Genomic DNA, 55,362 nt, shown 5'->3' with positions numbered 1-55,362 from the left:
CCAGCCATTGGCATAGCCGAGCACGCTGTCGCGCACCTGGCCGCCGAGCAATTGGTGGATCGGCACGCCGAGGCTCTTGCCCAGTATGTCCCAGCATGCGACTTCGATGGCCGCGATCACCGTGCGGTGGATGTGGCCGCCGTCGAGCGAGACGCTGTCCAGCATGCGTTTGGCCAGCGCGTTGATGCGGCGCGGGTCCTGGCCGATGGCGAGGTGTTTCAACTCGTGCACGCCGGCTTCGGTAGTCTTGATGAAACCGTTCAGCGTGCCTTCGCCGATCCCGTGGATGCCCTTGTCGGTATGTACTTTGACAAACAGCCAGTTCTTCCAGCCGGCGCCGACGGCAAAGGTCTCGATCTCTGTAATCTTCATGGGAGAACCCTAGCTCAATGCGGCAATGGTCGCGATGACGGCCTCGGTCGTCAGTCCGTATTTCGCTTGCAAGGTCGGCACCGCGCCGCATTCGATATAGCGGTCCGGCAGGCCGACGCGCGTCACTGTCTTCGCAATGCCGGCATCGAACAAGGTCTCGACCACAAGGCTCGCCAGGCCACCGACCACGACGTGGTTTTCCACTGTCACGATACGGTCAACCGACGCGGCGAATTCGGCCACCGCCTCGCTGTCGAACGGCTTTATGGTCGGCACATGCAGCACGCCGGCAGCGACGCCCCGTTTTTGCAAAGCATCGGCTGCATCCAATGTCCTTTCGGTCATCAGGCCGGTCGAGATGATGCCGACATCGCTACCCTGGCGCAGGCGGCGCGCCTTGCCGATCTCGAAGACGTAACCGGGCTCGAACACAACCGGCACGCTGCCGCGCAGCAGCCGCATGTAGACCGGTCCTCGATGTTGCGAGATCGCTTCGGTCGCGGCTTCGATCTCGGTCGCGTCGCAGGGGTCGATGATAGTCAGGCCGGGGATCATGCGCATCAGCGCAAGGTCCTCGATCGCCTGATGGGTGCCGCCATAGCCGGTCGTGAGACCGGGGAGGCCCGCAACGATCTTGACGTCGAGATTGGAGTGGGCCAGCGCGATGGCGACGAAATCATAGGCGCGCCGCGTCGCGAACACGCCATAGGTGGTGGCGAACGGCACCTTGCCGGTGCGCGCCAGCCCGGCGGCGACGGCGACCAGATTCTGCTCGGCCATGCCGACGTTGAAGAAGCGCTCCGGGAAGGCGTCTCGGAATGGCAGGATGTCGGTGTATTTGCCGAGATCGGCGGTCAGTCCGACAATGTCGGGGCGGCTCTCGCCGAGCCTTGCCAATGCCCGGCCGAAGGGTGCCTCAACGCTGCGCCGTCCGCCGCCGACGGCCTCGTCCTGGCCCATGGCCAGCGTGCGGCCGGCCTCCATCGCCGCGCCGCTCATTGGCCCGCTCCCACGGTTTTCTCGAACTCGGCGATGATGCCATCCCATTGCGCCACGTCGATGCGGAAGAAGTGCGACTTCTCGGAAGTCTCGATGCGGGGCACACCCTTGCCGGGCCGTGTGCGCAGGATGATCGCCTTTGGCTTGCCGTTGCGGTTTCTCGCATCCGCCAGCGCGCCAACCACCGCGGTCATGTCATTGCCGTCGATCTCGGCTGTCTGCCAGCCGAAGGCGCGCCATTTGTCGGCCACCGGCTCCATGTCGAGCACCACAGGCCCGTCGGCCTGAATGCCGTTGCAGTCGATCAGCGCCACCAGCCCGTCGAGCTTGAAGTGGCTGGCCGACATGGCTGCTTCCCAGGTCGAGCCTTCCTGCATCTCTCCATCGGAGAGCTCGACGAAAACGCGCGCGTCGGAGCGGTCGACACGCAGGCCCAGCGCCTGCCCGACACCTTGCCCCAGCCCATGGCCAAGTGAACCGCCAATCATTTCGACGCCGGGCGTGGTGTCGAGCGTCGACATTTCCAGCCGGCTGTTGTCGGCGCCATAGGTGACGAGTTCATCGACAGGAATGATGCCCGCTTCGGCCAGGGCAGCCCACAAAGCGATGGAATAATGCCCGGTCGACAAAAGGAAACGGTCGCGGTCGGGCCAACCGAGATTGCCGGGATCGTAGCGCAGCTCGTGGAAATAGAGCGCCGCCAGCACATCGGCGATGCCGAGGCCCTGGCCGATATAGCCCTGGCCCTGGCCGCGCGCCATCGTCAGCATATGACGGCGCAGCAGCATCGCCTTGTGTTCGAGCGCGCCGATGTCGGCGTAGCCGGGAGGAGAGTTTCGCAGCATCTGGATCAGTCCTTGTCGAGCCCGCCCGACATGTTGAGCCGCTCGGCGGTCATGTAATCAGGCGCGTCGAGGCAGAGCCAGACGACGGCCTCGGCCACTTCCGCAATCTCGGCACGGCGGCCGAGCGGGATGCGGCGGGTGCGCTCGTCGAGAAAGGCCTGCAAATCGTCGCGGCCATTGGCACGGGCAAGGTCGATTTCGGTCGAGCGCTGCATTTCGGTGTCCATCATGCCCGGCGCCAGGCTGTTGACCAGCACGCCATAGGGCGCGAGCGCCACTGCCGCGGCGCGGGTGATGGAATCGACGCCGGCCTTGCTCGCCGTGTAGGCGGTGTAGTCGGGCAGCGCCATGCGCGAGCCCGGCGAGGTGATGTTGATGATGCGCCCGGAGCGCTGCTCCCGCATCACCCGGCCCGCCGCCTTGCAGGCCATGGCAAGGGCTGTGACATTGAGCGCCAGCGTACGCGTCCAGGCCTTGAAGGTGGCGTCGAGGAAGGGCTCGATCACGCCATAGCCGGCATTGTTGACCAGGATGTCGATACCGCCCCAGCGCGCGACGACTTTTTCGACGGCCGCTTCCGGCGCGCCTTCCCCGGTGAAATCGCTGACGATGCTTTCGGTTTCCGTGCCGGTTTCGCCGATCTGCCTGGCGGTCTCGGCGAGCCCATCGCCGTTGATATCGGTGACCGCGACGAAACAGCCGCGACGCGCCAGCTGAACCGCCACCTCGCGGCCGAGCCCGCCGGCAGCGCCTGTGACCAGCGCCCTGAGCGGCATCTTGTTTCGATTTTGGGCAGGCAAGCGAGCACCCTCCCGGAGGCGATCTTGACGAAATTGATACCGGTACCATAAATGGCTGTCAACGGCTATGTGCTATTGTCCTTGGACTGTAGTATCGGCGGGAGTTGGGAGGAAAAGATGAAAGTCGTCGCGCTCGAAACGCTGCAGCTGGCGGAATTCCCGTTCCTGTTCTGGTTGCGCGTCCACACCGACGCCGGCCTTGTCGGAACCGGCGAGACCTTCTGGGCGCCGGGGCCGGTTGCCGCCTACATCCACGACAATGTCGCGTCCTATCTCTTGGGCAAGGACCCGCGCGACATCGAGTTGCACGACCGCACGCTGGGCAGCGTCTATGTCGGCGCCCGCGATTCCGGCGCCGAGGTGCGCGGCAATTCCGCCGTCAACATCGCGCTGTGGGATATTTATGGCCAGGCGCTCGGCGAGCCGGTCTGGCGGCTGCTTGGCGGGCGCACCCACGCGACCGTGCCGATCTACAACACTTGCGCCGGCTACAAGCATGTGCGCGCCACGAAGAAGAATGCCCTGTTCGAACGCGGCGAGGACTGGTCGCTCAAATCAGGCGATTCGAATGAAGGTCCGTATGAAGACCTGCTCGCCTGGCGCTACAATGCCGGCGATCTCGCCAAAAGCCTGAAGTCGGAAGGCATTGGCGCCATGAAAGTCTGGCCGTTCGACATCGCCGCCGAGGCCTCGAACGGCAGCCGCATCTCGCTTGTCGATCTCGACAAGGCGCTGGAGCCCTTCCACAAGATCCGCGACGCCGTCGGCCGCGACATGGAGATCATGGTCGAACTGCATGGGCTGTGGACCTTGCCGCCGGTGCTGCGCATCGCCGAGGCGCTGAAACCCTATGACGTCGCCTGGCTGGAAGAGCCGATCCGCTACAACGAACTCGACGCCATGGCCGAGCTCGCCCGCCACACCTCCATCCCGATCGCCGCCAGCGAAAGGCTGGCGTCGCGGCAGATGTTCAAGCAGTTGATCGACAAGCGCGCGGCTAGCGTGATCATGATCGACCTCGCCTGGTGCGGCGGCCTGTCCGAGGCGCGCAAGATCGCCAACATGGCCGAAGCCAGCGAACTGCCTGTCACCTTGCACGACTGCACCGGGCCGATCGTCTATGCGGCGAGCTGCGCCTTGTCGGCGACCTTGCCGAACGTCAATTACCAGGAAGCGGTACGCGCCTATTTCACCGGCTGGTACACCGAGATCGTCGCCGACATCCCGCCGGTCAGGGACGGTCATGTCGCGCCGCTCGAAGGGCCGGGCCTTGGCCTCAGCCTGCGGCCGGAGCTGTTCCAGCGGGCTGACGCAGCCGTGCGGATCACCAGACTCTAGCCTCTCGCACAGCTCGGTCAGAGCCAGTAGACATTATGCTATTATAATCTATGATGCGTCGAAGCGGGCGACCAACAAGCCCGCCGCCGGCGCTCTGCCGCCCGGCGCCAGATGCATTCAGGGAGGCTTTGGTGGCAATGTCTGCGGCGCGTGCACGCGAGGATTCCAGGAGTGCGTCAAATCTGCCCGACCGGAAAATCCTGCTCGACCTGTTCGAACGCATGGTGCTGCTGCGCCGCTTCGAAAGCATCGCCCAGATCGCCTGCCGCAAGGGCGAAACGCCCGGTTTCCTGCACCTCTATATCGGCGAGGAGGCGACCGGCGTCGGTGTCTGCGCGCATCTCAGGCCCACCGACTGGGTGACCTCGACCCATCGCGGGCACGGCCATGCGCTGGCGAAGGGCGCCGATCCCGGCCGGGTGATGGCCGAGCTGTTCGGCAAGGCCGATGGTATCTGCGGCGGGCGCGGCGGCACCATGCATCTCTATGACCGCTCGGTCGGCCTGTTCGGCACCAATGGCATCGTCGCCGCCGGCATCGGCCATGCCGTTGGCATCGGCATGAGCGCGCGCCAGCAAGGCCGCGACGATATCGGCGTCGCCTTCTTCGGCGATGGCGCCGCCAATCATGGCGGCTTCCACGAGGCGCTCAACTTCGCCGCCGTGCAACGGGCGCCCGCCGTCTTCATCTGCGAGAACAATCTCTACGCCACCGCGACGCCGCTCAAATCCGTCACGCTCAATCCCGAGATCGCCAGCAAGGCGGCGTCCTATGGCATGCCCGGCGTCGCCGTCGACGGCAACGACGTCTTCGCTGTCTGGCTGGCGATGAAGGAAGCCACCGAACGCGCCCGCGCCGGCAAGGGCCCGACGCTGATCGAGGCCAAGACCTATCGCACGGTCGGCCACCACGAAGGCGACCCGGTCATCGGCACCTACCGGACGCAGGAGGAACTCGACGCCTGGATCAAGCGCGATCCCATCGACATGTTCCGCAGGAAACTGATCGAGGACTACGGCATTGCCGACGCCGAGGCGCTTGCGGCAATAGAGGCACGGATCGAGACCGTGGTCGAGCAGGCGCTGACCTTCGCCCGCAACTCGCCCGAGCCTGATCCGGCCACCGTACGCCTGCATGTTTTCGCCGACCCGATCAATCCGCCCGCCGCCCTGCAGCCGCGCGCGGTCGGCGAGACGCGCATGCAAGGCTGGCTCGAAGCCGTTCGCGACGGCCTCGCCGAGGAGATGCGCGCCAATCCGGCGATCCTTTATTTCGGCGAGGGCACCGGCGAGCGCGGCGGCAGTTTCGCGCACACCAAGAACCTGTGGCAGGAGTTCGGCGGCGAGCGGATGGTCGATACGCCGATCTCCGAACAAGGCTTTACCGCCGCCGCCGTCGGCGCTTCGGCCACCGGCGCGCGGACCGTCTCGGATCTGATGTTCGCCGACTTCGCCTTCGAGACCGCCGGCCAGATCTTTCTGCAGGCCGCCAAGCTGCGCTACATGACCAGCGGCCTGATGAGCGCGCCGATGGTGGTGCGCGTCGGTGCCGGCGCGCTGCGCAGCTCCGGGCCGCATCACAGCGGCATCTACCATCCGATCTTCGCCCACATGCCCGGCCTCATCGTCTGCGTGCCTTCCACCCCGGCGGATGCCAAGGGGCTGATGAAGACGGCGCTGCGGGCCGGCGATCCCGTCATCATGCTCGAACCCAAGGCGCTGTTTGCCTCCAAAGGCGAGGTGCCGGTCGGCGAGCATTTTGTGCCCTTCGGTGTGGCGCGCATCGCCCGGACCGGCACCGATATCAGCATCGTCGCCGCCGGCCAGATGGTGCAGCGTGTGCTGGAGGCCGCGGACCTGTTGGCCGGCGAAGGCATCGAGGCGGAGGTGATCGACCCGCGCACCATCATGCCGCTTGACATCGACAGCATCGTCGCCAGCGTGCGCAAGACCCATCGCCTGCTCATCGTCGACGAGGCCTGGGCGATGTGCGGGCTGGGCGGCGAGATCGCCCAGGCGATCAACGAACTCGCCTTCGACGAACTCGACGCACCGCCCGGACGATTGCACACGGCGCCGACCTCGCATCCCTTCGCACCGGTGCTGGAGCGCGCCATGCTGGTCGATACGGCCCGGATCGCGCAAGGCGTGCGCGACGTCATCGCAGGCCGGCCGCCGGTGCCGGATCACTGGTATACGGTCGGTCTGAAAAGCGCTGCGCCGGCTAAACCAACCCCTGCCCCCGTCAAGGTGGTGCCACCCGCGCCATCGGCCCAGCCCCCGGTCGCCGCCAGCGACGACGAGCCGGTGACAATGCCGTTCGGCGACCTAACGGTGAGCGAAGGCACTGTCATCAAATGGCTGAAGGCGGTCGGTGATCCCGTCAAGGAGGGGGAGCTGATCGCAGAGATCGAGACCGACAAGGCCGTGGTCGAGATCGAGGCGCCGGTCAGCGGAACGCTTGCCGCCATCGATCAGCCGGTTGGCGCGGTGGTGCCGATGGGCGGCCGCATCGGCGGGATCAAGAAATAGACCACTTCCGTACATCAAATCCGAAGGACTGGCATGAAGATCCTGTGCGCCAACTGGCAAGCCGCCGACGAGGCCGAACTCGAGCGCGAGCATTATCCCGACATCGAGTTCATCCTCGCCCGCTCGACCAATGACAAGGCCGCCGCGCTCGATCCGGCCGTCTGCCAGACGGCCGACGCCGTCATCAACTATTCGCCGACCCACAATGTCGCCGCCGCCCCGTCGGCCTTTCCCAAGGCACGCATCGCGGTGCGTTCCGGCGTCGGCTTCGACAACATCGACACCGCGGGCTGGGGCGCACGCAAGATCCCGGCCTGCAATGTGCCGGATTATGGCACGACCGAGGTCGCCGACCACGCCATCGCCCTGATGCTGGCGCTGACACGCGGCACCTCGGCCTATGGCGCTGAACTTCGCAATGGAGCCGAAGGCTGGCATTTTTCCAAGGCGCCGCTGGTGAGAAGGCACAAGGGCGCCACCTTCGGCATTGTCGGGCTCGGTCGTATCGGGCTCGCCACCGCGCGCCGTGCCGCCGCTTTCGACATGAAGGTGGTATTCTATGATCCGCACCTCCTGTCTGGCGTTGATCTGTCGACCGGCTACGAACGCGTCCATTCGCTGGCGGAGTTGATGGGGCGAGCCGATGTGGTGAGTGTCCACGCACCGCTCAGCGAAGAAACCCGCAAGCTGCTCGGCGCGGCGACCTTCGCCGCCGCCAGGCCAGGCCTCGTGCTGATCAACACCGCGCGCGGCCCCATCGTCGATCTCGACGCGCTGGAGACGGCGATGCGCAACGGCACGGTCAGCGGTGCCGGGCTGGACGTGCTGCCGAACGAACCGGGCGATCTCGACCATCCGCTGCTGGCGGCGTGGCGCAATCGCGAGCCGTGGATCGCCAATCGCCTGATCGTCACCCCGCATGCCGCCTTCTACAGCCCGGCATCGATGCGCGACCTCAGGCTGAAATCGATCGAAGTCGTGCACGCCTATCTTGCCGAGGGCCGGCTCACCAACTGCGTCAACTCCGAGTATCTGAAATGAATGCAGCGGCGGTGCAGGCGAGGCGTCTTGCGGTTTCCCCATACGCCCGCCGCCTGGCGCGCGAGCGTGCGCTGCCGCTCGAGACGCTTCGGGGCAGCGGTCCGGGTGGGCGCATCCTGGCCGCCGATGTGTTGAGCTTCGCCGCGCCCCCGCGGCCTGTCGGTCAGCCAGCTGTCGAGGCCGCTCCAGCCTCCCCTTCCGTCGCCGTATCCAGCATCGCCGCCTTTGCCACATCGATAGCACTGGGCGCTCTGAAAGACCTTCTGGCCGCGCTGGAAAGTACGGGGAGGATGTTCGACATCGACGATGTGCTCTTGCGTGCGGCAGGTCGAGCATTCGATGAATCCCCAGATATCGATCGGGGCGCCGATGCTTGCGTGGCATTGGAGCTGCCCGGCCGGCAAGCAGTGTTCGCGACAGTTCCGGAGATATCCCTGACATCGATGCGCGCAGCGCGGCTTGCATCCCTGCGTGGCGACCGTGACGACGCGGGAAAGTTCGCGGTTCTATCTCTGCGGCTTCTCCCCGCAAGCAGCATTCGGCCGATTATGATGCCACTTCTGCCCGGCCGTGCCATGCGCCTGGCCGTTTCGCTCGACACGGCGGGCAATCAAGCCGAGTGCCTGCTGATAACGGATGCCTCGAGCGTCGATGAGTCAAACGCCGCCGCTTGGCTCGCTACCCTGAAATCGGCCATCGAACACCCGCTTCGGCTCTTCGTCTGAGAGGGTTGATCATTGCCGACGTTGCCTAGCCTCGGGCGAAGGAAGCTATTATAAAAGCTTCGACACAGGCGCGACGAGGCACATGGACCATTCCGTTCCCACCATCGAAAGTCTTCCCAAGCGCACGCTCGGCCGCGCCAATGGGCCGCTTTACCGGCAGCTCGCCGACATCCTGCGCGAGCCGATCGGCAACGGCACCTTCCCGGTCGGCGGCGAGCTGCCCAAGGAAGCGACCATCGCCGAGCATTTCGGCGTCAGCCTGATCACCGTGCGCCAGGCGCTGCGCGATCTCGAGGCCGACGGCCTGATCAGGAAGCGCTCGGCCAAGCCCGCAGTGGTGGCGGCGCGCAGCCCTTCGGTCAATCTGAGCTGGAAGTTCAAGAATTTCGCCGACATGGCGGCCTTCACCAAGGACGCGAAGCTGACGGTGAAATCCTACCGCAAGGAGGTTTCGCCCGTGCTCCAGCGCCATTTCGGCATGGGCAAGGACGAGGCCGGCTATTGCCTGCGCAGCGTGCTGTCGATCGGCGAACAGAGGAAGGCGCAGATCACCACCTATTTTCCGCCCGATGTCGGCGCCCGGTTGAAACGGGAAGACTTTTCCGACGTGCTGATCTTCCGTTCGGTGCAGAAACATCTCGGCCTGCGGCTCGATGTGGCGCATGTGACGGTGCGCGCCGAAATCGCCGACGAGGCTGTTGCCGCCGACCTCGGCATTGCGCTGGGGGGCGCCGTGCTGACGGTGGAGATGCTCTACCAGTCGGCGGACCAGCGCAGCATCGAATTCTCCGTCGCGCGTCACCCCGCCGACATTTTCAGCATCACCTACGATGCGCCGAACGACCTGTCTTGAAGCCCGCTCGACGCGGCATTTTCTGATGTGGTCCGCATAGACAGGGCCATAAAATTATAATAGCATGATAGCTAGGCTGAGATGCCGGCTTCGGAAGATGTCGCGGGGAGGAAATCCGGCGAATTTTGCCTGCAGGCGCAGCCTTGGGAAAGTCCCGGTCAAATTGACATCCGCAATTGGTACCGGTATCATGTAATGCTTCCTCGGGCGATGAAGATGGCGCAGTCCATCACCGGCTGGGTAGGGAACACAGGGAGGAGACCATGAAATTGAGGAGCTTGAGCGCCTGCTTCGTGGCGTTTGCCGGGTTCGCGGTGTCTATGTCCGCCACGCCCGGCCATAGCGAAGACAAGAAGCCCTACGTCATCTATCTCTCGAACAATTTCGTCGGCAATGATTGGCGCCAGCAGATGGAGCGCGTCGCCAATGTCGCGACCACCAAGGGGCCTCTGAAAGGCCGTGTCGACCTCAAGATCGAGAACGCCGAGAACACCGTCCAGGCGCAGATCAATTCGCTGAACAACATCATCCGCCAGAAGCCCGCCGCCATCCTGATCGATGCGTCGTCGGCCGAGGCGCTCAATCCGACCATCAAGAAAGCCTGCGACGCCGGCATCATCGTCGTCAGCTTCGACCAGACGGTCTCGGCCGAATGCGCTTACAAGATGCATTCCGATTTCGACATCATGGCCAACAACCAGGCCGAATGGATGGCCTCCATCCTCGGCGGCAAGGGCAAGGTGCTGATGGACCGCGGCCTTGCCGGCGCGCCGATCTCGGAACAGTTCGAGAAGAATTTCGGAGCCGTGCTGAAGAAATACCCCGGTATCGAGATCGTCGGCTATTTCAACGGCAATTACGCCGCCGGTCCAGAGCAGGAGGGCGTGGCCAGCCTGCTTGCCGCGCATCCGGAAGTCGATGGCATCTTTTCGCAGGGCTACGGCACCGGCGCCATCAAGGCGCTGCAGAATGCCGACCGGCCGCTGGTGCCGATCGTCGCCGCGGCCTTCAACGGCACTGGCGTCACCTGCGCTCAGACCAAGGGCGCAAAATGCTGGCTCGGCGCCAATCCGCCGTCGCTGTCGGCCGAGGCCATCAAGCTCGCGGTCGACATACTCGACACCGGCAAGAAGCCTGCCGACACCACCGTGCTGTTCAACTCGCCGGGTCTCACCGCGGATATGGTCGACGCCAAATACGCCGCGAATTCGTCGGCGGTGAAGATCGAATTGGGCAAGACCGTATTTCCCGATCTGGCGCCGGGTCTGTCTTTGCCGGTGTCGCCGAGCTGGGTTGAAATCACGCCCAAGGAGGCCTCGGGAACCTGACTTTACGGATGCAAGGCGCCACTGTTCGGCGGCGCTGTTTCGAAACGAAAAAACGGGAGGAGAAAATCATGAGAACATTGAGCCGTAACATCGGCCTTGCAGCACTTGCCGTCGCCATGACGGCGATCGGCATGCAGGCCGGTCACGCCGAGGACAAGAAGCCCTACACCATCTATCTCTCGAACAATTTCGTCGGCAATGACTGGCGCCAGCAGATGGAGCGTGTCGCCACCGTCTCGGTCAACAAGGGGCCGCTGAAAGGCCGCGTCGACCTCAAGATCGAGAACGTCGAGAACACCGTCCAGGCGCAGATCAACTCGCTGAACAACATCATCCGCCAGAAGCCGGATGCCATCCTCGTCGATGCCGGTTCGGATTCGGCGCTCAACCCGACCATCAAGAAGGCCTGCGACGCCGGCATCGTCGTCATCTCCTTCGACCAGGTGGTGACCGAGCCTTGCGCGTTTGCCGTCGCTTCCGACTGGGACCGCATCCCTTCGGTGATGGCCGAGTGGATGGCCACGCAGCTTGGCGGCAAGGGCAACATCATTCTCGACCGCGGCCTTGCCGGCGCGCCGATCTCGGCGCAGTTGCAGCAGGGTTATGAGAAGGTGCTGGCCAAGTATCCCGACATCAAGGTCGTCGGCTATTACAACGGCAACTACGCGCTCGGGCCGGAACAGTCCGGCGTGGCGGCGCTGCTTGCCGCCAATCCGAAGATCGACGGCATCATGACGCAAGGCTACGGCTCGGGCGCCATCCAGGCGCTGAAGGATGCCGGCCGGCCGATCGTCCCGGTCGTCGGCTTCTCCTACAATGTCGCCGCCGTCACCTGCGCGCAGACACAAGGCGCCAAGTGCATTCTTGGCTCCAATCCGGCCTATCTTTCGTCGGAAGCGATCAAGCTGGCGGTCGACATCCTCGACACCGGCAAGAAGCCGGCCGAGCGCTCCGTCTCGGTCAAGGGTGATTTCGTCACCACCGATCCCTTCGAGTCCAAGCTCTATCCGGGCACCAAGATGATCAAGATCGCGATCGGCGAGAATGCCTTCCCCGACCAGGCGCCCGGCCTGACGCTGCCGATCACGCCCGACTGGGTCGAGATCACCGCTGCGGAAGCCGCTGGGGCGAAGTAACATCCCGAGACCACGACCCTGTCTCCCGGCATCGCAAGATGTCGGGAGAGCTTTTCGAAGGCGCATCCATGGACCTCGTCAACGTCAAAGGCCTGTCCAAACGCTATGGCGGCATCGTTGCGCTGAGCGATGCGACATTCAGCGCCCGCGCCGGCGAGGTGCATGCGCTGCTCGGCGAGAACGGCGCCGGCAAGAGCACCTTCATCCAGATCCTGTCGGGCGCGGTGCGGCACGATTGCGGCTCGATCCTGGTCGACGGCCAGGACTATCGCCCTGCCAATCCGGACGTGGCCCAGGCGCGTGGCATTGCCGCCGTCTTCCAGGAACTGTCGCTGATCCCCGACCTCAGCGTGGAACAGAATATCTGGTTCCGCCACGAGCCAAGGACGTTGCTGCGTACCGTCAACCGCGCCGAGATGCGCCGCAGGACGCTTGCCTTGCTCGAAAGGTACAATTTTCCGGCGCTGCGTCCCGATCAGGAATTGCGGCGGCTGACGCTGGCCGAACGGCAGATCGTCGAGATCGCCAAGGGGTTGGCCAAGGACCCGCGCATCCTCATCCTCGACGAGGCGACCTCGGCGCTGCCCGCGCGTGAGGCCGAATGGCTGCTGAAGCTTACCCGGCAGCTGGCGGCGGAAGGCAGGCTGGTCATCTTCATCTCGCATCGCATGGCCGAGGTGCGCGCCATCGCCGACCGGCTGACCATCTTCCGCAATGGCAGCACCGTCGCCGCGCACGAGGCCAACGCCGTGTCCGACAACGAGATCGTCACCCAGATGATCGGCCGCCACCTCGACCGGCTCTATCCCGAGCGTGTGGCGACGGCCACGGATCGCGTCGCGCTAAGGGTCGAGGGCCTGTCGAGCGGCACCCGGCTCTCCGGTGTCGACTTTGCCTTGCGGGAGGGCGAGGTGCTCGGCGTCGGCGGCTTGCAAGGCCATGGCCAGCGCGAGCTGTTCCAGGCACTGTTCGGCGCCAGCAGGGCGAGCGGTGCCGTCGAGCTGTGGGGCAAGCCGGCCTCGATCAGCAATCCACGCCAGGCCTTGACCGGCAGGGATGGCATCGCCCTGGTGCCCGAGGACCGGCGCGGGCAAGGCCTGCTCCTGACCAAGAGCGTGCGCGAGAACCTGACGCTGTCGGTGATCAAGCGCTTCACCGAAAACGGCTTGCTCAGCCGGCAAAAGGAAGCGGCTCTGGTCAAGGAGATGGTCGATTTCCTGCGTATCAAGGCCGGCACGCCTGAGCAGCTCGCCGGTACCCTGTCGGGCGGCAACCAGCAAAAGGTGATCTTCGGCAAGATGCTGTTGACGCAAGCGCGCGTGCTCTTGCTCTACGACCCGACGCGTGGCGTCGATGTCGGCACCAAGGGCGAGATCTTCCAACTGATGCGCGACCTCGCCGCCAAGGGTTACGCGATCCTGTTCCATTCCAGCGACATGCCGGAACTCGTCCATGTCGCCGACCGCGTGCTGGTCATGCGCGACGGCCGTATCGCCGCGACGCTGGAGGGCGACCGCATCTCCGAGACCGGCATCTTGCGCGCCGCCATGCTTGAACGCGAAGCGGCTTGAGGCATGGTCATGGCGAGCGCGGAGCAGACTGGCGGGATGATGCAAAGGCCGGCCGACATGAAATCAACCACGCCGGCCATCGATTGGCGCGGCCGCCTGCTCGACCGCGCGCCGTTCCTGGTCGCCTGCCTGATGCTGGCATTGATTGTCGGCATCTACGGCAGCCTGCAATCCGGCGTCTTCACGCTGGATGAACTCAATCTCGACACCGCCGCGGCGATGACGCTGATGCTGGCGGCGACGGGCCAGACCATCGTGCTGCTGCGCGGCGGCATCGACCTGTCGATAGGCGGCATGATCAGCCTCGGCACGGTGATCGCCGCGACGCGGTTCGCCGATGATCCGTCGACCACCGGGTTCTGGGCGTTGGCCATCCTTGCGATCGGTTTTGTCATCGGCGCGCTCAACGGCCTGCTGATCTCACTGCTCAAGCTGCAGCCCTTCCTGGTGACGCTCGCGACATGGTCGATCCTCAACGGTGTCGCCATGATCATCCTGCCGACCGACGGCGGCAGCATTCCCACATGGTGGGTCGGCTTTGCCTCCACGCAGCTCTTCGGCCTCACCAGCCCGGTCTGGATGTTGCTGGTCCTGCTGCTGTTTTGGTGGTGGTTCCGCGCCACCCGGGTCGGCATTTCGATCCAGGCAACCGGATCGAACGAAAAATCGGCCTTCCTGTCGGGCGTCTCCATCACCCGCGTCAATCTCGTCACCTACGGCCTGTCCGGTCTGTTCGCGGCGGGCGCGGCGCTGTTCCTGGTGACCCAGACCGGTGCCGGTTCGCCGACCATCGGCAAGGACTACATCCTGCCTTCGGTGGCCGCGGCGGTCATTGGCGGCGTCAGCCTGTTCGGCGGCCGGGGCCATCTTGCCGGCACGCTGATCGGCGCCTTCGTGCTCACCCTCATCGGCAACCTGGTCTTCGTGCTGCATGTGTCGAGCTACTGGCAGCCGGTCGCGTCCGGTGTCATCCTGCTGCTCTCGGTGCTGGCCAGTTCCGTCGCCGAAAAGGCCGCAAGGGGCCGCGTCCAATGAATGCGTTCCTCGCCCGCAACCGGCTGATCGTGCTCGCCTATGCCGGCATGGTCGTGCTGCTCCTGGTCACGGCGCTGTTCTCGCCCGGCTTCCTTTCCGTCTCCAACATGCGCTCCACCGTCGTGCTGGCGGCCTTTGTCGGCATCGTCGCGCTCGGCCAGACCTTCGTCATCATCGGCGGCGGTATCGATCTCTCCGTGCCATGGGTGCTGAATTCGGCGGCGATCATCATGGCGTTGCTGTGCGGCGGGCAGGACCTGCCGCTGGTCTGGGTGATGCCGCTGCTGCTTGCCGGCGGCGCCTTCGTCGGGCTGATCAACGGTGTCGGCGTCGCCCGGTTCGGCGTACCGCCGATCATCATGACGCTGGCCACCAACGTCATCCTGCAAGGCCTGATCCTGGTGCTGACCGGCGGCTCGCCGACCCCCTCGGCGCCGGCCCTGATCCAGTTCCTGTCGGTCGGCCGCATAGCCGGCTTTCCGGTCATCGCGCTGATCTGGCTCGCCCTGACGCTGGTGGCGACCGTGCTGCTCTCCAAGGCAGCCTTCGGCCGTCACCTCTATGCGCTCGGCACCAGTGCCACCGTGGCCGAATTCTCAGGCGTGCCGACGGCACGCACCACCATCCTCACCTATGTGATTTCGGGCCTTGCCGCCTCCTTCGCCGGCATGCTTTTGACCGGCTATTCCGGCCAGGCCTATCTCGGCATGGGTGACGCCTATCTGTTCACCTCGATCGCCGCGGTCGCCATTGGCGGCGCCTCGATCCTCGGCGGCAGCGGCCACTATCTCGGCACCGTCGCCGGCGCCATGGTGCTGACCATCCTCACTGGTCTTTTGCCGGCGCTCAACCTGTCGAGCGGTGCCCTGCTTGTCGTCTATGGCGCGGTGATCCTGCTCACCGTCTCGATCGGCAGCGAGGCCTTTGCCGGCCTCGGCGGCAGGCTGCGCAGGGGCTGAACGGAGGGAAGAATGGTCAAGATCACCTGTGTCGTCGATGCCAAGGCCGAGCTTGGCGAAGGCACGCTCTGGGACCCCAGGGCCGGCGTGCTCTGGTGGATCGACATCTGGAAGAAGCTGATCCATCGCTACGACCCCGCGACCGGCAAGGACGCGGTCTTCGAGACACCGGAATATCTCGGCTGCCTTGGCCTGCGCGAGAAGGGCGGCCTGGTGCTGACCATGACCAATGGCTTTCATTTCTTCGACCCGGCAACCGGCCAGTTCGAGGCGATCGTCGATCCGGAAGCGCATATGCCGAAGACCCGCTTCAACGACGGCAAGCCGGACCGCCAGGGCCGCTTCTGGTCGGGCTCGATGTTCGAGGTGGCGGGACAGCCGATCGAATTCATCGGCGCGCTCTACCGGCTCGATCCCGATCTCTCCGTGCACAAGATGATCGACGGCATCGGCTGCTCGAACGGACTGGCCTGGAGCCCGGACTCGAAGACCATGTACTTCTCCGACAGCCATGCCGGCGCGGTCTGGGCCTACGATTTCGAGCCCGCCACCGGCGACATCGAGAACCGCCGCACCTTCATCGACATGACGGCAACAGGCGGGGTCGCCGACGGCGCCACGGTCGATGCCGAGGGCTGCTACTGGGTGACCATCCCCGTGACCAGCAAGGTCTGCCGCTACGATCCCGATGGCGAGCTGATGGAAACAGTGGTTCTGCCGACCGATCTGCCGACCTGTTGCGAGTTCGGCGGCAAGGACCTCGACATCCTCTACGTCACCTCTGCCGTCCTCAAGCGCCCGGCCAGCCATTTCGTCCGCCAGAAGAATCCGGGCGGTCTGTTCGCGCTCGACGTCGGCGTCAGGGGGCTGACCTTGCCGGCGTTCAAGGGCTGACGGCTTCGCTCAGACTGCCGACATGACCAACGGCGTCTCGGTCCTGCGAGTCATTCCGGTAGCGAAACGACGCTCGAGATAGCCTGCATAGAGCGACAGCGGCCAGCACAGCGCGAAGTAGATCAGCGACACCGTACCGAACACCATCACCGGCTGGAAGGTCACGGTGTTGACCTGCGTGGCGGCCCGCGCAAGCTCGGTCAGGCCTATCAGCGAGGCGATCGATGTCGTCTTGACGATCTGCACCATGAAGCCGACGGTCGGCGGCAGAATCAGCCGCACCGCCTGCGGGATGATCACCAGCCGCAGCGTCCTGACAAAGCGGAAGCCGAGCGCCGTTGACGCCTCCCATTGTCCCTTTGGAATTGCCTCGATGGCGCCGCGAAAGATTTCGCCGAAAAAAGCGCCGCCATTGAGCGAGAAGGTCACGGCCGCCGCTACCCAGGGGTCCGGCCGGTAGCCAAGGAACGAAGAACCGTAATAGGCCATGAATAGCTGGATGAGGATCGGCGTGCCCATGAAGAACTGGATGTAGCCCGCGGCCAGCCAGCGCAGCGGCCGCGCCGGCGCCACCCGGATCGCCGCCACCACGAGGCCGATCGGGCCGCCGCCGGCAAAGGCGATCAGCGCCAGAAGGATCGTCCAGCGCGTTGCCAGGAGCAGGAACATCAGTTCGTTGGGGCCAAAATCGCGCAGGCTCATGATCTAGACCTTCCAGCGGAACATGAGCTTGCCGATGCCGGCAAAGAACAGGCTCGCCGCCTGCACCAGCACGAAATAGATGATGGCGATGACGATATAGACCTCGAAGCTGCGGAAGGTCTGCATGACGAGGTTGTTGGCCACCGCCGTCAGTTCTTCCGCGGCGATGGCGCCGACGATAGAGGTGCCCATGATCTGCAGGATGAACTGCGCCGACAGCGATGGGTAGACGGCGCGCGCCGCCGGCACCAGAACGACATGGCGGATGATGCGGTAGCGACTGAGGCCGAGCGACTTGGCCGCTTCGATCTGCCCTTCGGGGATGGCCTCGATGCCGGCGCGCAGGATCTCCGTGGCATAAGCGCCGAGATGGATCGACAGCGCCACGACCGCCGCCGTGTTGCTCGACAGTTTGAAGCCGAACAGTGGCAGCGAGAAGAAGACGAAATAGAGCTGGATCAAGAGCGGCGTGTTGCGGATCATCTCGACATAGGCAGCAATGAGCCACGACAGGAAGCGTGGGCCAAAGCTGCGTCCGACGGCGCCAAGGACCCCGATGGCGGTGCCGAACAGGATCGACAGCGCCGCCAGCTGGATGGACTTCTCCAGGCCGCGCAGCAACAGGTCGAGATGCACCAGGATCGGGCCGAATTGCAGGGCGGTTTGCATGGGCATTCCGTCACGAGGTCGAGAAAGCGGGACCGCTGCCATGCGCGGTCCCGCCGTGGAATGACGCGATCAGAAGACCGGCAGCACCGGCAGTGGCTGGTTGCGATACTTCATCGACAATGCATCCAGCGTGCCGTCCGCCTTCATGGTGAACAGCCAGGTGTTGATCCACTGCCGGAGATTGTCGTTGCCCTTGGCGACGCCAATGCCGAAGTAGAAGGTCTTCAGCACGTATTTCTGCTCGAAGGCGTCGCCATTTCCAGCCTTCTTCAGATAGATTTCGCCATAGTCGCCGCCGCCCATGGCGTCGATCTGGCCCGACACCATCGCCTGCAGCAGCGAGGAATAGTCGTCGAAGCGCAGGATCTCGATGCCCGGATTGGCTTCGGCGGCCTTGGTCAGCAATCCGTCCTCGCCGGTGCCGCGCGTCAGGCCAACCTTCTTGCCGACGAGGTCGGCAACGCCCTTGATCGAGGTGCTCTTCGGCGCGATCACCACCGCCGACTGGCCGGCATAGGGAATCGAATAGTCGACCTGGATGGCGCGCGCCGGCGTGATCGAGAAGATCGAGATCACCGCATCGACCTGCTTGGTCAGCAAAGCCGGAATCCGGCCCGGCGAGGTGACGGTGACGAATTCCACAGGCACGCCCAGCGCCTCGCCCATCTTGTTGGCGACCTCGATGTCGAAGCCGGTCGGTTTCAGATTGGCGTCGAGAAAGCCGTAGGGCGGCGTGGTTGTGTCGATGGCAACGACCAGCTTGCCGCGCGAAATAATCTCATCGACCGACTGTGCCGAAGCGATCGACGGCAGCAGCGCCGACAGCGCCAGCACGATGCCGGCAAGCATCGCGCCCCTCACGAAAGTCCGCATGTTTTCCTCCCATGCATTTTCTGCGCCTCGTGTCGATATCGACGGTGCGGGGCGCCTGGCCACCCGACGATTTGAAACAGCTCGCTCGCGGACATCCCTTGCAAACCGGAGAGTCAGCGGCTCCTCTGCGAGTTATAATGGTATGCTATTATAATATTATTTGTCTGTCCATGCGCGTTCCGCCAGGGGGCTTCGCGCATTTGATACCGGTACCATCTGGACGTGAGTCAAGGGTGCCGGGGCAAGACGATGATGATCCCCGTGGCGCCGCTGAAGCCTGTCCGCTACCGGTGAGCGTGGCGTGCGGCGCGGCGAACGCTTTGCAAAAGGATGGCAAGGCAGCCGACGAGCAGGAGGGCGCCGCCGAGCAGCGGCGGCAATGCGAGCAGCTTCACCCCCGCGGTAACCGCGGCCACAAGGACCAGCGCCAGCAGCGCCAGACTGCCGTCATCGACGAACATGCCGAAGAATTCCCTGGCGACAAGGCGAAGGACGTTCATCGGGCGAGCCCTCCGGCGGCTGTGGGATTGGTGCCGCGCAGCCAGCGCACCATGGCGAAGGATGCCAGCGCGACGATGGCGAAGATGGCGAGCAGAGCAAGATCGGCACCCGGCCAGTCGGCGCCGATGCCCTCGCCGGTCCAGAAGATGCCGAAGCTGGTCAGCATCAGGCCGACCACGAATTTGAGGGCGTTTTCGGGCACGCGCGCCAGCGGCCGGTGGACAGCGAGACCGACAAGCATCACCAGGACGAAAGCGGCCAGCGCGCCCATGCCGGCGTAAAATGTCTGCCCATGCGCGGCGCCGACAGCGATGACGATGAACACCACCTCCACACCCTCGAGCAGCACCGCCTTGAACGAGGCCAGCCCGGCGAGGTAGTCGGCGCGCCGATCGTCAGCCTGCCGGTGCAGCGCGGCGGTTTCCTTGGCGAAGGCCGCCTCTTCGTCATGCAGGGCGATGACGCCGACGCTGCGCAGGATGGCTTTTCGCAGCCAGCGCATGCCGAACAGGATTAGCAGCACCCCGACGATGAACTGCAGCGTGTTGATGGGGACAAGCGCCAGCAGCGGCCCGAACGCCAGCACCAGGGCTGCCAGCACTGCCAGAGCCAGCGCAGCACCCGTCAAGGCCGGACGCCAGCTGCGTGTCACCCCGACCGCGAGCACAATGGTGAAGGCTTCGACGACCTCGACCAGGGAGGCGAGAAATGCCGCCGTGACTGTCGAGAGGATGGGTGTCAGTGTCTGCATCAAGGCTTCCTGTCTTGCTCGACCCTGATTCCCTGGGGGCGAATTCCCGGATCGTAGTCCAGAATCACCCTACGCGGCCAGCAGCCCAAAGCGTTCCGGCGGCAGCGCAAGCAGACGGGTGAAACTGGCCTCGATCAGATCAGCCCCGACATGTCGGAGAAGGCCATTGCCTTGCGTAGCAGCTCGGCGAAGCGCTCACCGGCCACCTCGCGCGGACCGCTGTTGTCGATCGAGGTGACGCCAGGGCCGGACAAGGTCACACTGGCGCTGCGCGCCAGCCGTGCCAGCACTTCGCCGCGCGACTCGCGGCCGCGCATCGCCAGCCGCTCGGCCAGCACTTGGGGCGAAGCGGTGATCTCGACGATCGCCAGATTGGCATAGCGTTCGCGCAAGGTGGGGATGACCGCGCGCGATACGTTGGCAACGGCGACATGGCCATTGGAAACGGACCAGTCGACATCGGCGGGCAGGCCATAGCGCAGGCCATGCGCTTCCCAGGAGATGGCGAAGGCGCCATCGGCCTCGGCCTCGGCGAAGGCGGCGTCGGCCAGCGTGTCGTGATCCTCGCTCGCCGCATCGCTCGGCCTGGTGATGACGCGGCGAACGAACTCCAGCTGCGTCTCGTCGGCGAAAAGCGCCTTGGCGTAACCGATCACCGTGTCCTTGCCGGCACCGCTAGGGCCTACGACGGCAACAAAGACGCCATGACGGATCGGAAAGGTTTCGGCGGACAGTTCGCGCTCGATCAAGGCCGACACCATCATGCCACCCGGCATCCCTGCCGCCACACGGTGCGCACGACCGGAACATGATCGTCGACGCGCACCCGCACCAGATCGGCGCGGCGTCCCTGTTCGATGATCCCGCGGTCGTCAAGGCCGACGGCCTGCGCCGGGTTCTTCGAGACCATGGCGACGGCCTGCGGCAGCGAAATGCCTTCGACCATGTCGCCGAGGAAGAAGGCCGACTGGATCAGGCTGAAGGGGATGTAGTCGGACGACAGGATGTCAAGCAGGCCGTCACTGGCCAGGGTGCGTGCCGAAACATTGCCCGAATGCGAGGCGCCGCGCATGACATTGGGCGCGCCCATCAGCACGCCGAGCCCGGCGGCCTTCGAGGCCCGCGCCGCTTCCTCTGTGGTCGGGAACTCGGCGACCCTCACGCCCTGCTCGATGGCCTCGTCGACATGAGCCGACGTGGCGTCGTCATGGCTGGCGAGCACGATGCCGCGCTCCTGGCAGGCGGCGGCGATGAAGACACGGTTCGGTCCTGAATTGCGTGCCGACTCGCCCATCCGCTTCTCGCAAAATTTCTTGAAATCCTGATCCGAGAGCTTCAGCTTGCGCTGGTAGTAGTAGGCGTAGGTTTCAAGGTTGACGAACTGGCGCTGGCCGGGCGCATGATCCATCAGCGACGCCAGTTTCACCCTGTCGTCTGTCTCGAAATTGGCGAAGGCCCTCAGGCAGTCCGGTGCCGAGACTTCGCAGCGCAGATGGATGAAATGGTCTGCCCGCAGCCGCTCCTGCTGGACACTGTCCTCGATCGCATCGGCCAGCTTGCGGATGTCGTCCGATGTTAGGTCGGCGTCCTCGTCCATGCCGACGCGGAGCGCATCGAGCACGGTGGTGATGCCGGCGGTCGCCACCTGCGCGTCATGGGCAAGCACCGCGGCGATCGGGTTCCAGCGCACTTTCGGCCGTGGCGCATAGTGGCCCTCGAGATGGTCGGTGTGGAGTTCGACCAGTCCTGGAATGATGAAGTGGCCGCCCATGTCCTCGCCGGTCCGGGCCGCGCCGGCATCGATGCCGGCGATAAAGCCGTCGCGCAACACCAGCGAGCCTTCGACGATCTCGTCGGCAAGAACGATGCGGGCGTTGGAAAGAACAGTTTCGGCGGTCATTGCGGCTGGTCCTTGCTTCTTCCGGCGCCTGTCAGGCGGTTTTTCTGGCCGGGCGGCGTCCAAGCGCGTGCTGGGACAGCACCATGAACGGCGCACCGGGTTCGAGTTCGACAAACAATGTCAGCGCATCCACCAGCACGGGCTGGCGCAGCACATCGGCGAAAAGGCCGTCGATCGCCGCGCGCAGGCGAGGGCTTTCCTGTGGGCCGGCCCGGCCCGACAGGGTCATATGGAAGCGAAAGGTCTCGAAAACATAGGGATAGCCCCACTGGCAGAGATTGCGAAACTCCGCCGGCTTCAGCGAATCCGGGCTGCGCCGCTCGATCTCGGCCTCGCTCAACGGCGCGCGAAACCGGTCGAAATCGCGCACGACGTCGTCGGCGAAGCGGTTGAGCGGAGGCAGCGGACCATCCGGCACCAGCGCGAAGAAGCTGTCGATCTGGCTGACGACCAGACGCGGGATCGTCACAACCGGCGTTGCTTCGGCAAAATGGTCTAGCGCCGCGCGCAGCGAAGCCTCGGTCTCGGTGGCAGCCAGGCGGAAGGGCGCCTTCAGCGTGGCGTGAAAGCCATAGCGGCGCGCCGAAGCAGTGTGGAAGGCCACTTCCGCCGCCGACAGGTCGGCCACGGCCTCAACCGGGCCGGTCGCGGCACCGAACGGGTCGCGGCCCAGCCAGTTGGCGGCGATACGCGCCAGCAGCTCGTCCTGCCTGGGGGTGAAATAGATGGCATAACGCATGGGAAGTCCTCGTCAGAAACGTTGCCATAGGTGATTTCCATGACGGATTGACGAAGCTTTGAAGGGTTTTCGAAGGCAAATCGACCCTCAGGGTCGTTAGCCGACGATTTTTCCCAACTGGACCAACAAATTCAACCGGAAACGCAGAACGGTCAGGCCTTCATCAACCATTCGTGCTCGGGCGCGTTGTGGAATTTCCACGTCCGCTTCGGCCCGGCCATCACATTGAGGTAATAGAGGTCATAGCCATGGCAGGCGGCACAAGGGTGATAGCCCTTGGGCACCAGCACGACATCGCCGTCCTCGATCGCCATGGCTTCGTCCAGCGCGCGCCGGCCATCCTTGTCGGCGTCGGTATAGACGCGTTGGAAGGCAAAACCCTGCGGCGGGTTGAGGCGGTGGTAGTAGGTTTCCTCGAGATAGGATTCAGCGGGCAGATTGTCCTGGTCGTGCTTGTGCGGCGGGTAGCTCGACGTGTGGCCGCCGGGCGTGATGACCTCGACCACCAGCAGCGAGTCGGCCGGCTGCCCCTCAGGCAGGATGTTGGTGACGTAGCGCGTGTTGGTGCCCTTGCCGCGCACCTCCTGGCCGAGATCGTCCGGCCCGATCACCCGGACCGGCAAGCCGCCGCCAAGGCCGGGCGCCGAGCATACCGCGAGTTCCAGCTCGGTGTCGGCCGTCACCGACCAGTCCGATCCCTGCGGCACGTAGACCGACCACGGCTTGCCCTCGAAAGGCGACATGCGCTCGCCGAGCAGGCCGAGATCCTTGCCGCCGGCTTTTGCCGTACCCTTGCCGGTCACGAAGACCAGGCAGACTTCGCGGTCGTCCGACTGTCCCGAGGCGCTCTGGCCGGGCTTCAGCCGATGCAGATCGAAACCGACATAGGTCCAGCCAGCGCCTTGCGGCGTGACATGCGCGACGCGGCCATTGCCCTTGTCGGCTTTGACGAGCAGTTTCGACATTTTTGTCTCTCCTATCGCAAATCTTCGAGATCGGCCGAAGCCTCCCAACTTCGTCATCCTAGGGCGTAGCAGGAGCGAAGCTCCGTCGCGGAGACCCTAGGATCCATTCCGTGACCCCGCAGCGGAGCGGAGCGGAATTCTGCACCGTCGCAACGCTTCAATCCAACGGCATGGATCCTAGGGTCTGCGCCGCGTCGCTGCGCTCCTTGCTCCGCCCTAGGATGACGAAGCGAGAAGCGTTTCGGCCAATCACCAACGTATGCGATCCGTCACGCACGTATCCAATCCACTGGAACTTCTTCCATCATTCCTTGGGTTCGATGCCGACCTTGGGTTCCTCAGGCGTCGCCTTCGCCTCCTCCACGGGCTTGTAAAGATAAAAGAACTGCCAGACGGCATAGCCGGCGAAGCCGAGCGCGATCACGCCCCAGAACGGCGTGCCGCTGGCGAACTCGATGATCGACCAGATGACGCAGACCGCGACGACGGCGATGCGCCGCCACAGCGGCCGGAAGAACGGGTGTTCATAATCTTTCATCGCGCCATCCGAGAGTTGCCGAACCAGTTCTCAGATAAGCCACCCGTGGCGACCAATCCAGCCTTCAGACATTCGGGAAGCCCTGCGTCTCGACCGTGTAGCCGGCGGCGGTCATCACCCGCATCAGCTCCTTGTAGCCGACCTGCGCCATCTTCAACGGCGGGTTCTTCCTGGGGTCCTGCTCGGCCTCGACCACGAACCAGCCTTCATAGCCATGATCGGCGAAGCGCTGCACGATGGCGCCGAAATCGAGCGAGCCGTCGCCCGGCACTGTGAAGGCGCCGAGCGCCACGGCGTCGAGGAAGGACTGCTTCGTACGGTCGAGCTTGTCGATCACATCCATGCGCACATCCTTCACATGGACATGGCTGATGCGCTTGTGGTGGTTGTCGATGGCGCGCAGCACATCGCCGCCGGCAAAGGCCAGATGGCCGGCATCGAGCAGCAGCGGGATTCCTTCGCCGGAATGGCGCATGAAGGCGTCGAGTTCCGGCTCGGTCTCGACTACCGCCGCCATGTGGTGATGGTAGGAAAGCGGCATGCCTTGCTCGGCGCACCATTCGCCGAATTCCGTCAGGCGCCGCGCGTAGGCCTTCATTTCGTCGCCCGAAAGTTTCGGCTTGGTGGCGAGCGGCCTGGAGCGGTCGCCCTGGATCGAGCGTCCGACCTCGCCATAGACGATGCAGGGCGCGTCGACCGCCTTGAACAGGTCGATCATCGGCTGGATGCGCTCCTTGTTCGCAGCCATCTCCTCGTCGACCAGCGTGCCGGAAAACCAGCCGCCGCATAGCGTGACGTCGGCGGCCTTCAGGATCGGCAGCATCACCTTTGGGTCGTTGGGAAAGCGCCGGCCCATTTCCATGCCGGTGAAGCCGGCAGAGCGCGACTGGCGCAGACATTCTTCCAGCGACACGTCATCGCTCAGTTCGGCAAGATCGTCGTTCCACCATGCGATGGGGGACATGCCCAGTTTGGCTTTCAAGTCGTCACTCCGGGTTAGAACTGCTTATTACCTGTTGGTTGGCGCTGCCCCTCATCCGCCTGCCGGCACCTTCTCCCCGTATAGAGACGGGGAGAAGGAAGGAGCTTCAGCGCCGGCGTCAATCGCCGACGCTCTGCATCCGCCGCTTCTCGTCATAGGCCTTGCGCGCCGCGTTCACCTGCGGCCGGGCCGAGACCTCGGGCACCGCCACGTCCCACCAGTGCCCGCCGGCATCGGTGGAAACCAGCGGGTCGGTGTCGATGACCAGCACGGTGGTGCGGTCGTTCTTTTTCGCCTGAGCCAGCGCCGTCTCCAGCCCGGCGATCGACGAAACTTTTTCTGATGTCGCGCCCATGCTGGCGGCATGCGCGGCAAAGTCGACATCGGGCAGGATCTCGTGGCGCGAGTCCTTCAACAGGTTGTTGAAGTTGGCACCACCAGTCGCCATCTGCAGCCGGTTGATGCAGCCGAACCCCCTGTTGTCGAGCAGCACGATGGTCAGTTTCAGGCCGAGCATCACCGAGGTGGCGATCTCGGAATTCAGCATCAGATAGGAGCCGTCGCCGATCATGACGACGATCTCCTCGCCGGGCTTCGCCATCTTGGTGCCGAGCCCGCCGGCGATCTCGTAGCCCATGGTCGAGAAGCCGTATTCGGCATGGTAGGAGCCGGGCGCGCCCGCCTGCCAAAGCTTGTGCAGTTCGCCCGGCAGCCCGCCGGCCGCGTGCAGCAGCGTCACGCCGGAACCCATGGCGCGCTGCACGGCGCCGATCACCTGCGCGTCGGACGGGAACGCGGCGTTGGTCGACGCCGTCACCTTGGCCGCTTCGGCCTCCCAGGCCTTCTTGCCGCTGGCCGCATTGTCGGTCCAGGCGGCAGGCGCCTTCCAGCCTTTCAGCGCGGCGCCCAATTCGGCGAGCCCTTCCGCGGCGTCGGCGACCAGCGGCAGCGCCCGGTGCTTGCCGGCGTCGAAGGGCTGTACGTTGAGCCCGATGATGGTCTTGCCGGAATTCTTGAACAGCGCCCATGAGCCGGTGGTGAAATCCTGCAGCCGCGTGCCGATGGCGAGTACGACGTCGGCCTCTTCGGCCAGCCGGTTGGCGGCCGAAGTGCCGGTGACGCCGACCGCCGCCATGTTGAGCTTGTGGTCGTCCGGCAGCGAGGACTTGCCGCCTTGCGTCTCGCAGACCGGAATGCCGGCGCCTTCGGCGAACGTCGCCAGTTCGTCGGAAGCCTGCGAATAGAGAACGCCGCCGCCGGCGATGATCAGCGGCTTCCTGGCTCCCTTGAGTGCCGCCACGGCCGCCGCCAGTTCGCTACGGTCCGGACGCGGCCGGCGCTGACGCCAGACCCGCTCGGCAAAGAAGCTCTCGGGATAGTCATAGGCCTCGGCCTGTACGTCCTGGCAGAGCGACAGCGTCACCGGGCCGCAATCGGCCGGATCGGTCAGCACCTGCATGGCGCGGCTCAGCGCCGGTATGATCTGCTCCGGCCGCGTGATGCGGTCGAAATAGCGCGACACCGGCCGGAAACAGTCGTTGACCGTCGCGGTGCCGTCCGAAAAATCCTCGGCCTGCTGCAGCACCGGGTCGGGGATGCGGTTGGCGAAGACGTCGCCCGGCAAAAACAGGACGGGCAACCGGTTCACGTGGGCAAGCGCAGCCGCCGTCACCATGTTCAGCGCGCCGGGGCCGATCGAAGAGGTCGCGGCCATGAAGCGGCGACGGAAATTGGCCTTGCCATAGGCGATCGCCGCATGCGCCATCGCCTGCTCGTTGTGGGCGCGGAAGGTCGGCAGCTCGTCGCGCACCAGGTAAAGCGCCTCGCCGATGCCGGCGACATTGCCATGGCCGAAGATCGCCCAGACGCCGCCGAAGATCGGCACCGTCTTGCCGTCGATCTCGGTCATCTGGCGGGACAGGAAGCGGGTCAGCGCCTGCGCCATCGTCAGGCGGATTGTCTTGCTCATGGTTGTTTCCTCCGCAGTCCCTGTGTCGCGGCCTGTTATGCCGCCTTGCGGCCGCGCGCGGCAAGCCACGCCTCGGTCAACTGTTCGAAGCGCGAGGCCATGTCCGCGACCGCCTCGTCATCGGACATTTTGCCGGCCAGCCATTGTTCGGCCGCGTGGACGAAGATGGTGCGGCCGACGGCAAAGCCCTTGACGATGGGCGCCTTGGCGGTTGCGGCAAAAGCCGCCTCCAGTTCGTCCTGCGGCGCTTCCAGACCAAGCAGCACGATGCCACGGCACCAGGGATCGTGCTTCAGGATCACCGCCTCGATCTTGGCCCAGGCGCCGCTCGACGCCTGCGGCTCGAGCTTCCACCAGTCCGGCTTGATGCCGAGCGCATAGAGTTCCTCCAGCGCGCGCGGGATCGTCGTGTCGTCGAGCTTGCCATGCTTGCCGGCGATGATCTCGATGAGAAGCTCCCGGCCGACCTTGCGCGCGGCCTCGAACAGCGCGCGCAGCTTCTGCTGCTGTTCTTCCTTGAGTTCCGCCGGATCGTCAGGGTGGTAGAAGCACAGGCACTTGATGCAGTGATCGACGGGCCATTCGGTGAGCTGCGAGCCGATATCCTGCGAGAATTCGAAGCGCAGCGGCCGCGAGCCCGGCAGTTCCACCGGACGGCCCAGCCAGGCAAAGGGATGGCGGGCGAATTCGAACATCGCCTCGCGGCCATGCTTCTCGTCGATCAGCATGCCGTAGCCGTCGCGGCCGGCAGCGACCTTGGCCGCCGCCTTGACCGCCAGCACTTTGAAATCGCGGATGCGCGCTGGATCGGCGCCGGTCTTGGCCGCCACATCCTCGAGCTGCACACGGTGGTCGCAGGCGAGCGCCATCAGCGAAGGGATGTCGCGCCGGCGGGTGGTTGCCCAATGGATGTGGTTGATCGCCTCGTCCTTGCGCAGTGCGCGATGCTTGCTGCCGTTCTTGAGGAAGAACCGCAGCTCTTCGAAGGTCGGATATTCCGGCGCGCAGAGCAGCCGCGACACGGCGAAGGCGCCGCAGGCGTTGGCCCAGGTCGCCGCGGTTTTGAAGCTTTCACCGCCGAGCCAGCCGCGCAGCAAGCCGGACATGAAGGCGTCACCGGCGCCCAGCACATTGTAGATCTCGATCGGGAACCCTTCGCCGACGATGCCGTCCTCGAGATCGTCGCTGATCGGCCCGTCATAGACGATGCAGCCCATGGCGCCGCGCTTCAAGACGATGGTCGCCGAGGACAGGGCGCGGATCGTCTTCAGCGCGCTCAGGCAGTCGTCGGCGCCGGACGCGATCATGATCTCTTCCTCAGTGCCGACGATGAGGTCGCAATCGGGCAGCACCGTCTTCAACTGGGCCGAGACCCGGTCCGACTTGACGTAGCGCTCGAAACCTTCGGCGTGACCGGCGAGACCCCACAGGTTCGGCCGATAGTCGATGTCGAAGACCACCTTGCCGCCCTTGGCCTTCATGATGCGGATCGCCTTGCGCTGGGCGGCGTCGCTGTTGGGGCGGGAAAAATGCGTGCCGGTGACGACGATGGCGCGGGCCGAGGCAATAAACGCCTCGTCGATATCCTCTTCCGAAAGCGCCATGTCGGCGCAGTCGGAGCGGTAGAAGATCATCGGCGAAACGCCTTCGCTCTCGACCGAAAGCAGCACAAGCGCGGTCAACCGTTCCTTGTCGGTCTTCAGCCCGTCGGTGTTGACGCCTTCGCGTTTCAGCTGCTCGCGGATGAAGCGGCCCATCTGCTCGTCGCCGACGCGCGTCAGCAGCGCCGAGCGCAGGCCGAGCCGCGCCGTGCCGACCGAAATGTTGGCCGGGCAGCCGCCGACCGACTTGGCGAAGGAAGTGATATCCTCGAGCCGCGAGCCGATCTGCTGGCCATAGAGGTCGACGGAAGCGCGACCGATGGTGATGACATCGAGCGGCGCCTGTCTTGCGTCCACGGCTTCGCTCATTGGAACCTCCCGTCGGTCTTGTCGTCATGGACAACATTGTTGGGTAACACGCGCGAGCGGCAGCGTGGCGCCAGCAATATGAAATAATAATTCCAATCCATAGTCAATATGGAATGAGCATTCCCTGGCCTAAAATTGCCTTTTTGGATGTCTGGTCAAGCCTTGCGCTTGCGGCTCGCGTCACGCCGCTTCTCGCCGACGCCGACGGTCAGCGCCATGGCCAGCGCCATTGTCGCCGACAGCGAACGGAAACCGGCGAAATCCGCCTCGGCCACCTCGAACCAGACCCTGGCGAACTGGGCCAGCGGCGAGAATGAGCTGTCGGTGATGGCAACGATCGGTACGCCCTGCTCGGAAATGCTGCGCGCTTCCTCGATCGTGGCCGGTGCGTAGGGCGAGAAGCTGATGGCGATGACGGCGTCCGCCGGCGTGGCGAAGCCGACCATCTCGGCATTCAGGCCGGCAGCCGATTCGATCAGCTGGTTGCGGATCTTCAGCTTGCCCAGCGCGTAGGCGATATAGCTCGCCACCGGATAGGAGCGCCGCTTGGCCAAGACATAGATGGTCTGCGCCTTTGCCAGCAGCGAGATAGCGTCTTCCAGATGCGCGTCGTCCAGCGTGCGGGAAATGTCGTTGAGCGAGGTGCTGGCGGCGGCAATGAAACCGTCGAAGATCGCCCGGTGGCCGGCGCCGCCCTCGGCCTTGGCGCGTAGCGCCTGCAGCCGCTCGTCATAGGAGGAGTTGCGCTCGCGCAGCCGCTCGCGGAACACCTGCTGCAGGCTGGTAAAGCCGTCGAACCCGAGTTGCTGGGCAAAGCGGATCAGGGTCGAGGGCTGCACGCCGGCCGAAGCGGCGATGCTGGCGGCGGTGCCGAAGGCGATGTCGTCCGGATTGTCGAGCGCATAGGCGGCGATCTGGGCGATGCGCTTGGGCAGGCTCTCGCGCCGGTCCAGAATGGTGGCGCGCAGCGTCTCGAAGTCGCGAGGTACCTGTTCGTCCATCGTCTCCGCCCAAGCCTGTCTGGAGGCTCTCTGTGCCTCATCATAGCGGGCCTGCGCAAGAACGCCATAAAAAATGAGGCAGACATTCCATTTCAGGAGAAAATGGACTAATTCATCCATCCAACGCTCAGGCAGTGGAGAAAGTTGGATGGTCGGCGTAGGTCTTATCGGTACGGGTTTCATGGGCAAGTGCCACGCCATCGCGTGGAGCGCAGTGGGAGCCGTCTTCCCCGATGCGACCAAGCCGCGGCTCGTCCATCTCGGCGAGGTCAGCGAGGACCTTGCCAGGCGCAAGGCCGGCGAGTTCGGCTTTGCCAAGGCGTCCGGCGACTGGCGTGCCGTCGTCAACGATCCGGAGGTCGACGTCGTCTCGCTGACGACGCCCAACCAGTTTCATCCGGAAATGGCCATCGCCATCCTCGAAGCCGGCAAGCATCTGTGGTGCGAAAAGCCGATGGCGCCGAGCTTCGCCGAGGCCGAGGCAATGGCGGCCGCCGCCGAGACATCAGGCAAGATTGCCGCGCTTGGTTACAATTACATCCAGAGCCCGGCCATCCGTCACATCGGCGCGCTGCTCGACGAGAAGATCATCGGCGAGGTCAACCATCTGCGCATCGAGATGGACGAGGATTTCATGGCCGATCCCGAGGCGCCGTTCTTCTGGAAGCACGAAGCGACTTCCGGCTATGGCGCGCTCGACGATTTCGCCGTGCATCCGCTGTCGCTGGTCACGGCGTTGTTCGGCCGCGTCGCCAGCGTCATCTGCGACATGGCCAAGCCCTATGCCGACCGCAAGCTGGCGGCGGGCGGGCGGCGCGCGGTCGAGACCTACGATATCGCCAGCGTGCTGATGCATCTGGAAAACGGCATTGCCGGAACGCTGCAGGTCAACCGCTCGGCCTGGGGCCGCAAGGGCCGTATCGCCATCCAGATCTTCGGCTCCAAGGGTTCGATCCTGTTCGACCAGGAGCGGATGAACGAATTCCAGCTCTATTTGACGTCGGACCGACCGACCGAACAGGGCTATCGCACCATATTGGTGGCGCCGCAGCACAAGCCCTATGATCTTTTCGTGCCGGCGCCCGGCCACAGCCTCGGCTTCAACGATCTCAAGATCATCGAGTGCCACGAATTGCTGACGCGGCTGGCCGGCAAGCCGGCCCGGCTTATCGAGTTCGCCGAAGGGCTGGAGATCGAGCGCACCGTGCACGCGATGGCGCGTTCGTATGAGGAAAAGCGCTGGGTGGATGTAAGGTAAAAGTCAGACGCCTATGGCCGCGTTCGTCTCCCAGCCATTGACCCAGATTTGCCGCAAGCGGTCGCCTTCGCCCTTGAAGCGTAACCCGGTCGGCTGGCAGTCCTCGATGCGGTCGCTGCGGAAATTGCGGATCGCCTGGCGCAGCTCGCACCAGGCGACGATGTTGGCGGTTTCGGCGTAGTAGATCAGCGCGATCGGGCGGATCAGCCGCTCGGAGGCACGGCCTGCTTCGTCGCGGTAGGAAAGGTCGAGCTTCTCCTCGTCGCGGATGGCGCGGCGCACCAGCGCCAGGTCGATCGTGCCGGCGGCGGGCGCGGCAAAGCCCCAGGCATGCAGCGCATTGGCATCGAGCGTCTGGCGCAAGGGCGGCGGCACCGCGCCGGCGATCTTGGCGCTGACGCGCTTGGCCGCCTGCTTGAGCTCGTCGTCTCCCGTGCGCTCGAGCAACGCCAGCGACAGCACGATCGCCTCCATCTCCTCGATCGAGAACATCAGCGGCGGCAGGTCGAAGCCGGGACGCAGGATATAGCCGATGCCACGGCCGCCCTCGATCGGGACGCGCATGGCCTGCAGCGCGGCAATGTCGCGGTAAATCGAACGTATCGTCACCTCCAGTTCCCCGGCAATCATTGCCGCCGTCACCGGCTGCCTGGCCAGCCGCAGGATCTGGATGATCTCGAACAGGCGCGAGGCCTTGCGCATTTTTCTCCCCGGTTGCGATCACAACTGACACACCATCGTCAGTTGGCTCGGTCTATAGGATCGCCCATCGGCTTGAAAATCAACAGATTCCTTGGCGGCACGCTGGCAAGAGGCGACAGGCAACTGACATGAGCTACGCGGAAAATCTCTGGCTTTTCTTTCTTCTCCTGTTCGGCATCATCGCCGTTCCAGGCATGGACATGCTGTTCGTGCTCGCCAATGCGCTGACCGGCGGACGCGACAGGGGGCTGGCGGCGACCGGCGGCATCATGGTCGGCGGCATGGTGCACACGCTGAACGGCGCTGTCGGCGTCGGCCTGCTCATGCATTTCGTGCCGATCCTGTTCAAGCCGCTGCTGATCGCCGGCGCCGCCTACATGGCCTATATCGGCATCACGCTGATGCGCAGCTCCATCACCGTCGGCCATGAGGGGCCGGCCGGCAGCCGTTCCGCATGGAAAGCGTTTCGCCAGGGTTTCGTGACCTGCCTGATCAACCCGAAGGCCTATCTCTTCGTCCTGGCCGTCTACCCTCAGTTCCTGAAACCGCACTACGGTCCGATCTGGATGCAGGCGACGATCATGGGCCTGCTGACCGTGCTGACGCAGGCGGCGATCTATGGCGGGCTGGCCATTTCTGCCGGCCGCAGCCGCAGCCTTCTGATCGCCAATCCGCGGGCGACCGTCCTTGCCGGGCGCGCCGCCGGGCTGCTGCTGTTCGCGGTCTCGGTCTTCACCGCATGGGAAGGGCTGAGGGCGGCGTAAGTCCCGGCCCGCCCCTCCCGCATCGCCATCGTGTCAGGCGGCCCCTTGCCGGCTGTCCAGCATGGCGCGCCGCGCCGAGCGGCGCCATTCTACGGCACCGGCAAGCCCGTGCAGCACGGTCTCGGTGGTCGCCCAGTCGATGCAGCCATCGGTGATGCTCTGGCCGTAGACCAGCGGCTTGCCGGGCACGACATCCTGCCGGCCAGCGACGAGATTGCTTTCGATCATGACGCCGATGATGCGCTCGTCGCCCGCCGCCACCTGGCCCGCCACGTCCGCCGCCACCTTCGGCTGGTTCTCGGGCTTCTTGCTGGAGTTGGCGTGGCTGACGTCGATCATCAGGCGCGGCGCGATACCGATGCGGGCGAGTTCCACCGAAGCAGCCTCGACGCTTGCCGTGTCATAGTTCGGCTGGACACCGCCGCGCAGGATGACATGGCAATCCTCGTTTCCGGTCGTCGCCGCAATCGCGCTGCGGCCGCCCTTGGTCACCGCCATGAAATGATGCGGCTGGGCGGCGGATTTCACCGCCTCGGCGGCGATCCTGAGATTGCCGTCGGTGCCGTTCTTGAAGCCGACCGGGCAGGAGAGGCCCGACGCCAGTTCGCGGTGGATCTGGCTCTCGGTGGTGCGCGCGCCAATGGCGCCCCAGGCGACGAGGTCGGCAATGTATTGCGGCGTCGTCATGTCGAGGAATTCGGTCGCCGCCGGCAGGCCGAGATTGTTGACGGCGGAAAGCACATTGCGCGCCATCCGCAGCCCCTTGTCGATGTTGAAGCTGCCGTCGAGGTCGGGATCGTTGATCAGGCCTTTCCAGCCGACAGTGGTGCGCGGCTTTTCGAAATAGACCCGCATGACGATCTCGAGCCGGTCGGCCAGGGCCTCGCGCAGCGCCGCCAGACGGCTGGCATAGTCAACGGCCGCAACCGGATCGTGAATGGAACAAGGGCCGACGATGACAACAAGTCGATCGTCGGCCCCTGTCAGGATGGAGTGGATGGCGTTGCGCGAGGCGGCAACGGTGCGTGTCGCCGTGAGTGAGCGCGGTATCTCGCGCATCACCTCTTCCGGCGTGCTCAGCAGTCTAAGTTCCTTGACCCGAAGGTCGTCTGTAGTGGTCAACACGGCTTTCTGCTCCTGTTTGGGAACCTGCCGGCTGAAACAAAAAAGCCGCCAGGTCTGGCGGCTTGTCGGACTGTTTGCTGCAATCTTCAGATCGAGCGCAATCCTCCCGCCGCCAGCGAGCTGCTAAAGTACCAATAGGTGGCGGACAGGTGGATCATGCCGCTCATATAGTCGAAGCGGCGGCGTTTGTCGATGGGGCGATGAGGGTCAGGTGGCGAAACCGTCGATGACAGCACCCCTCTCCCCGTCCCTATACGGGGAGAGGATGCCGGCAGGCAGGTGAGGGGCGGCGCCTACGTCGGAGAGACAAGCGAGGTGGCAGGGTATGGACCGGTAATTGTCAAAGTCGGTGCTGCCTCTCATTGCCCTGCCGGGCATTTCTCCCCGTATAGTGACGGGGAGAAAGGGCCAGCCGCAACGTCGGCACTATTCCGGCGACGAGCCGGCGATGCTCTGGTCGTAGTCGACCAGCGATCCGGTCATGACGCCCGATTGCGGGCTGACCATGTAGCTGATCAGCCGCGCGAGCTGGTCCGGCTTCACCAACTGGCCCATCGGTTGGGCCGCTTCGGCCTTCGCCAGCCAGTCGTCGGGTGCGTCGTGCCATTTCTTCTGCACGATGTCCTCGCCCTCGGTATCCATCCAGCCGGGCAGAACGGCGTTGCAGCGGATGCGGTTGAAGCGATAGGCGTTGGCGACGTTCTTGGTCAGCGTCATCAGCGCGCCCTTGCTGGTCGAATAGGGCGTCAGGAAGGACTGGCCGGTATGCGCCGACATCGACAGCACGTTGACGATCGAGCCGGGTGCCTTTTTCTCCAGCAGATGCGCCACCACGCCCTGCATCAGGAAGAAGGGGCCGCGCACATTGGTGTCGAAGATCTGGTCGAAAAGCTCTTCCGATGTCTCGACCAGGGAGCCGCGCGCCGAGGTGGCGGCGGCGTTGACCAGCGCGTTGATCGTACCGAAATGCGAGAGCGCGGTGGCGACCGCACGCTTGCAGTCGGCAACCTTTGAAACGTCGGCGCTGATGAAGATGGCGTCGACGCCAGATTTCTTGAAATGGGCAACAGCCTTGTCGCCCTTCTCCTGCGAGCGGCCGATGAGCGCCAGCGCCCGGCAGCCCTCGTCGGCGAGTGCCTCGGCGACGGCGAAGCCGATGCCTTGCGCACCGCCGGTGACGATGGCGCGTGTCTGTGAATTACGATCGGTGCTCATTGCTCTGCTCCTGGGTTCTTGACTGCCAACAGTTTCATGAGATTCATTGAGGTTTCTTCGGTGCCTTATCGCAACGTTGGGAAACTTGGTCGAAGCATCCCCAACGTTGTCATCCTAGGGCGAAGCAGGAGCGAAGCTCCGTCGCGGAGACCCGAGGATCCATTCCGTGACCTCTGCCGAAGAACGCAGCGGACCAAAATTCTGAACCGTTGGAGCCGTTTCTATGTAACGGAATGGATCCTCGGGTCTGCGCCGCGTCGCTTCGCTCCTTGCTTCGCCCGTGGATGACGACATGATGGATGTTACGGCTAGTCATAAAGCCCTGTAGATCGACGACCTTACTGTCTAGCCTAGGCGCACTGTCTTGCCTGTCGTCGCCGATTTCAGCGCAGCATCCGCCAGCTTCAGCGCGACGAGGCCGTCGGCCCCGCTCGGCGCCGCCTTCTTGCCTGATGTCGCAGCGGTGATGAAGGCGGCGATCTCGTTGGCATAAGCGTCGAGATAGCGGGTCATGAAAAAGTCGTGCAGCGGCGGGCGCGTATAGCCCTTCTCGTTGGCCAGTTCGATCGACACCGGCCGCTGGTTCTCGGCCGCCACCATGCCTTTCGAGCCATGCACCTCGATGCGCTGGTCGTAGCCATAGGTGGCGCGGCGCGAATTGGAGATGACCGCCTGCTTGCCCGATGCGGTTTCGAGGATGACGCTGACCGAATCGAAATCGCCGGCTTCGCCGATCTTCTTGTCGACCAGCACCGAGGCATGGGCGCTGACCGCCACCGGCTCCTCGCCGAGCAGGAAGCGCGCCATGTCGAAATCATGGATGGTCATGTCGCGGAAAATGCCGCCGGAGCGCGCGATGTAGTCGAGCGGCGGGGCGCCGGGATCGCGCGAGGTGATGGTCACCATTTCGACCGTTCCAATGGCGCCGTCGTCGATCGCCTTGCGCACGGCGGCGAAATGCGGGTCGAAGCGCCTGTTGAAGCCGACCATCAGCGTCGCCTTGGCCTTGTCGACCACGGCCAGGCACTTCTCGACGCGCTTGACGTCGAGATCGATCGGCTTCTCGCAGAAGATCGCCTTGCCGGCCTTGGCGAAGCGCTCGATCAGATCGGCATGCGTGTCGGTCGGCGTGCAGATGACGACCGCGTCGATGTCTTTCGATTTTTCGATGGCGTCGATGGTACGCACCTCGGCGCCATAGGCGCTCGCCAGTTCGCTCGCCGCCTTCTCGAAGGCGTCGGCAACGGCGACCAGTTTTGCCTGGGGGTTGGAACCCACGGCGCGGGCGTGGACCTTGCCGATGCGGCCGGCACCAAGGAGGGCGAAGCGAACAGTCATGGAAATTTTCCTCTAGGGGATGGTTCGAAGCGGGGCGCCGGTCATGGGCGCTGGATGATTTTCCGGTCAAGACAAATCGACGGGAAGGCGATGACCATCGCCGCCCGCCCGGCCCTTAGGCCGCGAGTTCCGCCTCCCCGGTCTTGGCGCCGGTGATGTAGGAAACGATGTCCTGCCCGTCGGTATTCTCCTTGCGCAGATTGGCAACGATGCGGCCGCGCCGGAACACGACGATACGGTCGCAGAGGTCGAACACCTGGCGCATGTTGTGGCTGATCAGGATCAGCGGCTCGCCATTGTCCTTCAGCGTGCGGATGATGTTTTCGACCTGCGCCGTCTCCTGCACGCCGAGGGCCGCCGTCGGCTCGTCCATGATGATCAGCTTGGAGGCAAAGGTGGCCGTCCTGGCGATCGCCACGCATTGGCGCTGGCCGCCCGACATGTGGCGGATGGTGTTGGACAAATTGGGAATTTTCACCGCGGTGCGGACCAGTGCCGCCTCGGTCGCCTTGCGCATGTATTTGCGGTCAAGGATCGAGAATGGCCCCAGATTGAACAGCACCTTTTCGCGGCCGAGGAACAGGTTGGACGGCACGTCGAGATCGTCGGCCAGCGCCAGGTTCTGGAACACCGTCTCGATACCCGCCTCGCGCGCCTCGATCGGGCCGGCGAAATTCACTTCCTTGCCGTCAAACCAGACCTGGCCGCTCGTCCGCTGCTCGACGGCGGTGATCTGGCGCACGAAGGTCGACTTGCCGGCGCCGTTGTCGCCCATGATGGCGACATGCTCACCCTTTCGCAGCTCGAAATTGGCGCCTTCAAGTGCATGCACGCCGCCATAGCGCTTCGTGAGGTTTTCGGTCTTCAGGACGATGTCTGACATGGTCAAGCCCTCAATGCCCGCATGCGCTGGCGCCACTGGTCGAGAACGACCGCGCCGACGATGATCACGCCCTTGACCATCTCCTGGTAGTAGGCGTCGAGGCGCAGGAAGGTGAAGCCGGAGATGATGACGCCGAAGATGAGCGCGCCGATCACCGTGCCGATGATGGAGCCACGGCCACCCGACAGCGAGACGCCGCCGATGACCGCCATGGCGATGGCGTCGAGTTCGTACATCACGCCCATGCCGGCCTGGGCGGTGAGGTTCTTGGAGGAGAGCACCACGGCGGCGAGCGCGGCGAGAATGCCGGCGATGACATAGACGAGGATCTTGTGGTTGGCGATCTTGATGCCGGACATGCGCGCGGCATCCTCGTTGGAGCCGATCGCGTAACAGTGCTTGCCGTATCGGGTGTAGGTCATGATGAGCTGGAACAGCACGGCCAGCGACAGGAAGATGATGACCGGCATCAGGCCCTTGCCTATTGCCGCGAAACTGTCGGTCGGGAATGATATCGGCTGCCCCTTCGACCACCATTTGGCGATGCCGCGCGCGGTGACCATCATGCCGAGCGTGGCGATGAAGGGCGGGATGCGCGTGTAGGCGATCAGGGCGCCGTTGACGAGGCCGGCGAGCAGGCCGCAGCCGATCGCCACCAGCACCGGCACGATCACCGGCAGGTCGGTCCAGCCCTGCGCCAGGAACATCGCCTTGGGATTGGGATTGCCGTTGACGGTCGCGACCTGGGCGAAGCTCATGGCGATCATGGCGGTCGCGCCGACGATCGAGCCCGAGGACAGGTCGATGCCGCCGGTGATGATCACTTGCGTGACGCCAATGGCGATGATGCCGACGATCGACACCTGCAGGATGATGATCTGCAGCCGCGCCTCGTTGAAGATGCCGGAGACGTCGCTGCGGGTGTTGAACAGGAAGCTGTCGCCGAGAAAGATCCGGCCGATCAGCTCGAAGATGACGACGAGGATGACGAGCGCCAGGAAGACGTTGAATTCGGCCGGCCATATACGCTTCCTGGCGTCATAGCCGACGCCGCCGACGCCGTGAGATGTCTGTGCCAATCTTCTATCCTCCGTCAGCCGCGGTCGTTCCTCGAGCACCTTTCAGGCGCCGAGGGGGAAGAGGAGCGGCGCTGCCTTTACGCGAGAGCGCCGCTCCGTATGTCCGCGGCTCAGTTCTTCTTCAAGAACTTGTCGATGTTCGCAGGCGTGACCAGCTGGAACGGGACATAGACCTTGTGTTCGACCTTCTCGCCCTTGGCGAGCTTCAGCGCCGCGTCCAGCGCGCCCGCGCCCTGGCCGGCGGCATCCTGGAACACGGTGGCATCGAGGTCGCCCGCCTGCATGGCGGCAAGCGCGTCCTGGGTGGCGTCGACGCCGCCGACGACAACCGACTTCATGTCGATGTTGGCGGCCTTCATCGCCTGGATGGCACCGATGGCGCTTTCGTCATTGTTGGCGATGACGCCGTCGAACTTCTTGCCGGTCGACAGCCAGTTGGTCATCAGGTTCTGCGCCTGGTCGCGATCCCAGTTCGAGGTCTGCTTGTCGATGATCTTAATGAAGCTGCAGTCCGGGGTGGCGATGACATCGTCGATGTCCTTGGTGCGCTGCACGGCGGCCTGGTTGGAAAGCTCGCCCATGATGACATAGACATTGGCTTCCTTCTTGCCGGCTTCCTTGAACAGGCGGCAGACTTCCTTGGTTTCGAGCGTGCCGGAATCGGCCTCATTGGAAGCGACGAAGGCCTGGTTGTCGGGCAACGTGTCGACATTGACCGGCTGGCGGTTGACATAGACCAGCGGGATCTTGGCCGCGGCGGCCGCATCCGACATTGCCTGCGTGGCCGAGGTGTCGACCGGGTTGACGATGATGGCGTCGACGCCCGAAGCGGCGAAGTTCTTGATCTGGTCGAGTTGCTTGGCGACGTCGTTCTGCGCGTCCTCGACCTGCAGCTCGACGCCGCTCATGCCCTTGGCCTGCTCGATCATGCCGTTGCGCAGCACGGTAAGGAAATTGTCGTCGAACTTGGCCATCGAGACGCCGATCTTGGCGGCCATGGCCGATGAACTCATCAGCGCCGCGAAGGCGACGCCCAAAAGCAGTTTCTTCATTTTAATCTCTCCTCCACTTTGGTGTCCGGTTGCACCGATTTCTCCGGAATCCCCGATCTCCCCGGGGAATCTCTCCCGATTGTCTTCTCCCCGGTGGCGCCTGCCGTTTGCTGGAACGCCAAAGCCTGTGTTTGAAACAGATGTTCCCGGAACGTAAGGACCAAAATACATCACCGATGAAATATTTATTCCATTTCGTCGGGAGGCGTCAAGGGCGATTCCAAAACCGGACGTGCGATTTTGGCGGACGCGTCGACGGTGTGCGGATGCTGCCGGAAGAATGCCGCTGGCTTGGCGGCGGAGCAGACAGGCGCACGCCCGCCGCCGGCGGCGAGGCCTATGGCATCAGCGCGCCAGGTCCGTTCCCTGGATGCCGTCGACAGGCGATGGCAGTTCAGAAATGCCAGATGTCTCTCTGCAGCAAGAGATCGAGCGGCGCTCTCCAGACCCTGTATCCCGCCGCCTGCCTCACCTGCTGTTCGACGCTGAGCTTGCCGCTGACATCGAAGAAAACTCCAATTCGCCTTCGGGCGTGAAGCTTTGTTCCGGTGGTGGTGTAATTGCGGATAGGCAGCTGCTGGCGGCTGATCGTTCGCCCATCCTGTGATAGCGCGACGCCGATGCAGAATTGTTCCGGGGTATGCAAACGCACGATTTCACTGACTCTCTCGCTGGCGGCGTATGCTCGCTCCAGCGCAGGAATGTTGTTATGATGAACGCCAAGGACGCCGCTCGCCCACATGGTTTCATCTCCGGTCAGGATGTGGCCTCCAATTGAGAGCCCTTTGCCTTCGAGCGCTCGATAAGGGGCCTTTGGGCGCCCTTCGCACCGCCACATTATGGAGGACAACGCTGTAATTCGCCTGAAACATCGCGATATGTCGCCGGTCGGATACATGTCCGTGTCCATGAAGAACAGGCGCTCGCAACGCCGCAGCAAATCGACGATGCCGGCTGCCTTGATGCCAAACCTGTATCGATTGCCGAAGGACATCTCGGCCTTTCTCTCGGCCGTTAGCTCGATCGTTTCGATAGGATAGCCGTCGAAAATGGAGGGCCTGTCGGTCAGGACCATGACCCTGGCATCCGGGCAATAGTAAAGCAGGCGAAGGGCGCTGAAGAGCGCGCCACGCGCATAGAGCTCGTCGCTCCCAAAAGCGATGTACCCAAACCCATCTCCGCCCATCGGGCATGTATATATTAGCAATCATTAATGCGTCAAATTTGGATGCCCCCGTCGGGCGACGCGCTGAAAGCCCTGGCGCGCTAGATGTTCTCGGGCAGGTAGATGTCGAACGGCAGGAAGGTCTGGCCGGGAGCGTTAGCCGCGCCCGTCTCGATGGCGTGCGCCATGAGATCGAGCAGTTCGCGGCACAAAGCCGCCAGAGGCGTGGAGATCACCATGGTCAGCACCCCGTCCGCCAGGGCGGATCGCGAGACCGCCGATATCTCGTTGCAGACCACCGCTGGCATCTCTGCTGGCTTGGCCTGCCTAAGCGCCGCGACCGCGCCTTCCATGCCGCCGCCCGCGACATAGCAGCCGACGAGGTCCGGATGACGGCCGAGCAGGTCGAGCAGCGTGTCCTGCGTGATCTGGTTGGCCTCGAGATTGACCAGCGTTTCGAGCAGGGTGAAGTCCGGCGCCTGTTCGCGGAAGAAGGAGCGGAAGCCGATCTCGCGCAGTTCATGGCCGTGGAAGCGGTGGCTGCCGACGAAAAGCGCGACCTTGCCCGGCCGCTTCGCCGCTTTCGAGATCATCCAGGCTGCCGTGCGCCCGACCTTGCGGTTGTCGAGGCCGACATAGCCCTCGCGAATGCCGGCGGCGAAGTCGGACAGCAGCGAAAAAACCGGCAATCCCCTGGCCTTCATCTCCTCGACAATGACCGTCAGCGCCGGGTGATCCGGCCCGACCAGGGCGACGGCCTTGCACTTGGCCGCCAGCTTGCGCGTGTGCTCGACGATTTCGTCCGGCGTCAGCGAAACGGCGAAGTCGATGATCGCGACGCCGCGAAAGCGCTGCGATTGCGACACCGCGAGTTCGAGTTGCCGCGCGAACTCCGTGTAGAAGACGTCGTTGCCTCTCAAAAGCAGGAAGCCGAGCCGGTATTCCGGCAATTCATGGCGCATACGCTGCTTGATCAGGCCGGCCGCGTGATAGCCGATCTCGGTCGCGGTCTCGTAGACGCGGCGTGCCGTTTCCTCGCGAACCGGCAAGCGATTGTTGAGCACGCGGTCCACCGTGGCGACGCTGACGCCGGAGACGCGCGCCAGATCTGTTATGGTCGGCCGTTTCGCCATGATCGCCCCGTTCGATTGCCTGGTATTGATATACCACTTTGATAGGAAATGATAGAAACTATCTTTGTGACGTTGAGTCTATCATGGCGCGGCGTTATTTCTAGGCATGAAACCAGTGGTGATCGGCATTCGCATGGCGAATGCCCCTGCCTTGGGAGGCAATCATGACCGCAGCGCCGTCCCGGCGTGATTATAGCCTGATCGGCCGCGACGCCCGACTTGCCGTCGAAAACGGCCTGTCGGCGGCCGAGTGGTATCACACCGACATTCCCCGCAAGCAGATGAAGGAGCTGATGCAGCGCTCCGATGGTCCGGCGATCCGCGACACGGCGATCTGGCTGGCCGCCCTCGCCATCAGCGGCGCCGGCGGCGCCTGGTTCTGGGGCAGCTGGTGGTGCGTACCGTTCTTCTTCGCCTATGGTGTGCTCTACGGCTCATCCACCGATTCACGCTGGCACGAATGCGGCCACGGCACGGCGTTCCGCACGCAGTGGATGAATGATGCGGTCTATCAGGTCGCCTGCTTCATGATCATGCGCAATCCGGTGACCTGGCGCTGGAGCCACACGCGCCATCACACCGACACCATCATCGTCGGCCGCGACCCTGAGATTTCGGTCATGCGGCCGCCGGACCTGGTGCGCCTCGTCCTCGGTTTTGTCGGCGTGCTCGACGCCTGGCACGCGATGTCAGACATGCTGCGCAACGCCGCCGGCAACATCAGCGCGGCCGAGAAGACCTTCATTCCCGAGCAGGAACAGCAGAAGGCGATCCGCATTGCCCGCATCTGGACGGCGATCTATGCCGCGACCATCGCGCTGGCGCTCTACACCGGATCGTTCCTGCCCTTGATGCTGGTCGGCCTGCCCAGGCTCTACGGTGCCTGGCATCATGTCATGGTCGGCCTGCTGCAGCATGGCGGGCTGGCCGAGAACGTCACCGATCACCGGCTGAACAGCCGCACCGTCTACATGAACCCGATCAGCCGCTTCATCTACTGGAACATGAACTACCACGTCGAGCATCACATGTTCCCGATGGTGCCCTACCATGCGCTGCCCAGGCTGCATGCGCTGATCAAGCACGATCTGCCGGCACCGACGCGATCGATCCTGGCCGGGTACCGCGAGATGATCCCGGTCTTCCGCCGCCAGCTGCGCAACGAGGATTATTTCCTCAAGCGCGAGCTGCCGCCGACCGCCAGGCCATACCGCGAGGAATTCCACAACGACGCCGTCGCCACGGCGGCGGAATGACATCGAACGGCTCCAGGGGAGGACTGAATGAGCGATTGGGTCGAGGCGTGCGCCGCCGGTGACATCGATGAAGAGGACGTGATGCGCTTCGATCATGGCGGGCGCACCTTCGCCATCTATCGCAGCCCGGACGACGAGTATTTCGCCACCGACGGACTTTGCACGCATGAGAAGGTGCATCTCGCCGACGGGCTGGTGATGGATGACATCATCGAATGTCCCAAGCACAATGGCCGCTTCAACTACAAGACCGGCGCGGCCAGGGGCGCGCCGGTCTGCGTCAACATCAAGACCTATCCGGTCAAGGTCGACGCCGGCAAAGTCCTCGTTCAGATCGGGTGACCGGCATGGCACGCGGGATGGTGATCATCGGAGCCGGGGAATGCGGCGGTCGGGCCGCACTCGCCTTGCGCGATCTCGGCTATGACGGGCCGGTGACGCTGGTCGGCGACGAGCCGCATCTGCCCTATGAGAGGCCGCCTTTGTCCAAGGAGGCGATGGCCAGCGACGCGCCGGCAATCAAGGCGATCGCCAGCGACGAGGTGCTGGCCGAAAAATCGATCCGGCATATCCATTCCGTCCAGGCCGTGGCTATCGATCGCGCGGCGCACACGGTGCGCCTGTCCGACGGCTCGGCGCTGCCCTACGACAAGCTGCTGCTCGCCACCGGCTCGACGCCGCGCAAGCTGCCGATGCCTGGCCTTGGCGGGCGCTGCGTCTATCTCAGAACCTTCGCCGACGCGCTGGCCATTCGCGCCCATCTTCGTGCCGGCAACCGCATCGCCGTCATCGGCGGCGGCTTCATCGGCCTCGAGCTTGCCGCGGCGGCGCGCAAGCTCGGCGCTTCGGTCACCGTCATCGAGGCGCAGCCGCGCATCCTGATGCGTGGCGTTCCGGCCGAGATCGCCGAAATCATTCACAAAGCGCATGTCGCCGAGGGTGTCGACCTGGTCTGCGGGCAAGGCATCGCCTCCATCGCCGACGACGGCAAGGAGGTGCGAGTGATGCTTGCCGGCGGGCGCGAGATATCAGCCGACCTCGCCGTCATCGGCATCGGCGCCGTGCCCGTGACCGGGCTCGCGGCGGAAGCCGGCCTGGCCATCGAAAATGGCATCGCAGTCGACGCCGAGCTGCGCAGCAGCGATCCCGACATCTTCGCCGCCGGCGATTGCTGCTCGTTTCCGCTCGCCGTCTATGGCGGCCGCCGCGTGCGGCTGGAAGCCTGGCGCAATGCGCAGGAACAGGGCGCGCTGGGGGCCAGGAACATGCTTGGCGCCGGCGAGGCGCATGCGGCGGTGCCGTGGTTCTGGTCGGATCAATATGGCCTGTCCCTACAGATCGCCGGACTTTCCGACGAAGGCCGCAGCACGGTGCGTCGCGATCTCAGTGACGGCGCCTTCATCCTGTTTCATCTGGCCGAGGAAGGCAGGCTGGTGGCGGCCAGCGGCATCGGCCCGGGCAATGCGGTGGCCCGCGACATAAGGCTCGCCGAAATGCTGATCGGCAAGCGAGCGAAGCCGTCGGTGGAGGCGCTGGGATCGCCTGACGTCAAGCTGAAGGCGTTGCTGGCGCCTGAACGGTCACATCGGCTCGCCGATGGCGGCGCCGCCCCTCATCTGCCTGCCGGCATCTTGTCCCCGTAGAACGGGGAGAAGGGAGCTGTGGCACCCTCGCCGCAATTCATCATGCACCGCTAAAAATTGGCGAAATCATTGATATCAGCATCTTTCTCCCCGTCACTATACGGGGAGAAATGTCCGGCAGGACAATGAGGGGCGGCCCAGGCGTCAACGAGCTAATGCCACCACGCCGGAGCCGCTAGAACAGCGCCCTGAGCTCCGGCAGCTTGTCGTTGACCAGCCAGCCGTAATAATTCTCTTCCGGCAGCTTCTCCGGCTCGCCGGCGGCGCGGCGCTTGCCGTTTTCAGCCTTCAGCGCATAGGCGCGCTGCTCCGGATTGCCGACATTGTAGAGCGTGGCGGTCAGTCCTGGATTGCCCGAAATGTCGAAGCCGGCGATGCTCTTATAGGCGTCGATCGACTTCCTGATCGTCGCCGCGACATATGGCAGCGTCAGGTCCGGATCCATGATGGTCTTGTAGACCGAGTTGGGATCGGAGACGTCGAGCTTCGGCAAGCCGGACACCTTGTGCACGAGGTCGCTCATCTGCAGGGCGGTCAACGGGTTGAGCTGGCCGAGGCCGAAGGTCTGGCCGGCATAGTAGGGCTGGAAGAAGGTGGCGCCGAAACGGTTGTCGGGGAAATCCTCGCCGCCGACTGTCTTGCCGCGAAACGAACGGTTCCAGACCTGTTCGCGGCATTCCCACAGATCGTAGCTGTCCGAAATCGCGGCGCATTTCTTGAATTCCGGTCGCTGCACGAAATCGGTGATGTCCTCGCCGTCATAGGCGAAGGAGAGCTTGCTCGAGAGATAGGAGATCGCCTTGACGTAGTAGGTCTGCAGTCGGTCATAGGCGTCGACATTGTAGGTGTGCTCGCCGACGATGGCGCCAACGATATGCAAGGGGTCGATGCCATAGGCGCTTGCCGCCTTCTTGATCTTGGCGCGCAGATCGGCGTCGTTCTGCAGCAGCGCGTAGACCTTGCGGTACTTCGCCTGGAAGGTGGTGTTGGTCGCCTGCGTGCGTCGGCTTGAGGCGCCGGGAATGTCCGGCTGCTCGGCATTGCGGTTTCCCGCCGGCACCAATGTCGCCGCATCGGCGGCGAACAGCGTCGCCGCCAGCGTCAAGCCGAGAATGACCAGGATGAGTTTTTTCATGCGCCGCCGCCTAGAGAATTGCCGCGCAAACTAGGGTATTGCTCTTGGTTGAGTCGAGAGCGCGTCATCATCCGGCGAGACGAAAGGTGGCCAGATGGTACCATCTGGCCACACATGGCTCCTGCCGGAAGGTGTCACCGGATCCCGCGCCGGAACGGTCCGGCGCTGCCGTTCAAAGGATGAACCGCGACAGATCCGTGTTTCTGGAGAGGTCGCCGACATGCTTCTGGACATAGGCAGCGTCGATTGTGACGGCCGTGCCGTTGCGGTCGGGCGCATCGTAGGAGATCTCGTCCAGCACCCGCTCCATCACCGTCTGCAGCCGCCTCGCGCCGATATTCTCGATACTGGCGTTGAGGTCGACGGCGACGCCGGCGAGCGAATCGATGGCGTCGTCGGTGAAGGTGAGCTCGACGCCCTCGGTCTTCATCAGCGCGATATACTGCTTGATCAGGCTGGCCTCGGTCTCGGTCAGGATACGGACGAAGTCCTCCTTCTCCAGCGCACGCAGCTCGACGCGGATCGGCAGGCGTCCCTGCAATTCCGGCAGCAGGTCGGACGGCTTCGAGACGTGGAATGCGCCCGACGCGATGAACAGGATGTGATCCGTCTTCAACGGCCCGTATTTGGTCGCCACCGTGGTGCCTTCGACCAGCGGCAGCAGATCACGCTGCACGCCTTCACGCGAAGGGCCGCCCGAAATGTCAGACCTGGCCGCGATCTTGTCGATCTCGTCGAGGAAGACGATGCCGTCATTCTCCGCCGCGTCCAGCGCCCGGCGCACCACCTCGTCCTGGTCGAGCAGCTTGTCGGACTCGTCTGCGACCAGCAGGTCGTAGGATTCCTTCACCGTGGTCTTGCGCAGCTTGGTCTTCTTGCCGCCCATCGCCTTCGACAGCATGTCGTTGATGTTGAGCACGCCGATATTGGCGCCCGGCATGCCGGGAATCTCGAAGCCGGGCATGCCGCCATTGCCGGTGTCGGCCACCTCGATCTCGATTTCCTTGTCGTCGAGTTCGCCGTCGCGCAGTTTCTTGCGGAAGCTGTCGCGCGTCGCCGGGCTCGCCGTCTTGCCGACTAGAGTTTCCAGTACACGCTCCTCGGCGTTGACATGGGCGCGCGCCTTGACGTCCTCTCGCATCTTCTCGCGCACCAGGCCGATGGCGATCTCGACCAGGTCGCGGATGATCTGCTCGACGTCGCGGCCGACATAGCCGACTTCGGTGAATTTGGTCGCCTCGACCTTGACGAACGGCGCGCCGGCCAGCCGCGCCAGGCGGCGCGAGATCTCGGTCTTGCCGACGCCTGTCGGGCCGATCATCAGGATATTCTTCGGCATCACCTCTTCGCGCATCTGGCCTTCGAGCTGCTGGCGGCGCCAGCGGTTGCGCAAGGCGATGGCCACGGCGCGCTTGGCGTCCTTCTGGCCGATGATGAAGCGGTCGAGTTCCGAAACGATTTCGCGGGGAGAAAATGTGCTCATATCACTAAATTCCACTTTGCCACTGCTTGATGGCCTCGAACGGATGCAGCAGCATGATCACGTTGAGCGTCAGATTGTCCCGGATGAGATAGCCGGTACCCAGTTCGAAGAGGATGGCGAGGCTGACGATCACCCATATAGGTAGCCTTCGCGCCATCACAAATCCCAGCACCATGGCCAGTGTGTCGGACACCGAATTGATGATGCTGTCCCCGTAATAATCGAGCGAGATGGTGCCGGCGCGGTAGCGCTCGATGATGAACGGGCTGTTTTCGAGGATTTCCCAGCCGCCCTCGATGAGGACGGCGAATGCCAGCCGCAAGCCGATCGGCGAGCGCGGGAACAGGAACCGGGCCAGCGCATAGAACAGGAAGCCGTGGATGATGTGGGAAAAGGTGTACCAGTCCGAAATGTGCTGGGAATTCTCCGAACTGTTCACCACGCCATGCCACAGCTTGACATAACCGCAGGTACAGATCGGCGGATGGCCCATCAGGTAGAGCGTGACGGCCTGGGCGACGAGCAGGCCGGCGACGATCAGCAGCCCCATCCGCCAGCTATCCTCGTAAGCAGAAAGGCTCTTGTCGTCGCTGGATGTGGCCATGCCCTGGATTACCCCTCTTGCGCGTCTTCGGCGTCGATCGCCATCAGCACGACGTCGCCATAGATCGATTGCCTGCGATCAATGGCCCGAAATCCCGCCTTTTCATAGGCGCGAATGGCCCTGATGTTGGCGGGATCGGGGTCGATGATGACGCGCGGCACGCCTTCCTCGAACAGGTCTTCGACGAACTGGCGCACGATCGCCGAGCCATGGCCGATGCCGACCAGTTCCGGCCGGCCGATCGAAAGATCAATGCCGAGCGTGCCGAACGGCTGATCGGAATAGGGATGATCGTCCTCCATATGGGGGTCGTAGCTTTGGAGATAAGCGATCGGCTTGCCGTCGAGCTCCACGATCAGCGGCTCGACGGAAATGCTGTCTATGTGATCGGCAATCTCTGCGATTTCCGTCTCCGGATCGTCCCACCACTCGGCGACATGCGGCTCGGCCAGCCAGCCGGCGATCATCGGCAGGTCCTTTTTGGTCACCGGCCGAAAATCGTAGGGCACCACCCTCTCAGGCGGCATCGAGCGTTTCGACGACGAAATTGTTGTTGGTGTAGACGCAGATGTCGGAGGCGATCTGCATCGCCTTGCGGGCGATCTCCTCGGCATCCTTGTCGGTGTCCATCAGCGCGCGCGCCGCGGCCAGAGCGTAATTGCCGCCCGAACCGATGGCCATGACGCCATGTTCGGGCTCCAGCACGTCACCATTGCCCGTCAGTGCCAGCGAGACCGACTTGTCGGCAACCAGCATCATCGCCTCCAGCCGGCGCAGATAGCGGTCGGTGCGCCAGTCCTTGGCGAGCTCGACGCACGCGCGGGTGAGTTGGTCAGGATACTGTTCGAGCTTTGCTTCGAGCCGCTCCAGCAGCGTGAAGGCATCGGCGGTGGCACCGGCAAAGCCAGCAATCACATTGCCGCCCTTGCCGATGCGGCGCACTTTGCGGGCATTGCCCTTCATGATGGTCTGGCCAAGGCTGACCTGGCCGTCGCCGGCGATCACCACCTTGTTGCCCTTGCGCACGGTCACGATCGTCGTGGCATGCATGGTCAATTCATTGGACATTTCCTGCTCCGAGCAGCGCCATCCCTTTAAAAGGCGATTTGGCGCGGTACGAGTGACTTTGATCGGCCATATGTATGCATGGGGCCAATGATTGCAAACCGCTCGATAGCGGCCGGGATCGCAACTGGCAATCGCCGGATCATGCTGCTAGAAGGCTCTCGTTTTCAAGCCAGCGAGCGCTTGAGGCCCGTGAACCGGTCGCGGTCTGAACCACTGGCACAAGGATAGAGTGATGGCGCCCCGTTCCGCCGATGCAAGCCGCAAGACCAGGGAAACCGACATCTCGGTGTCGATCCATGTCGACGGCTCCGGCAAATCGGACATCGCCACCGGCGTCGGCTTCTTCGACCATATGCTGGACCAGCTTTCCCGCCATTCGCTGATCGACATGACCGTCAGGGCCAAGGGCGACCTGCACATAGACGACCACCACACGGTCGAGGACACCGGCATCGCGCTCGGCCAGGCCTTGACCAAGGCGTTGGGCGAGCGGCGCGGCATCATGCGCTATGCCTCGATCGACCTTGCCATGGACGAGACGCTGACGCGTGCGGCGATCGACGTCTCGGGCCGCCCCTTCCTGGTCTGGAACGTTTCGTTCTCGTCGCCCAAGATCGGCACCTTCGACACCGAACTGGTGCGTGAGTTCTTCCAGGCGCTGGCGCAGAATGCCGGCATCACGCTGCATGTCACCAACCACTATGGCGCCAACAACCATCATATCGCCGAGACCTGCTTCAAGGCGGTGGCGCGCGCGCTGCGCGCCGCGCTCGAGCGCGATCCGCGCCAGCCCGACGCGGTTCCCTCCACCAAGGGTTCTTTGAAGGGATAGCCTCATGACCGCCTATGTCGTGATGGAGCCACCTGGCCGCAGCGAGAAAGTCGACATGACGACGTTGGTCCGCGACGGCTTCACCTGGCTCGGCCTGCTGGTGCCGCCGCTGTGGCTTGCCTGGCACCGGCTGTGGGTCGAAGCGGCGCTGGCCTTTGTCATCATGGGCGTGCTTTCGATGCTTGGTCAGAAACTTGGCCTCGGCGTCGCCGGCTCGCTGCTGTCGCTGCTCGTCTCGCTCTATGTCGGCCTGGAGGGCCAGGGATTGCGCATCGCGGCGATGCGCCGCCGCGGCTGGCATGAATGGGGCGTCGTCGAGGCCGGTCGGCTCGGGGACGCCGACATGCGCTATGCCCTTGAGATCGAAGGTCTTTCGGATGAAGCGGCACCCGCGCCGCGCATCGTTCCGGATGCCGCTCTGGCGCGCCCGGCGCAGCCCGGCATGGCGCTGGGGCTGACCCACATTCCGGGACGGCGCTGAGATGCGCGTTGCGATCATCGATTACGGTTCGGGCAATCTGCGCTCGGCCACCAAGGCTTTCGAGCGCGCCGCGCGTGAGGCCGGCATCGCGGCCGAGATCGACCTGACGGCCGATGCCGACCGTGTGCGCACCGCGGACCGCATCGTCCTGCCCGGCGTCGGCGCTTACGCCGATTGCGCGGCCGGCCTGCGCGCCGTCGAGGGCATGTGGGAGGCGGTCGAGGAGGTCGCCATCGCCAAGGGCCGGCCTTTCCTGGGCATTTGCGTAGGCATGCAGCTGATGTCGCAGCGCGGCCTCGAGAAGACCATCACCAACGGCTTCGGCTGGATATCGGGTGACGTCAAGGAGATCCAGCCTGCCGATCCGGCGCTGAAGATTCCGCAGATCGGCTGGAACACGATCGAATTGAGGCGTCGGCACCCGCTGTTTTCCGGCATTCCGACCGGGCCAGACGGGCTGCATGCCTATTTCGTCCACTCCTACCATCTCGATGCGAAAAACTCCGACGAGGTCCTTGCGGTTGCCGACTATGGCGGCCCGGTGACCGCCACGGTCGCCCGCGACAATCTGGCCGGCACGCAGTTCCATCCTGAAAAGAGCCAGGCGCTGGGCCTGGCGCTGATCACGAATTTCCTGCGCTGGAGGCCCTGATGAGCCATCCGCACCGACCGTTGGCGCTGCCCCTCATTGTCCTGCCGGACATTTCTCCCCGTATAAGGACGGGGAGAAAAACGCTGTCTTCGATGTTTTCGACAATTCTGAAAGAGGCGACGAGGCCGGAACTGCCCCCTTCTCCCCGTCTCTATACGGGGAGAAGTGCCCGGCAGGGCGATGAGGGGCAGCGCGGACCTGTGATGGATCGCAGCGCTCCACCGGCCAATTCGGGCGCCCAAACGTTCCAGGAGCCCCAAGCCGTATGATCCTGTTTCCAGCCATCGACCTCAAGGACGGCCAATGCGTGCGCCTGAAGCACGGCGACATGGCGACCGCGACCATCTACAATGACGATCCGGCCGCGCAGGCCAAGGCCTTCGAAGAGCAGGGTTTTGAGTGGCTGCATGTCGTCGACCTCAACGGCGCTTTCCAGGGCCAGAGCGTCAACAGAGCCGCGGTCGGCGCGATCCTGAAGGCGACGAAGAACCCCGTACAGCTCGGCGGCGGCATCCGCACGCTGGAGCAGATCGAGGATTGGCTCGACCGTGGGCTGGCCCGCGTCATCCTCGGCACGGTGGCGGTGCGCGATCCCGATCTGGTCAGGCAGGCCTGCAAGGCATTTCCGGGCAAGGTCGCCGTCGGCATCGATGCCAAGGCCGGCAAGGTTGCCGTCGAAGGCTGGGCCGAGGCGTCGAGCCTCGGCGTCATCGAACTTGCCAGGAAATTCGAAGGCGCCGGCGTGGCCGCCATCATCTACACCGACATCGACCGCGACGGCGTGCTGACCGGCATCAACTGGGACGCCACCATCGATCTCGCCGACGCCGTGTCGATCCCGGTCATCGCCTCCGGCGGGCTGGCTTCGATCGCCGACATCGTGCGCATGACCATGCCCGACGCACAAAAGCTCGAAGGCGCCATCTCGGGCCGGGCGCTCTATGACGGCCGCATCGATCCCGCAGAGGCGCTGGCCATCCTGCAGGGCAGGCCAGCGACGGAGACGCGGTCGTGAAGGTTTCGCTCATCCTGGCCTCCTATGACAGCGGCCACTATCATGGCGGCATGGGCCAGGGGCCCGACGCGCTGATCTCGGGCGGGCTGGTCGACGCCTTGACCCTTGCCGGCCATGACGTCACGGTCGAAGATATCGGCAGGGTCGGTGACGACCAGGAGCGCGAGATCGCCACGGGTTTCGCCGTCTGCAACGCCGTCTCGGGCGAGGTCCGCATCGCCCGAGACAGAGGGCGGTTTCCCATCGTGCTGGCCGGAAACTGCCTGACCAGTGCCGGCGCGGTCGCCGGCGAAGGCGCCGACGCCATCATCTGGGCCGACCAGCATGGCGACCTCAACACGCCCGAGACGTCCGTATACGGTTTTCTCGACGGCATGGCGCTGTCGACGGTGCTCGGCCTGTGCTGGCGCCCGATGGCATCGGCCATTCCCGGCTTCAGGCCGATCGATCCCGCGCGCTGCGTGCTCGTCAACGCCCGCGATCTCGATCCGGCGGAGGAAAAACTTCTCGAAACATTGCCGGTCATCCGGACGGAATGCCCCGGCGTGGCGCAAGCGACGGAACAATTGAAGGCCGCCGGCGCCAACAGCGTGCACATGCATCTCGATCTCGACGTGCATGATCCCAAGGCGCTGCAGGCCAACCGCTATGTCACGTCAGGCGGACCGAGTGCGGAGCAGCTGCGCCACGCGGCCTGCGCCATGGCGCTTGCGGTGCCGGTCGTCGGCATCACCGTTTCCGCTTACGATCCGGCCTTCGATGCCCGGGCCGATGTGCCGCCGCTGGTCGGCCAGTTGCTCAACGATCTGCTTGCCACGATAGAGGGCCGCTGATGCTGAAAGCCCGCGTCATCCCTTGCCTCGACGTCAAGGACGGCCGTGTCGTCAAGGGCGTCAATTTCGTCGATCTCATCGACGCCGGCGATCCGGTGGAGGCAGCCAAGGCCTATGATGCCGCCGGCGCCGACGAGCTCTGCTTTCTCGACATCACCGCTTCGTCGGACAATCGCGAGACCATCTTCGACGTCATCGCCCGCACCGCCGAACAATGCTTCATGCCGCTGACCGTCGGCGGCGGCGTGCGCCAGGTCTCCGACATCAGGAAATTGCTGCTGGCCGGCGCCGACAAGGTGTCGATCAACACGGCCGCGGTGAAGAACCCGGATTTCGTCGCCGAAGCCGCCGACAAGTTCGGCAACCAGTGCATCGTCGTCGCCATCGACGCCAAGAAAGTGTCGGCGCCCAATGAAGCCGACCGCTGGGAAATCTTCACCCATGGCGGGCGCGAAAAGACCGGCATCGACGCCATCGAGTTTGCGCGAAAAATGGTCGATCGCGGCGCCGGCGAGATCCTGTTGACCTCGATGGACCGCGATGGCACCAAGGCCGGCTACGACATCGCGCTGACCCGGGCGGTATCGGACGCGGTGCGTGCGCCAGTCATCGCATCGGGTGGCGTCGGCACGCTGGATCATATGGTCGAAGGCATTCGTGACGGCCATGCAGGGGCTGTTCTGGCGGCCTCCATCTTCCACTTCGGCACCTACACCATCGCGCAAGCCAAGGCGCATATGGCCGCGGCCGGCCTGCCGATGCGGCTGGACTCGCTGGGAAACAGGTCCTAGAGCATGTTCCTTGAACCGGCTTTCGGAAAAGAGCAGGCTTAAACAAGAAGATAGACTGACATGGCCGAGTTTTCGCTCTCCGACCTGGAAAAAATCGTCAGCGACCGCGCCCATTCCGGCGATCCGGACTCATGGACGGCCAAGCTGTTTTCGCGCGGCATGGACAAGGCGGCGCAGAAGCTCGGCGAGGAGGCGGTCGAGACCGTGATTGCCGCCGTCAAGGGCGACAAACAGGGCCTCGTTTCGGAAAGCGCCGATCTCATATATCATTGGCTCGTCGTTCTCGGCATAGCGGGCGTTCCGCTGAACGACGTGCTCAGGGAGCTCGAAGGCCGCACCGGGCGTTCGGGCATCGCCGAGAAGGCGTCACGGCCCAAGGGCTGACCGCGAGGGAGGGCAGGTATCTCGATGGATCAGCTCGCGCCAACCGAGAAATATTCCCCGTTTCGCTTTTTCTCGGCCGAGCAATGGTCGCAATTCCGCGCCGACACCCCGCTGACGCTGAGCGAGGACGAGTTCCGCCGCCTGCGGTCGCTCAACGACCCGGTCGACCTCGAAGAGGTCAAGCGCATCTATCTGTCGCTGTCGCGGCTTTTGTCGGCGCATGTCGAGGCGAGCCAGCTTCTTTTCAGGCAGCGCCAGGCCTTCTTCAATGCCGTCGATGTCGCCAAGACGCCGTTCATCATCGGCATCGCCGGTTCGGTCGCGGTCGGCAAATCGACCACGGCGCGCGTGCTGAAGGAATTGCTGGCGCGATGGCCGTCGAGCCCCAAGGTCGACCTCATCACCACCGACGGCTTCCTGCTGCCCAATGAGGTGCTGCGCCGCGAAAGCCTGATGGAGCGCAAGGGGTTTCCCGACAGCTACGATGTCGGCGCGCTGCTGCGTTTCCTCTCGGGCATCAAGTCGGCGTTGCCCGACGTCCGCGCGCCGGTCTATTCGCACCTCACCTATGACGTCATCCCCGGCGAGTTCGTCACCATCGACCGGCCCGACATCCTGATCTTCGAAGGCATCAACGTGCTGCAGCCGGGCAAGCTGCCGCAGGACGGCAAGATCGTGCCTTTCCTGTCGGACTTCTTCGACTTCGCCATCTATATCGATGCCGATGAGAAGCTGATCCACCAGTGGTATATTTCCCGCTTCATGCGGCTGCGCGAGACCGCCTTCCGCAACCCGGACTCCTTCTTCCATCGCTATTCGCGGCTGTCGGAGGATGCGGCCAAGGCAATCGCCGAGGGCCTGTGGACCAACATCAACCTGAAGAACCTGCGCGAGAACATCCTGCCGACGCGCGCCCGCGCCGACTTGATCCTGCGCAAGGGCGCCGACCACCTGGTCGAGGAAGTGGCGCTGCGCAAGCTCTAGGCTTTCAGAAAACGATTCCGCTCGAACCGTTTCGATGCGACTGGCGTCCGATTAGAACGCCCTTAACCGATTGGTTGCTAGAACTCCGCCATATCAGCTGTTGTGGTGAAGGCCGTTGGCATGGATGCGCCGCTCATTGCCCCGGGCAAGCCGGCAAGCTTGAATTCCAGCCAGGCCGCGTCTCGTCTCGGTGCTCCGGCCGCTGCAACGTTGCTGATCGTCGCCTATGCGACCATCACCTCGCTTCTTCTACCGGTCAATGTCGACGTCTCCTGGCTGCTGACGGTCGGCGACCGCGTCCTCAATGGCGAACGCCTTTACGTTGATATTGCCGAGGCCAACCCGCCGTTTTCAACCTGGCTCTATCTGCCCTTCCTTGTCATGGAGCGGCTGACCGGGCTCGCGGCGGAACTCTGGCTGAGCGTTGGACTGGCGGCGCTGGCGGTTGCTTCAATCTGGTTTTCGGCCCGCATTCTCATCCAGGCCGATGAATCGCTCAA

The 55,362-nt window shown here is 64.1% G+C and carries 57 protein-coding genes (2 of these 57 running past the window's edge); 25 read left to right on the top strand and 32 right to left on the bottom strand.

Translation table 11 applies throughout. From position 1 onward, the window contains the following. The 4 genes in view from EN845_RS19065 to EN845_RS19050 are tightly spaced (at most 9 nt apart) and all read right to left on the bottom strand, a layout consistent with a single transcriptional unit that may run on beyond the window. Window positions 1-372 carry the start of a mandelate racemase/muconate lactonizing enzyme family protein gene (locus tag EN845_RS19065; protein WP_127275284.1) on the bottom strand. The gene continues 810 nt to the left of window position 1, outside the view, so 372 of the gene's 1,182 nt are visible here — the first part of the coding sequence; it begins with the start codon at window positions 370-372; its stop codon lies off the left edge, out of view. Window positions 373-381: 9 nt separating this feature from the next. Continuing rightward, window positions 382-1,371, bottom strand: a complete 990-nt coding sequence (locus EN845_RS19060; protein ID WP_127871228.1) for a transketolase C-terminal domain-containing protein — start codon at window positions 1,369-1,371, stop codon at window positions 382-384. Beyond that, entirely contained in the window at window positions 1,368-2,216 is an 849-nt protein-coding gene (locus EN845_RS19055) for a transketolase (protein WP_127871227.1), read from the bottom strand. Before EN845_RS19055 ends, EN845_RS19060 begins: the two co-directional genes overlap by 4 nt. A 5-nt stretch (window positions 2,217-2,221) precedes the next feature. Further along, a complete protein-coding gene (locus EN845_RS19050; RefSeq protein WP_127871226.1) occupies window positions 2,222-3,016 on the bottom strand; it encodes an SDR family oxidoreductase in 795 nt (264 codons plus the stop codon). 117 nt (window positions 3,017-3,133) lie between these two features. Between EN845_RS19050 and EN845_RS19045 the strand changes: the two genes are divergently transcribed. The 11 genes from EN845_RS19045 to EN845_RS18995 all read left to right on the top strand — a co-directional run bounded on the left by EN845_RS19045 (window position 3,134) and on the right by EN845_RS18995 (window position 16,427). After that, window positions 3,134-4,354 carry a mandelate racemase/muconate lactonizing enzyme family protein gene (locus tag EN845_RS19045; protein ID WP_127871225.1) on the top strand — a complete coding sequence of 407 codons (1,221 nt, stop codon included), beginning with the start codon at window positions 3,134-3,136 and terminating at the stop codon, window positions 4,352-4,354. A gap of 137 nt (window positions 4,355-4,491) precedes the next feature. Continuing rightward, on the top strand, window positions 4,492-6,885 hold the full coding sequence (locus EN845_RS19040; RefSeq protein WP_245511767.1) for a thiamine pyrophosphate-dependent enzyme: 2,394 nt from the start codon (window positions 4,492-4,494) through the stop codon (window positions 6,883-6,885). A 33-nt stretch (window positions 6,886-6,918) separates the two neighbouring features. Next, window positions 6,919-7,926, top strand: coding sequence for a C-terminal binding protein (locus tag EN845_RS19035; RefSeq protein ID WP_127871223.1), 1,008 nt, complete (start codon window positions 6,919-6,921; stop codon window positions 7,924-7,926). Beyond that, window positions 7,923-8,651, top strand: coding sequence for an E3 binding domain-containing protein (locus tag EN845_RS19030; protein WP_127871222.1), 729 nt, complete (start codon window positions 7,923-7,925; stop codon window positions 8,649-8,651). Before EN845_RS19035 ends, EN845_RS19030 begins: the two co-directional genes overlap by 4 nt. 82 nt (window positions 8,652-8,733) lie before the next feature. Next, window positions 8,734-9,504, top strand: a complete 771-nt coding sequence (locus EN845_RS19025; RefSeq protein WP_127871221.1) for a GntR family transcriptional regulator — start codon at window positions 8,734-8,736, stop codon at window positions 9,502-9,504. 263 nt (window positions 9,505-9,767) lie between these two features. Continuing rightward, a complete protein-coding gene (locus EN845_RS19020; protein ID WP_245511766.1) occupies window positions 9,768-10,832 on the top strand; it encodes a substrate-binding domain-containing protein in 1,065 nt (354 codons plus the stop codon). A 68-nt stretch (window positions 10,833-10,900) separates the two neighbouring features. Further along, a complete protein-coding gene (locus tag EN845_RS19015; protein ID WP_127871220.1) occupies window positions 10,901-11,968 on the top strand; it encodes a substrate-binding domain-containing protein in 1,068 nt (355 codons plus the stop codon). Between the two features lie 68 nt (window positions 11,969-12,036). Further along, complete coding sequence (locus EN845_RS19010) at window positions 12,037-13,539, top strand: sugar ABC transporter ATP-binding protein (RefSeq protein WP_245511765.1); 1,503 nt, start codon at window positions 12,037-12,039, stop codon at window positions 13,537-13,539. Window positions 13,540-13,596: 57 nt separating this feature from the next. After that, complete coding sequence (locus EN845_RS19005; RefSeq protein ID WP_245511764.1) at window positions 13,597-14,574, top strand: ABC transporter permease; 978 nt, start codon at window positions 13,597-13,599, stop codon at window positions 14,572-14,574. After that, window positions 14,571-15,533, top strand: a complete 963-nt coding sequence (locus tag EN845_RS19000) for an ABC transporter permease (RefSeq protein WP_127871217.1) — start codon at window positions 14,571-14,573, stop codon at window positions 15,531-15,533. The genes EN845_RS19005 and EN845_RS19000 overlap by 4 nt, the downstream gene beginning before the upstream one ends. 12 nt (window positions 15,534-15,545) lie before the next feature. Beyond that, the gene (locus EN845_RS18995; protein ID WP_127871216.1) at window positions 15,546-16,427 is read left to right on the top strand and encodes an SMP-30/gluconolactonase/LRE family protein; all 882 of its coding nucleotides are present in this window, start codon (window positions 15,546-15,548) and stop codon (window positions 16,425-16,427) included. Window positions 16,428-16,436: 9 nt separating this feature from the next. Here the strand turns inward: EN845_RS18995 and EN845_RS18990 are convergent, their stop codons facing one another. The 14 genes from EN845_RS18990 to EN845_RS18920 all read right to left on the bottom strand — a co-directional run bounded on the left by EN845_RS18990 (window position 16,437) and on the right by EN845_RS18920 (window position 29,987). Then, window positions 16,437-17,129 carry an amino acid ABC transporter permease gene (locus EN845_RS18990; RefSeq protein WP_127871215.1) on the bottom strand — a complete coding sequence of 231 codons (693 nt, stop codon included), beginning with the start codon at window positions 17,127-17,129 and terminating at the stop codon, window positions 16,437-16,439. A gap of 3 nt (window positions 17,130-17,132) precedes the next feature. After that, window positions 17,133-17,798 carry an amino acid ABC transporter permease gene (locus EN845_RS18985; RefSeq protein WP_127871214.1) on the bottom strand — a complete coding sequence of 222 codons (666 nt, stop codon included), beginning with the start codon at window positions 17,796-17,798 and terminating at the stop codon, window positions 17,133-17,135. A 69-nt stretch (window positions 17,799-17,867) separates the two neighbouring features. Then, window positions 17,868-18,671, bottom strand: coding sequence for a transporter substrate-binding domain-containing protein (locus tag EN845_RS18980; protein ID WP_127871213.1), 804 nt, complete (start codon window positions 18,669-18,671; stop codon window positions 17,868-17,870). Window positions 18,672-18,955: 284 nt separating this feature from the next. After that, window positions 18,956-19,171 (bottom strand): hypothetical protein, encoded by a 216-nt coding sequence (locus EN845_RS18975; RefSeq protein WP_127279298.1) that lies wholly within the window; start codon window positions 19,169-19,171, stop codon window positions 18,956-18,958. Next, window positions 19,168-19,923, bottom strand: a complete 756-nt coding sequence (locus EN845_RS18970) for a COG4280 domain-containing protein (protein WP_127871212.1) — start codon at window positions 19,921-19,923, stop codon at window positions 19,168-19,170. Before EN845_RS18970 ends, EN845_RS18975 begins: the two co-directional genes overlap by 4 nt. A gap of 134 nt (window positions 19,924-20,057) precedes the next feature. Beyond that, the gene (gene phnN / locus EN845_RS18965; protein ID WP_167531402.1) at window positions 20,058-20,687 is read right to left on the bottom strand and encodes a phosphonate metabolism protein/1,5-bisphosphokinase (PRPP-forming) PhnN; all 630 of its coding nucleotides are present in this window, start codon (window positions 20,685-20,687) and stop codon (window positions 20,058-20,060) included. Continuing rightward, on the bottom strand, window positions 20,684-21,823 hold the full coding sequence (locus EN845_RS18960) for an alpha-D-ribose 1-methylphosphonate 5-triphosphate diphosphatase (RefSeq protein WP_127871211.1): 1,140 nt from the start codon (window positions 21,821-21,823) through the stop codon (window positions 20,684-20,686). Before EN845_RS18960 ends, phnN begins: the two co-directional genes overlap by 4 nt. A 31-nt stretch (window positions 21,824-21,854) precedes the next feature. Then, entirely contained in the window at window positions 21,855-22,562 is a 708-nt protein-coding gene (locus EN845_RS18955) for a DUF1045 domain-containing protein (RefSeq protein WP_127871210.1), read from the bottom strand. 152 nt (window positions 22,563-22,714) lie between these two features. After that, the gene (gene iolB, locus EN845_RS18950) at window positions 22,715-23,527 is read right to left on the bottom strand and encodes a 5-deoxy-glucuronate isomerase (RefSeq protein WP_127279305.1); all 813 of its coding nucleotides are present in this window, start codon (window positions 23,525-23,527) and stop codon (window positions 22,715-22,717) included. A gap of 304 nt (window positions 23,528-23,831) precedes the next feature. Further along, window positions 23,832-24,065 (bottom strand): DUF3329 domain-containing protein, encoded by a 234-nt coding sequence (locus EN845_RS18940; protein WP_127871209.1) that lies wholly within the window; start codon window positions 24,063-24,065, stop codon window positions 23,832-23,834. A gap of 64 nt (window positions 24,066-24,129) precedes the next feature. Next, a complete protein-coding gene (gene iolE / locus EN845_RS18935) occupies window positions 24,130-25,047 on the bottom strand; it encodes a myo-inosose-2 dehydratase (RefSeq protein ID WP_127871208.1) in 918 nt (305 codons plus the stop codon). 118 nt (window positions 25,048-25,165) lie between these two features. Further along, a complete protein-coding gene (iolD, locus tag EN845_RS18930; RefSeq protein ID WP_127871207.1) occupies window positions 25,166-27,016 on the bottom strand; it encodes a 3D-(3,5/4)-trihydroxycyclohexane-1,2-dione acylhydrolase (decyclizing) in 1,851 nt (616 codons plus the stop codon). 35 nt (window positions 27,017-27,051) lie between these two features. Beyond that, window positions 27,052-28,986 (bottom strand): 5-dehydro-2-deoxygluconokinase, encoded by a 1,935-nt coding sequence (gene iolC, locus EN845_RS18925; protein ID WP_127871206.1) that lies wholly within the window; start codon window positions 28,984-28,986, stop codon window positions 27,052-27,054. Window positions 28,987-29,141: 155 nt separating this feature from the next. Next, window positions 29,142-29,987, bottom strand: a complete 846-nt coding sequence (locus EN845_RS18920; RefSeq protein WP_127280184.1) for a MurR/RpiR family transcriptional regulator — start codon at window positions 29,985-29,987, stop codon at window positions 29,142-29,144. 148 nt (window positions 29,988-30,135) lie between these two features. Between EN845_RS18920 and EN845_RS18915 the strand changes: the two genes are divergently transcribed. Beyond that, complete coding sequence (locus tag EN845_RS18915) at window positions 30,136-31,245, top strand: Gfo/Idh/MocA family oxidoreductase (RefSeq protein WP_127871205.1); 1,110 nt, start codon at window positions 30,136-30,138, stop codon at window positions 31,243-31,245. A 3-nt stretch (window positions 31,246-31,248) separates the two neighbouring features. Here EN845_RS18915 and EN845_RS18910 read toward each other — a convergent pair whose 3' ends face one another. Next, the gene (locus EN845_RS18910) at window positions 31,249-31,947 is read right to left on the bottom strand and encodes a YafY family protein (protein ID WP_127871204.1); all 699 of its coding nucleotides are present in this window, start codon (window positions 31,945-31,947) and stop codon (window positions 31,249-31,251) included. A gap of 128 nt (window positions 31,948-32,075) precedes the next feature. On the opposite strand from EN845_RS18910, the gene EN845_RS18905 reads away from it, so the two are divergent. Continuing rightward, window positions 32,076-32,711: a LysE family translocator gene (locus tag EN845_RS18905; protein WP_127279237.1), complete on the top strand. Its 636-nt coding sequence runs from the start codon at window positions 32,076-32,078 to the stop codon at window positions 32,709-32,711. Window positions 32,712-32,744: 33 nt separating this feature from the next. On the opposite strand, the gene EN845_RS18900 is transcribed toward EN845_RS18905, so the two are convergent. From EN845_RS18900 to EN845_RS18865, 8 genes are all read right to left on the bottom strand, one after another. Further along, on the bottom strand, window positions 32,745-33,836 hold the full coding sequence (locus EN845_RS18900; RefSeq protein ID WP_127871203.1) for a 3-deoxy-7-phosphoheptulonate synthase: 1,092 nt from the start codon (window positions 33,834-33,836) through the stop codon (window positions 32,745-32,747). Window positions 33,837-34,262: 426 nt separating this feature from the next. Then, window positions 34,263-35,051 (bottom strand): SDR family oxidoreductase, encoded by a 789-nt coding sequence (locus tag EN845_RS18895; protein WP_127871202.1) that lies wholly within the window; start codon window positions 35,049-35,051, stop codon window positions 34,263-34,265. Window positions 35,052-35,396: 345 nt separating this feature from the next. After that, window positions 35,397-36,389, bottom strand: a complete 993-nt coding sequence (iolG, locus tag EN845_RS18890; protein ID WP_127871201.1) for an inositol 2-dehydrogenase — start codon at window positions 36,387-36,389, stop codon at window positions 35,397-35,399. A 115-nt stretch (window positions 36,390-36,504) separates the two neighbouring features. Then, a complete protein-coding gene (locus EN845_RS18885; protein ID WP_023772158.1) occupies window positions 36,505-37,272 on the bottom strand; it encodes an ATP-binding cassette domain-containing protein in 768 nt (255 codons plus the stop codon). A gap of 2 nt (window positions 37,273-37,274) precedes the next feature. Continuing rightward, the gene (locus EN845_RS18880; RefSeq protein ID WP_127871200.1) at window positions 37,275-38,351 is read right to left on the bottom strand and encodes an ABC transporter permease; all 1,077 of its coding nucleotides are present in this window, start codon (window positions 38,349-38,351) and stop codon (window positions 37,275-37,277) included. 110 nt (window positions 38,352-38,461) lie between these two features. After that, window positions 38,462-39,403, bottom strand: a complete 942-nt coding sequence (locus EN845_RS18875; RefSeq protein WP_015314570.1) for a sugar ABC transporter substrate-binding protein — start codon at window positions 39,401-39,403, stop codon at window positions 38,462-38,464. A gap of 394 nt (window positions 39,404-39,797) precedes the next feature. Continuing rightward, window positions 39,798-40,478 (bottom strand): hypothetical protein, encoded by a 681-nt coding sequence (locus EN845_RS18870; protein ID WP_245464532.1) that lies wholly within the window; start codon window positions 40,476-40,478, stop codon window positions 39,798-39,800. A gap of 191 nt (window positions 40,479-40,669) precedes the next feature. After that, window positions 40,670-41,701, bottom strand: coding sequence for a LacI family DNA-binding transcriptional regulator (locus tag EN845_RS18865; protein WP_127871199.1), 1,032 nt, complete (start codon window positions 41,699-41,701; stop codon window positions 40,670-40,672). A 164-nt stretch (window positions 41,702-41,865) separates the two neighbouring features. Here EN845_RS18865 and EN845_RS18860 point away from each other — a divergent pair, with 164 nt between their 5' ends. Genes EN845_RS18860 through EN845_RS18850 form a run of 3 tightly spaced genes read left to right on the top strand, consistent with a single transcriptional unit; the run spans window position 41,866 to window position 44,600 of the window. After that, window positions 41,866-42,957, top strand: a complete 1,092-nt coding sequence (locus EN845_RS18860) for a fatty acid desaturase family protein (RefSeq protein WP_127871198.1) — start codon at window positions 41,866-41,868, stop codon at window positions 42,955-42,957. A 27-nt stretch (window positions 42,958-42,984) separates the two neighbouring features. Continuing rightward, window positions 42,985-43,299, top strand: a complete 315-nt coding sequence (locus tag EN845_RS18855) for a MocE family 2Fe-2S type ferredoxin (protein WP_127280380.1) — start codon at window positions 42,985-42,987, stop codon at window positions 43,297-43,299. A 5-nt stretch (window positions 43,300-43,304) separates the two neighbouring features. Beyond that, window positions 43,305-44,600 carry an FAD-dependent oxidoreductase gene (locus EN845_RS18850; protein ID WP_245511763.1) on the top strand — a complete coding sequence of 432 codons (1,296 nt, stop codon included), beginning with the start codon at window positions 43,305-43,307 and terminating at the stop codon, window positions 44,598-44,600. Between the two features lie 175 nt (window positions 44,601-44,775). Here EN845_RS18850 and EN845_RS18840 read toward each other — a convergent pair whose 3' ends face one another. The 5 genes from EN845_RS18840 to hslV all read right to left on the bottom strand — a co-directional run bounded on the left by EN845_RS18840 (window position 44,776) and on the right by hslV (window position 48,890). After that, window positions 44,776-45,735 (bottom strand): DUF1402 family protein, encoded by a 960-nt coding sequence (locus EN845_RS18840; RefSeq protein ID WP_127871197.1) that lies wholly within the window; start codon window positions 45,733-45,735, stop codon window positions 44,776-44,778. Window positions 45,736-45,907: 172 nt separating this feature from the next. Further along, window positions 45,908-47,218, bottom strand: a complete 1,311-nt coding sequence (hslU, locus tag EN845_RS18835) for an ATP-dependent protease ATPase subunit HslU (RefSeq protein WP_127871196.1) — start codon at window positions 47,216-47,218, stop codon at window positions 45,908-45,910. 4 nt (window positions 47,219-47,222) lie between these two features. Further along, window positions 47,223-47,822, bottom strand: coding sequence for a DUF2585 domain-containing protein (locus EN845_RS18830; protein WP_127871195.1), 600 nt, complete (start codon window positions 47,820-47,822; stop codon window positions 47,223-47,225). An 8-nt stretch (window positions 47,823-47,830) separates the two neighbouring features. Beyond that, window positions 47,831-48,349 (bottom strand): GNAT family N-acetyltransferase, encoded by a 519-nt coding sequence (locus EN845_RS18825; RefSeq protein ID WP_127871194.1) that lies wholly within the window; start codon window positions 48,347-48,349, stop codon window positions 47,831-47,833. Next, window positions 48,339-48,890 (bottom strand): ATP-dependent protease subunit HslV, encoded by a 552-nt coding sequence (hslV, locus tag EN845_RS18820; protein WP_127279611.1) that lies wholly within the window; start codon window positions 48,888-48,890, stop codon window positions 48,339-48,341. The genes EN845_RS18825 and hslV overlap by 11 nt, the downstream gene beginning before the upstream one ends. A gap of 232 nt (window positions 48,891-49,122) precedes the next feature. Here hslV and hisB point away from each other — a divergent pair, with 232 nt between their 5' ends. The 9 genes from hisB to EN845_RS18770 form a co-directional block, all read left to right on the top strand. Next, window positions 49,123-49,722, top strand: coding sequence for an imidazoleglycerol-phosphate dehydratase HisB (hisB, locus tag EN845_RS18815; protein ID WP_127871193.1), 600 nt, complete (start codon window positions 49,123-49,125; stop codon window positions 49,720-49,722). 4 nt (window positions 49,723-49,726) lie between these two features. Further along, window positions 49,727-50,203 (top strand): DUF2628 domain-containing protein, encoded by a 477-nt coding sequence (locus tag EN845_RS18810; protein ID WP_127871192.1) that lies wholly within the window; start codon window positions 49,727-49,729, stop codon window positions 50,201-50,203. A 1-nt stretch (window position 50,204) separates the two neighbouring features. Beyond that, the gene (gene hisH, locus EN845_RS18805; protein WP_127871191.1) at window positions 50,205-50,855 is read left to right on the top strand and encodes an imidazole glycerol phosphate synthase subunit HisH; all 651 of its coding nucleotides are present in this window, start codon (window positions 50,205-50,207) and stop codon (window positions 50,853-50,855) included. A gap of 265 nt (window positions 50,856-51,120) precedes the next feature. Beyond that, window positions 51,121-51,870, top strand: coding sequence for a 1-(5-phosphoribosyl)-5-[(5-phosphoribosylamino)methylideneamino]imidazole-4-carboxamide isomerase (hisA, locus tag EN845_RS18795; RefSeq protein WP_127871190.1), 750 nt, complete (start codon window positions 51,121-51,123; stop codon window positions 51,868-51,870). Next, window positions 51,867-52,703 carry an arginase family protein gene (locus EN845_RS18790; RefSeq protein ID WP_127871189.1) on the top strand — a complete coding sequence of 279 codons (837 nt, stop codon included), beginning with the start codon at window positions 51,867-51,869 and terminating at the stop codon, window positions 52,701-52,703. Before hisA ends, EN845_RS18790 begins: the two co-directional genes overlap by 4 nt. Then, window positions 52,700-53,494 (top strand): imidazole glycerol phosphate synthase subunit HisF, encoded by a 795-nt coding sequence (gene hisF / locus EN845_RS18785; RefSeq protein WP_167531401.1) that lies wholly within the window; start codon window positions 52,700-52,702, stop codon window positions 53,492-53,494. The genes EN845_RS18790 and hisF overlap by 4 nt, the downstream gene beginning before the upstream one ends. Window positions 53,495-53,554: 60 nt before the next feature. Further along, window positions 53,555-53,878 carry a phosphoribosyl-ATP diphosphatase gene (locus EN845_RS18780; protein ID WP_127280828.1) on the top strand — a complete coding sequence of 108 codons (324 nt, stop codon included), beginning with the start codon at window positions 53,555-53,557 and terminating at the stop codon, window positions 53,876-53,878. 24 nt (window positions 53,879-53,902) lie between these two features. After that, entirely contained in the window at window positions 53,903-54,862 is a 960-nt protein-coding gene (gene coaA, locus EN845_RS18775; RefSeq protein WP_127871187.1) for a type I pantothenate kinase, read from the top strand. Window positions 54,863-54,982: 120 nt separating this feature from the next. Then, window positions 54,983-55,362: the beginning of a hypothetical protein gene (locus EN845_RS18770; protein ID WP_127871186.1), read on the top strand. Its footprint extends 1,213 nt past the window's final position; only the first 380 of its 1,593 coding nucleotides appear in the window; its start codon is at window positions 54,983-54,985; its stop codon lies off the right edge, out of view.

This window comes from Mesorhizobium sp. M8A.F.Ca.ET.202.01.1.1 (assembly GCF_004791595.1).
Taxonomy (GTDB): Bacteria; Pseudomonadota; Alphaproteobacteria; order Rhizobiales; family Rhizobiaceae; genus Mesorhizobium.
The sequence above is the reverse complement of the archived record's forward strand: the minus strand, read 5'-3'. Positions and strand labels throughout refer to the sequence as shown.

What these genes read in the sequence shown, in the direction of transcription:
- EN845_RS18860 (WP_127871198.1), top strand. Translation starts at nt 41,866, where the DNA reads ATGACCGCAGCGCCGTCCCGGCGTGATTATAGCCTGATCGGCCGCGAC.
- phnN (WP_167531402.1), bottom strand. Translation starts at nt 20,687, where the DNA reads ATGATGGTGTCGGCCTTGATCGAGCGCGAACTGTCCGCCGAAACCTTT.
- hisH (WP_127871191.1), top strand. Translation starts at nt 50,205, where the DNA reads ATGCGCGTTGCGATCATCGATTACGGTTCGGGCAATCTGCGCTCGGCC.
- EN845_RS18940 (WP_127871209.1), bottom strand. Translation starts at nt 24,065, where the DNA reads ATGAAAGATTATGAACACCCGTTCTTCCGGCCGCTGTGGCGGCGCATC.
- EN845_RS19040 (WP_245511767.1), top strand. Translation starts at nt 4,492, where the DNA reads ATGTCTGCGGCGCGTGCACGCGAGGATTCCAGGAGTGCGTCAAATCTG.
- EN845_RS19020 (WP_245511766.1), top strand. Translation starts at nt 9,768, where the DNA reads ATGAAATTGAGGAGCTTGAGCGCCTGCTTCGTGGCGTTTGCCGGGTTC.
- iolD (WP_127871207.1), bottom strand. Translation starts at nt 27,016, where the DNA reads ATGAGCAAGACAATCCGCCTGACGATGGCGCAGGCGCTGACCCGCTTC.
- EN845_RS18810 (WP_127871192.1), top strand. Translation starts at nt 49,727, where the DNA reads ATGACCGCCTATGTCGTGATGGAGCCACCTGGCCGCAGCGAGAAAGTC.
- EN845_RS19005 (WP_245511764.1), top strand. Translation starts at nt 13,597, where the DNA reads ATGAAATCAACCACGCCGGCCATCGATTGGCGCGGCCGCCTGCTCGAC.
- EN845_RS18840 (WP_127871197.1), bottom strand. Translation starts at nt 45,735, where the DNA reads ATGAAAAAACTCATCCTGGTCATTCTCGGCTTGACGCTGGCGGCGACG.
- EN845_RS18960 (WP_127871211.1), bottom strand. Translation starts at nt 21,823, where the DNA reads ATGACCGCCGAAACTGTTCTTTCCAACGCCCGCATCGTTCTTGCCGAC.
- EN845_RS18850 (WP_245511763.1), top strand. Translation starts at nt 43,305, where the DNA reads ATGGCACGCGGGATGGTGATCATCGGAGCCGGGGAATGCGGCGGTCGG.
- EN845_RS18830 (WP_127871195.1), bottom strand. Translation starts at nt 47,822, where the DNA reads ATGGCCACATCCAGCGACGACAAGAGCCTTTCTGCTTACGAGGATAGC.
- EN845_RS19030 (WP_127871222.1), top strand. Translation starts at nt 7,923, where the DNA reads ATGAATGCAGCGGCGGTGCAGGCGAGGCGTCTTGCGGTTTCCCCATAC.
- EN845_RS18905 (WP_127279237.1), top strand. Translation starts at nt 32,076, where the DNA reads ATGAGCTACGCGGAAAATCTCTGGCTTTTCTTTCTTCTCCTGTTCGGC.
- EN845_RS18990 (WP_127871215.1), bottom strand. Translation starts at nt 17,129, where the DNA reads ATGAGCCTGCGCGATTTTGGCCCCAACGAACTGATGTTCCTGCTCCTG.
- EN845_RS19045 (WP_127871225.1), top strand. Translation starts at nt 3,134, where the DNA reads ATGAAAGTCGTCGCGCTCGAAACGCTGCAGCTGGCGGAATTCCCGTTC.
- EN845_RS18920 (WP_127280184.1), bottom strand. Translation starts at nt 29,987, where the DNA reads ATGGACGAACAGGTACCTCGCGACTTCGAGACGCTGCGCGCCACCATT.
- EN845_RS19010 (WP_245511765.1), top strand. Translation starts at nt 12,037, where the DNA reads ATGGACCTCGTCAACGTCAAAGGCCTGTCCAAACGCTATGGCGGCATC.
- coaA (WP_127871187.1), top strand. Translation starts at nt 53,903, where the DNA reads ATGGATCAGCTCGCGCCAACCGAGAAATATTCCCCGTTTCGCTTTTTC.
- iolG (WP_127871201.1), bottom strand. Translation starts at nt 36,389, where the DNA reads ATGACTGTTCGCTTCGCCCTCCTTGGTGCCGGCCGCATCGGCAAGGTC.
- EN845_RS18995 (WP_127871216.1), top strand. Translation starts at nt 15,546, where the DNA reads ATGGTCAAGATCACCTGTGTCGTCGATGCCAAGGCCGAGCTTGGCGAA.
- EN845_RS18885 (WP_023772158.1), bottom strand. Translation starts at nt 37,272, where the DNA reads ATGTCAGACATCGTCCTGAAGACCGAAAACCTCACGAAGCGCTATGGC.
- EN845_RS19055 (WP_127871227.1), bottom strand. Translation starts at nt 2,216, where the DNA reads ATGCTGCGAAACTCTCCTCCCGGCTACGCCGACATCGGCGCGCTCGAA.
- EN845_RS19035 (WP_127871223.1), top strand. Translation starts at nt 6,919, where the DNA reads ATGAAGATCCTGTGCGCCAACTGGCAAGCCGCCGACGAGGCCGAACTC.
- hslV (WP_127279611.1), bottom strand. Translation starts at nt 48,890, where the DNA reads ATGTCCAATGAATTGACCATGCATGCCACGACGATCGTGACCGTGCGC.
- iolB (WP_127279305.1), bottom strand. Translation starts at nt 23,527, where the DNA reads ATGTCGAAACTGCTCGTCAAAGCCGACAAGGGCAATGGCCGCGTCGCG.
- hisB (WP_127871193.1), top strand. Translation starts at nt 49,123, where the DNA reads ATGGCGCCCCGTTCCGCCGATGCAAGCCGCAAGACCAGGGAAACCGAC.
- EN845_RS18955 (WP_127871210.1), bottom strand. Translation starts at nt 22,562, where the DNA reads ATGCGTTATGCCATCTATTTCACCCCCAGGCAGGACGAGCTGCTGGCG.
- EN845_RS18970 (WP_127871212.1), bottom strand. Translation starts at nt 19,923, where the DNA reads ATGCAGACACTGACACCCATCCTCTCGACAGTCACGGCGGCATTTCTC.
- EN845_RS18985 (WP_127871214.1), bottom strand. Translation starts at nt 17,798, where the DNA reads ATGCAAACCGCCCTGCAATTCGGCCCGATCCTGGTGCATCTCGACCTG.
- iolC (WP_127871206.1), bottom strand. Translation starts at nt 28,986, where the DNA reads ATGAGCGAAGCCGTGGACGCAAGACAGGCGCCGCTCGATGTCATCACC.
- EN845_RS19025 (WP_127871221.1), top strand. Translation starts at nt 8,734, where the DNA reads ATGGACCATTCCGTTCCCACCATCGAAAGTCTTCCCAAGCGCACGCTC.
- EN845_RS18910 (WP_127871204.1), bottom strand. Translation starts at nt 31,947, where the DNA reads ATGCGCAAGGCCTCGCGCCTGTTCGAGATCATCCAGATCCTGCGGCTG.
- EN845_RS18875 (WP_015314570.1), bottom strand. Translation starts at nt 39,403, where the DNA reads ATGAAGAAACTGCTTTTGGGCGTCGCCTTCGCGGCGCTGATGAGTTCA.
- hisA (WP_127871190.1), top strand. Translation starts at nt 51,121, where the DNA reads ATGATCCTGTTTCCAGCCATCGACCTCAAGGACGGCCAATGCGTGCGC.
- EN845_RS19015 (WP_127871220.1), top strand. Translation starts at nt 10,901, where the DNA reads ATGAGAACATTGAGCCGTAACATCGGCCTTGCAGCACTTGCCGTCGCC.
- EN845_RS18895 (WP_127871202.1), bottom strand. Translation starts at nt 35,051, where the DNA reads ATGAGCACCGATCGTAATTCACAGACACGCGCCATCGTCACCGGCGGT.
- EN845_RS19000 (WP_127871217.1), top strand. Translation starts at nt 14,571, where the DNA reads ATGAATGCGTTCCTCGCCCGCAACCGGCTGATCGTGCTCGCCTATGCC.
- EN845_RS19060 (WP_127871228.1), bottom strand. Translation starts at nt 1,371, where the DNA reads ATGAGCGGCGCGGCGATGGAGGCCGGCCGCACGCTGGCCATGGGCCAG.
- EN845_RS18980 (WP_127871213.1), bottom strand. Translation starts at nt 18,671, where the DNA reads ATGCGGACTTTCGTGAGGGGCGCGATGCTTGCCGGCATCGTGCTGGCG.
- EN845_RS18975 (WP_127279298.1), bottom strand. Translation starts at nt 19,171, where the DNA reads ATGAACGTCCTTCGCCTTGTCGCCAGGGAATTCTTCGGCATGTTCGTC.
- EN845_RS18865 (WP_127871199.1), bottom strand. Translation starts at nt 41,701, where the DNA reads ATGGCGAAACGGCCGACCATAACAGATCTGGCGCGCGTCTCCGGCGTC.
- EN845_RS18825 (WP_127871194.1), bottom strand. Translation starts at nt 48,349, where the DNA reads ATGCCGCCTGAGAGGGTGGTGCCCTACGATTTTCGGCCGGTGACCAAA.
- EN845_RS18915 (WP_127871205.1), top strand. Translation starts at nt 30,136, where the DNA reads ATGGTCGGCGTAGGTCTTATCGGTACGGGTTTCATGGGCAAGTGCCAC.
- EN845_RS18870 (WP_245464532.1), bottom strand. Translation starts at nt 40,478, where the DNA reads ATGGTCCTGACCGACAGGCCCTCCATTTTCGACGGCTATCCTATCGAA.
- hslU (WP_127871196.1), bottom strand. Translation starts at nt 47,218, where the DNA reads ATGAGCACATTTTCTCCCCGCGAAATCGTTTCGGAACTCGACCGCTTC.
- EN845_RS18855 (WP_127280380.1), top strand. Translation starts at nt 42,985, where the DNA reads ATGAGCGATTGGGTCGAGGCGTGCGCCGCCGGTGACATCGATGAAGAG.
- EN845_RS18780 (WP_127280828.1), top strand. Translation starts at nt 53,555, where the DNA reads ATGGCCGAGTTTTCGCTCTCCGACCTGGAAAAAATCGTCAGCGACCGC.